The following is a 57671-nucleotide window of genomic DNA, read 5'->3' as shown; positions in this document are numbered from 1 at the left end:
TTGCCGCGATGAACGCGCTTCGGATCGGCCATGTTCGCCCAAGCGGCATAATCAGGCATCTGCTTCAGCATATTCACTGCTTGATGCATGCTTCCAATATTTTGCTCCGTCACATAATTAGAGTTGGTACGCGGATAAGTTATCACCTTGTGCTTCTCATACAGCGCTTGCGCGATGTCCAACGTCTTCTTGGCCGAAAAACCGAAGCGCGCATTCGCATCTCTCTGCAGCAGCGTCAGATCATAGAGCTTATAGGGATATTCCTTGCCTTCCTTAATCGTAAAGTCGGCAATACGCCCCTCTTTCCCATCCACCCGCTCGACGATTTCAGATGCGGTCTGCTCGTCTTGAATGCGGTCTCCTTGCCTCGTCCCTTTATACGTCACCTCTCCTTGCTGAAATTGGGCCGTAATATCGTAATACGATTCCGGCTTGAACGCCGCAATTTCTTGTTCACGGTCATATATCAGCGCCAAGACGGGCGTCTGTACCCGTCCGACAGACAAGAGAGCCTTATGCTTCGTCGTAAATGCGCGGGATGCATTCATCCCAATAATCCAATCCGCTTCACTGCGCGCCCTGGCCGCCGCCGTCAGCCGCTCATACTCTTCAGCGCCCTTCAGCTCTTGGAAGCCGCGGCGTATCGTCTCCGCGGTCAAGTCGGAAATCCAGAGCCGCTTCACCGGATGCTTCCATCTGAAATGCTGCTCGATGAGCGCAAAAATATACTGACCTTCCCGCCCGGCATCACAAGCGTTAATAATGGTATGACACTGCTTCGCAAGATCCCCGATCTGCTTCAATTGATCTTTCGTGCGCCGCTCCGCAACGATTTTGAATGCAGACGGCAATATCGGGAGATCGTGAAATGACCACCGCTTATATTTCGGGTCATACACTTGCGGCTCCGCAAGACCAAGCAAATGGCCGATGGCCCACGTAACAATATAATTGTCCCCTTCGATGTGCGTACGGTGCTTGCGTCCTCTCGGTTCAATGACGGAAGCGATGGTGCGCCCCATATCGGGCTTTTCCGCCACGACTAGCGTCTTCATCCCCTCACCTCTTCTTTCTGACAACAGAAGAAGCCGCGTATGACCAACGCAGCTTCTTGCGGCGATTCCTATCCTTTCATTATGAAATAGGAGACAAAGGAATGCAATAAAATAGTTCTTAATTATCCCGCGGCGATGCGATTAGGCCGCTTACCCTCCTTGATGGCTAATGATTTGGTTTCGTTTGTACTTTCGCTTAATTTTATGAAATCGGAACAAAAATAGATGTTTGTATGAGCGAAAATTGTCTGAAATGCATATTGTATAATAAATTTCAAAGAAAGAAGGCGATAAGCTAATGCCGACATTAATTAATTACAATAGATCCCTCTTAAGCAACTTGGCTGATTCCTCCGATGTTAGACTTACGGATACACCTACCTTATTGTTGGAGTTTGGGCTCTTCGTTGCCCCACCGACGAACTTTATCGAGCTTATATCCAGTGTGGGCTGGACGGCGGATAGCCGAAAAAACGAACAGCCTACCCTTCAGCTCAGAATTTTACAAAATGGCGTATTGGTTGCCAGCATAAGACAAGACGCAACCGACAGCGAAGAGAGAGCAAACTGTTCTTCCCATAACCTTTCCACCTTTCAAGCGGTACTGACAAATGTACCTGTAGGAGAACGCGTTTATCAATTATTCGCTTTGAATGAAAATCCGAAACACGGATCGATTACAGTAACTGGTCCGGTCAACATTACAGGCAAAGTCATCGCCTAATCTTCTCATCTATCATGTAAAGCGGTTTGTGGCGCAGATGTGTCACAAACCGCTGTTCGTTTATTTAAAAATACTCTTTGTATTCTTATCCCTGGTTTCTTGTCTATGGTACGCTGATCGTTGGAGCAGTACGGTCTTCGTACTTCCCCTGCTTCGCGCCATTTTATTACATAGGCTAGCAATAGAATGACACTTCGGCAGTACAAAAGCTTAATAACAACAAACAGATGCCGATTAATGCCTGAATGATAATGCCAGATACCGATATGCAGACTTTGTGTTCGGCGTGTGACCCTGAATAGCTGTTATGTAGGATATATGTATGACAGACGTTCGTCGGCAGTAACGGATAGAAATCTATTTTTTACCTATCGCTTATGAAATGTGCAGGAACACAGGCTCATTTATACTGATGCACATATAATACGCCGATGACGATGAAATCAGGGGGGCATGAGGAAGGCAATGAAAATATTGTTCGTTTTTTTTGTTCCTAGCGGTGGCATGGAAACGTTGAACCGACTGCGCTGTCAAGCGTTGAAAAAACGCGGCATCGAATGCCATTGCCTTTATTTCATGCATGGTGCGGGTATGCAAAATTATAATGACACCCCTACTTTTTTTACGAATGAAGATCAAAAAATACAGCATATTGTCGCCCAAGGAAGCTACGCGGCCATCATCGTCGTATCTGCCTATGAGTTTGTCCAAAAATTGCGAGAGTTCGGATATGAAGGACTTATTATTTTTGAAGTGCAAGGATACGGTGAAATGGGAGCTGCCCACAAAGAATTAACCAAGGCAGCGCCACATCTTCTTCCCCATGCCAATGCGCTCCTAAACCCGAAGACGCCTTATATTTCCGACATATTTTCAACTCTCTTTCCCCATATGCGTAAATATGAGTTCAACAATTGCCTGGATACGAAGGCATTCACATATCGGTCATTACCGAAAAAACCGTTCCCAATCATCGCATGGATCGGCAGACTCGAGGAACGCGACAATAAAAATTGGCGTGAATTTCTAATTATAGGACATCATTTGCTTCAACATAATCCGAAGATTCAATTATGGATGTTTGAAGATGCCAACTTGGCTTCACCCGAAGAAAGAGTGCAGTTCGAACAGATGGTCCATACTCTCCAACTGAATCAGCATTTGGTGCTTCAATCGAATGTGCCTAATCGACAAATGCCAGATTATTTCTCGATGATTGGCGACTCTGGAGGCATGTATTGCTGCACCTCCAAATCAGAGGGCGGACCTTTTGCGGTGCTTGAAGCGATGAGCTGCCGCTGTCCGGTGTTAACGACGGACTCGAGCGGCGTCCGCAGCTCTGTCCTTCCACATGTCACCGGAATATATTACACGCTCGGCAATATCCAAGAAGCTGTCTACTTTGCACTGCAGCTGATGCGCAATGATTCCTTGCGCCACACTATTGTTGACAATGCCCAGAAGCATGTCAAAGCCCATTTTTCCATTGAACAATATTGCAGTCAGTTTATCGCCATGCTGCAGGATTTAGGGGCAAAAAAATAAGAAGCCGCGCTTCATGGGCGCGCAGCTTCCGATCATCCCCGCATCGTCTCATCCCAATAATGATCTGGAATCAACAGCGACGGAAGCGGATACTTGGGTTTCTTAACAAGCTCCATCTAAGGCAGCAAGGTAGAGCCCATTAGATAATGATCAACCTCGCGCGCCGCTTCACGGCCTTCATTAATGGCCCAGACGACCAAGCTCTGTCCACGGCGCATATCGCCGGCGGCGAACACACGCTCCACGTTCGTCGCATACTTGCCATAAGCCGCCTTCACGTTCGAACGGCGGTCCGTCTCGAGACTGAGCTGTTCAACAAGCGTCTTCTCCGGCCCGTCAAAGCCGATTGCGATGAGCACAAGCTGAGCTGGGAATACACGTTCCGTTCCGGGTATCGGCTTATATATTTTGCGGCCGGTGTCATCCACTATACGTTCGATTTGTACCGTGTGAAGCTCTTTCACACGCCCTTCCTCATCCCCGACGAACTTCGTCGTCATGATAGAGAACTCACGCGGGTCCTGACCGTATAGCGCCTTCGCTTCCTCGTGCGCATAATCGAGCGTATACACATTCGGGAACTGCGGCCACGGATTCGCGATAGGGTCGCGTTCTTGTGGCGCTTTCGCATGGGTACCGAATTGCGTAATACTGCGGCAGCCATGGCGCAGCGCGGTCGCCACACAGTCTGTTCCCGTATCTCCGCCGCCGATGACAATGACATCCTTGCCCGCGGCCGTAATATATTGGTTATCTTCCAGTCCGGAATCCAAGTAGCTCTTAATCGTTCCGTTCAAATAATCCATCGCGTAATGAATGCCTTGCAAAGTACTGCCTTCTATAACGAATTCACGCGGCTTCGTAGCTCCTCCGCACAATACAACCGCATCATAATCAGTTGTCAGCTTCGCGCCAGGAATATCGGTACCAATTTCCGTATTCGTAATGAAGGTAACGCCCTCCGCTTCCAGAAGCTGTACCCTACGCTCAACGATGCCTTTATCCAGCTTCATCGTCGGGATACCGTATGTGAGCAGCCCGCCGATCCGATCGGCACGTTCGTAGACGGTGACGAGGTGACCGGCTTTATTAAGCTGTGCCGCACATGCCAAGCCAGCTGGCCCGGAACCGACTACGGCGACACGCTTACCGGTTCTCATTACAGGAGGCTCAGGCTTTACCCAGCCTTCTTCGAAGCCACGTTCGATAATCGCTTCTTCGATCGTCTTGATCGTAACAGGCTGGCCGATAAGTCCGACCGTGCAGGAGCCTTCGCATGGTGCTGGACAGACCCGTCCTGTAAATTCCGGAAAATTATTCGTCTTATGAAGACGTTCCAATGCTTCTTGCCACAATCCGCGAAACACGAGACTGTTCCATTCCGGAATTAAGTTGTTGACTGGACATCCCGAAGTGCCCCCTGGCATTTCAATGCCGGTATGGCAATACGGCGTGCCGCAGTCCATACAACGGGCGCCTTGCGTGCGCAGCTCCTCTTCATTCATATGTTTGTGGAATTCTTCCCAGTCCTGTAACCGTTCCATCGGATCGCGGTCAGCCGGAATTTGACGACGATATTCCATAAATCCAGTAGGTGTTGACATGCTTTCTCCTCCATCCGTCTGTCCGTAAAACGTTGCACGTTCATCCAACAATATATTAGGCTGCGTATTGCACTCTTCGACATGTTTTTTCACATTATCGTACCTAAATCGTTAGGATAATCCAATGGAGTGATGAGCAAATCATTTGCACTTCAGCACACAACACACTTCTTCAACGATTACGGACATACGTCAAAAAACGGTGGCGATACTTATTTTTATCATCTACAGTTCCCTGTTCCTCACCCACACACTTCCACTCCGTCTCATCATATTCAGGAAAGTAAGCGTCCCCGTCAAATGTCTCGTCGATACGTGTAATGAGCAGCTTATCCGCATAGGGCATGAACTGCTTGTATATTTGCGCCCCCCCAATAATCATGAGTTCATCCTGCTCAGCGAGCGGCAGCACATCATGAATATCGTGGACGGTTTCCGCGTCCTGGGGCTTCCATGCCTGATTGCGCGTGACGACAATATTCCGTCGATTCGGAAGCGCTCCGCTTAACGAATCAAATGTTTTTCTACCCATCACGACGGTCTTGCCCCGCGTCATCTTGCGAAAATAAGCCATATCGTTCGGAATATGCCACGGCATTTCGTTATCTTTCCCAATGAGCCGTTGTTCGTCCATTGCCCAGATCATCGTAATTGACATCGTAATTAACTCTTCCTCTCGCTTCATCGTTCAACCTGCAGTCCCGCTTATACCGCTACCGGCGCTTTGATTGTCGGATGATGCTCATAATCTGCAAATTCAAAGTCTTCGTATTTGTAATCGAAAATCGATTCCGGCTTACGCTTAATGATAAGCTTCGGCAGCGGGAACGGTTCGCGCTGCAGCTGCGTGTTCACCTGCTCCAGATGATTGGAGTAAATGTGCACATCTCCGCCGGACCATATGAATTCCCCTACCTCCAGGTCGCATTGCTGTGCCACCATATACGTCAACAGCGCATAGCTCGCAATATTGAACGGAAGTCCTAAGAAGCAATCGACCGAACGCATATTGAGCATGCAGCTTAATTTTCCATCAGCGACATAGAATTGGAACGCATAGTGACAAGGCGGCAGCTTCATATTGTCGATTTCCCCGACATTCCAGGCCGAGACAAGCAGGCGCCGGGAATCTGGATTGGTCTTGATTTGTGTGATCACATTCGCAATCTGGTCAATGACGCGGCCATCCGCCGTCTCCCACTTCCGCCATTGCGAACCGTACACTGGTCCCAAATCGCCATTCTCATCCGCCCATTCATCCCAGATGCGAACGCCGTTCTCTTTTAAATAGCTGATGTTCGTGTCACCGCTGATAAACCACAGCAGTTCATGAACAATTGATTTCAGATGCAGACGCTTCGTTGTCACCAGCGGGAAGCCTTCGTTCAGATTAAAACGGAGCTGACGGCCAAAAACCGAGACCGTTCCGGTTCCTGTGCGGTCTTCTTTTTTTACTCCGTGTTCCAGGACGTCTTGCAATAAATCCAAATATGCCTTCATTTCATCCACTCCGTTCTCTATCTTTCTGATTCATCTAAGTTTAACATTGCTGCAGTAAAAAATCACGATTTTGTCGCGGGGTCATACGAGAGAAATAAAGCTTCTGTCCTCATGTTCCTGAATAACGGGGAGAGTGGAGCAAAGCGATGCAATCCAAGCTCATTCACGCTTTCATTCACAAAAAAATCCCCTGCAGCACGATGCTGCAGGGGCAATATCAATATATCGAACCGTAACAGAATGTAACAGAACCCTCAGAGAGAGGAGGAATTACTTACCTACTGTGTGAATTGGATGGCCAAGAACAACCTCAGCAGCCTCCATCACGATTTCACCCAATGTTGGGTGAGCGTGAATGGTCAACGCCAAGTCTTCAACCGTTGCAGCCATTTCAACTGCCAAGCCCATTTCCGCAATCAAGTTAGATGCTTCAGGACCTACGATTTGCGAACCAAGCACGACGCCTGTATCCGCATCGGATACGATTTTCACGAAGCCGTCAACGCTGCCGCCAAGGGACAAGGCGCGTCCGTTACCAGCGTAAGGGAATTTACCAGCTTTAACTTTGTGGCCTTTTTCCTTCGCTTCGGATTCGGACAGACCGACGCTTGCGCATTCTGGATCCGTGAAGCAGACCGCAGGAATGCATTTGTAGTCAATGACGCTCGGCATGCCCGCAATCGCTTCAGCTGCCACTTTACCTTCGTAAGAAGCTTTGTGTGCAAGCGCAGGACCTGCAACGATATCGCCAATTGCGAAGATGTGCGGAATGCTAGTGCGTCCTTGATGGTCAACTTCGACAAGACCGCGATCCGTCATTTTCAGACCGATCATGTCAAGTCCAAGTTCACCGTCCGTATTTGGACGACGACCGACAGTTACGAGCAAGTATTCCGCTGTAACTTCTTTCGTTTCGCCTTTAACTGTGAATTTCACCGTAACGTCTTTATCCGTTTGCGTTGCACTTTCTGCTTTCGCGCCCGTGAAGATTTCAACGTTCGATTTTTTCATGCTCTTCGACACAAGCTGTGTCATATCTTTATCGAAGCCTGGCAATACCATGTCAGCACCCTCGATAACTGTAACTTTTGTACCGAACTTGGAGTACATTTGACCAAGCTCTGCACCGATATAACCGCCGCCGATAACGATCATCGATTTAGGCACTTCTTGCAGTTCCAACGCCTCTGTTGAAGACAGAATGCGGCTGCCGAATGGGAAAGCTTTCAGTTCGATCGGACGGGAACCTGTTGCAATGATGCAGTTCTTGAACATGTAGCGCGGTGCTTCTTGATCGTTGAACACGCGGGCTTCGTTCTCGTTGATGAACATGCATTCACCGTTGAATACTTGCACTTTGTTAGCTTTCAACAGTGCGCCAACGCCGCCGGTCAACTTTTTCACAACGCCGCCTTTGAACTGTTGAACTTTTGTGAAGTCCACCTTCACGTTCTCAGCTGTAATCCCGATTTCGGAAGCATGCTGCGTAACTTCGTATTGATGTGCAGCGCTAATGAGCGCTTTGGAAGGAATACAACCACGGTTCAAGCACACACCGCCGAGTTCGGATTTATCCACGATAAGCACGCTTTGGCCGAGCTGGGCAGCGCGAATCGCTGCCACGTAACCACCAGGGCCCGCTCCAATAACCAAAGTGTCAATATTCAAAGATGCGTCTCCTACTACCATTCTGGTTACACCTCCATCACAAGCAGCTCAGGGTTAGCGAGCAATTGCTTGATGTAGTTCATAAAGTTTTGTGCTGTTGCGCCATCGATGAGACGGTGGTCGAAGCTAAGGGACAATGCCATTACTGGCGCCACTACGATTTCGCCGTTCTTCACAACTGCTTTCTCGGAGATACGTCCTGTACCCAAAATTGCAACTTCAGGGTAGTTGATGATTGGTGTAAAGAACATACCGCCCGCGGAACCGATGTTCGTAATCGTGATGGTGCTGCCTTTCAATTCGTTCGGGCCGAGCTTGCCATCGCGACCACGAGTCGCCAAATCCTTAATGTCGTTTGCAATCATCCAGATGCTGCGACGATCGGCGTCTTTAATAACCGGTACGATAAGACCATTGTCTGTGTCTGTTGCGATACCGATGTTGTAGTATTTTTTGTACACGATCTCTTGAGCTGCTTCGTCAATCATCGCATTCATCGCTGGGAACTGACGGCATGCTGCCACGAGTGCTTTCACGATGAACGGCAAGTAGGTTACTTTAGTTCCTTTTTTCTCCATCATCGGTTTCAGACGCGTACGGAATGCAACGAGGTCTGCCACTTCAACTTCGTCCATAATCGTTACGTGTGGAGCTGTATATGCCGATTTAACCATGGCGTTGGAAATAGCTTTACGGATACCTTTGAATGGTACACGCTCTTCATCAGCGTCACGGCTTGCTGCTGCAGCCGCAGGAGCGGATTTCGCTTCAGCCGCTTTCGGTGCTGCTGCTTCTTCCTTAGCCACTGGAGCGCCGCCGTTGGCAAATGCTTCAACGTCTTCGCGTGTAATCTTGCCGTTCTTGCCAGTTGCAGAAACTTCACCGATATTTACGCCCAAGTCGCGAGCAAGCTTGCGCACGCTTGGTGTAGCCAATACATCATGATTCGGTGCTGCTGCCGTACCTTCTGCTTTAGGAGCTTCCGCTGCGCCGCCTTGTGCTGGAGCCGCTTCTTCCTTCGCTTCTTCTTCTGGCATTGCTTGCTCAGGGATATCGCCTTCTGCGTCGATAACTGCTACGACTTCACCCATATGGCACACTTGTCCATCTTTTGCAAGCACTTCCAATACCGTACCATTTACCGGACAAGGAACTTCAACGACAGCTTTGTCGTTCTGGACTTCCATGATGATATCATCATCAGTCACCTTATCCCCCGGTTTAATATGCATTTTAATAATTTCGCCTTCATGCAGCCCTTCCCCTAGTTCAGGGAAGCGATACTCAAATTTAGCCACAAAAATAACCTCCTTCTCTCTGTTCGGTTCCTTCTTAGAAGTTCAATACCTTGTTGACGCCCGCAATGATGCGTGCTGGATTCGGCAACCACTGATCTTCAATCTGTGCAAATGGATACACAGTGTCCGGACCAGCGATACGCAGTACAGGAGCTTCGAGGTGCAGAATTGCTTTCTCGTTGATTTGCGCAATCACTTCTGCAGCCACACCGGAAGTTTTTTGAGCTTCTTGCACGACAATGACGCGGTTTGTCTTTTTGACAGACTCTACGATCGTGTCGATATCGAGCGGCATCAATGTGCGAAGGTCGATGACTTCTGCTTGCACGCCTTCTTTTTCAAGTTCAGCAGCTGCTTTCATTGCTGTATGAACCATCAAGCCGTATGCCAAGATTGTAACGTCTTTCCCTTCACGGACGACATTAGCTTTGCCAAGCTCTACCGTATAATCATCTTCAGGCACTTCATCACGGAATGCATGATATAGGTTCAAGTGCTCCATGAAGAATACTGGATCGTTGTCCCGAATTGCAGAAATGAGCAAACCTTTTGCATCATAAGGATTCGAAGGAATTACTACTTTAATACCCGGAGTTTGAATCATCAAACCTTCCAGGGAATCTGTATGCAATTCTGCTGCTTTAACACCGCCACCAAATGGTGTACGGAATACGATTGGCGCATTGTAGCGTCCACCGGAACGGTAACGCAGGCGCGCTGCTTGCACGCACATTTGGTCAAGCGCTTCGTAGATAAAACCGACGAATTGGATTTCAGCTACAGGGCGGAAACCTGTAACGCCCAGACCAACTGCCATACCGCCGATTGCGGATTCTGCCAGTGGCGTATCAAATACGCGCTCGTCCCCGAATTCTTTTTGCAAGCCTTCTGTTGCACGGAATACACCGCCGACATGGCCAACGTCTTCCCCAAATACAACTACGTTAGGGTCTCGTTTCAATTCCACGCGCATTGCGTCGCGAATCGCTTCTTTCATATTCATTTGTGCCATTGCTTTGTTTCCTCCTTACCGTTATCGCAGAGCCAGAATGGAATCAGAACAACCTCGTCAGCTAACGATGGTTCGTTCTATATATAAGTTGCCGGGCCACATCATCTTAGGACCGGCTATATTAATCGTTCTTATTGGAAGTCAGCTTTTTGCTCTTCCAAATGCTGCGGTGTCGTTTCGTACATGCTATCGATAAGACCTGCAACTGTCATTTTTTCCGTTTGTTCGGCACGTTTGATTTCAGCGTTTACTTTTGCTTTCGCTTCGTCTTTCACACGTGCTGTATCTTCTTCGGTCCACAGACCTTTTTTCTCTAAGTATTTACCCAAGCGAACGATCGGGTCTTTAATCGCCCATTCCGCTTCTTCGTCTTTCGTACGGTACTTCGTAGTATCATCCGCCATGGAGTGTGGACGGAAACGGTAAGTTAAGGATTCGATCAATGTTGCGCCTTCGCCTTTACGTCCGCGTTCTGCCGCAATTTGAACTGCTTTAATGACCGCGAGCACGTCCATTCCGTCGACTTGCATGCCGTGGATACCAGCCGCAACGGATTTATGTGCGATCGATTTCGCTGCTGTTTGCTTCGTGAACGGAGTCGTAATGGCATATCCGTTGTTCTGAACGAAGAAGATGACAGGCAGGTTAAATGCGCCTGCGAAGTTCAAGCCTTCATAGAAGTCACCTTCTGAAGAACCGCCGTCACCCGTATAAGTGATTGCGACTTGCGCTTGTTTTTTCAATTTGAAGCCCATAGCAATACCCATCGCGTGCAGGATTTGCGCACCGATGATGATTTGCGGCATCAATACGTTGACGCCTTCTGGAATTTGACCGCCGTGTTGATGACCACGGGAATACAAGAATGCTTGATAAAGCGGAAGTCCGTGCCATACAATCTGCGGCATATCGCGATATGCCGGAACGACAAAGTCTTCTTTCTGCAGTGGATACACGCTGCCGACCATAGAAGCTTCTTGACCGGATACCGGTGCGTAGAAACCGAGACGGCCTTGGCGGCCCAAGTTGATCGCACGATCGTCCCAGGTGCGTGTAAATACCATGCGGTACATAATTTCTTTAAGTTGCTCGTCCGTCAACTCCGGCATCATATCCGGGTTAACAATTTCTCCTTCTGGAGACAAGACGGACAACGGTTGAATATCTTCCGTCTGAACTTCGAATGGGAACTTGCTCATGTTTTCTCACCTCAATAAAAGTTTGAAGATTTTGTTTCGCTGTTATAGAATCATTATACACCTGTTTTAATCGTTTGGTCAAAAGAAAACGCGGAAAAAGTGAACATTCTGTTTAATTGTTGTTATAACAGCACTCAAAACCCACTATAACAGGCTGTTACAAAATTGTGAACTTGTGCACATGCAGTGAACATTTTGATGCACATTATATATGGTAGAAAGCACTTTCCACATTTCTGCTTTCATCCGTGTTCACGACAATGAACCTAACAAAGATATTATTGTCCAACATGGACTAAATTTTGCATGAGGCGGTGTAACTAATGTCGGATTCTTCTATTTTAAAACGTACCATTGTCAAACACGACATTCCGAGCAACCATTTAGGCGGGAGTCGCCGTGTTCGCGTCTATTTACCACCCGGATATCAAGAGGTGCTCAGCTATCCTGTCGTGTACTGTCAAGATGGCGAAGATTTTTTTAACTTCGGCCGCATTGCAACCCATGCCAACAAGCTCATTATCGAAGATGACATGGAGCCGTTCATTATCGTCGGCGTCGAAGTCGACAAAAAACTGCGCACATCCGAGTATTCTCCAGACGGGGTGCGATTTGAATCCTATACGCGTGCTTTTGCTGAAGAAATTGTGCCAGCCATCGAGCAGCTCTATCCCGTCCGCACGGATTGGACTGAAGTCATCTTAGCCGGAGATTCGCTAGGAGGGACCGTTTCGTTGCATCTGGCGCTGATGTATCCCGAGCGGTTCCGTCAAGTCATTTCGTTATCTGGCGCCTACTATCCATCTTCACTTGAACTGATGTCGCTTGAGAAAGATTTGTCTTGGCTTCATCTGTTCATGATTGTTGGTTTACAAGAAACGGAGTTCACGACCGACACTGGCACCTACAACTTCGTTGAATTGAACCGCAATGCGAAACAAGTGCTGGAAGCACGCGGCGCCCACATTCAGTATGCAGAACATGAAGGCCAGCACTTATGGGGATTCTGGCAGAAGCATGTGCCTGATGCGCTCCGTTTTTTCCTAGACTAATAAGTTATATGTATCTGCCTTGCACTACTTATGGAAACATATAGCATTGTTCCATACCAATTGAAACAAATGCAGCAGCGGCATACAAGGACGTATGTCACTGCTGCACCATTACATTCCTCTACATTGTGGTCAGCAAATGTTGTTCTTGTACAATCCGCTCAAGCAGCTTGGAGCAGCCCGAAGACACCAAGCGATAAACCTCATCGAAATTTCCTGTATGGTACGGATCTGGAACATCTTCTACGCTCTCTTCCGGTAGCAATGACATGAATCTGATCACAGTCGATGTCTTGCTCGACGCCCCTTCCCAGTTCATAACATTGCTTTCGTTACTGCGATCCATGCACACAATATAGGTGAATTGTTGAAAATCATCCGGATGGAGTTGTCTTGCCTTCATTCCGCTATAGGAGATTCCTTGATTATCTAATATACCGCGGGTTCCTTCATGCGGCGGTTTCCCGATGTGCCAATCTCCGGTTCCAGCAGAGTCCACTACGAGCTGTTCAGACAACCCCTTGTCTTTAATCTTTTGTCGTAATACCGCTTCAGCCATAGGTGAACGGCATATGTTTCCTAGACAGACGAACAACACTTGTACCATCCTTCATCCTCCTTATATCAATATATCTTATAGAGGTTATTCTAAAATCCCTTTTTGAACACGCACCTATACTTTACGGCACGTCAGCTTCCTTTGGCAAATTTCTATTTAAATCGACATCATGTCATTGGTGGTGTTGCAAAAATCCGCTATACTTAATATTGTAATGTTTAGAAGCGATGTATTGATTATAGTGAATCATTATTTATGCTTTTTAGAAAAGGACGGTACGAAACATGTTGATACATACACCTGAGCCTCGGCCATCGCATGTCATCATTTATGCCGGGGGGCAATTAGGCGATTCCATGCTAACTCTGCTTAAGACGGCCGACTATGTAATCGGCGCCGATCGGGGCGCGCTGTTTCTCATTCAACATCACATTCAGCCTGACCTGGCGGTAGGCGATTTTGACTCCGTTCAGGAAAATGAGCGCATATGGATTCGAGAACAAAGTCGACAATATATCGATTTTGACGCCGTTGACAAGGATTACACGGACACGGAGCTCGCCTTTAACATCGCACTTGAGTGGCTTCCCGAGCAAATTACGCTGTGTGGCGTTACCGGAACTCGCCTGGATCATACATTGGCCAATATCCACCTGCTGCGCAAAGCTCTTGACGCCGGAGTAGCCTGCCGAATTGTAGATGACCACAATTTAATTATGATAACTAACTCAGCTCTTACATTGACGCGCCAGCCCTTTCCGTACATCTCTTTATTACCGCTCAGCAGCGTTGTCACCGGCATCACATTGGAAGGCTTCGCATACCCTCTTACGAATGCAACCTTGCAGATCGGCCAATCACTTGGAATAAGCAATGAATTTGTTAATGAAGAAGTTACAATTACCGTTACAGACGGGTATTTGCTCGTCATGTGCAGCCGCGATTAGCTTTCGCGGTTTTTTTAATGGTTACAAATTGTCATTTCTCATCTAACTTTAATGTAATCGATTACATGTTGATGGAGCCTGATTTTATTTTAGGGAGTTAAATTTTAGAGGGTGGGTTTGGTTATATATCCTCTGCTATACTCTGGATGTAATCAAAAACGTATACGGAGGGATTGACACTCATGACAAAATCCACTACTAAACGTTGGACGCGCCTTATTGCGATCATGTCTATCGCCACTCTGCTCAGTGGGGTGAGCGCTTACAATGCTCCCCGTATTGAAGCCGCACCTGCCGCAACGAACACGAACGCATCCTCCTACTGGGATGGATTTGAGCTTTATCCAAATGACGGATACGATAATGGTTCAAACAATACGACAACTACTAATACAGTTGCTGCGAAGATGATTAATCTCGGTGATAATTATTTGGGTGTAAAATATAAATTTGGCGCTTCTACTGAAACGACAAAAGTATTTGATTGCTCGTCCTTTATGCACTTTCTGTACATGAAGCAAGGAATTGACTTGCCGCGCGCCTCTTATGAACAGGCTACCGTAGGAAAAAAAGTGCAGCGCAGCGAACTGAAAAAAGGAGATTTGCTCTTTTTTGCTACCGGAAGACGCGGTAAAGGAAAAATTGCCCACGTCGCCATGTATGCCGGAAACGGGAAAATTTTGCATACATTCGGTAAACCCGGTGTCACTTACTCTGATTTGAAGGATTGGGATGATACGTACGTTACGGCACGAAGAATTGTGAACGACGATATTATTGCACGTGCGAAATCTTCCATGCAGCGTTCCGGCACACCTATTAAAGCAAGCTAGATTGTTGCTTCGGGGCTTTCCATGCGGTATCCATGCCCCCGCACCGTACGAATGAATTTCCAGCCGTGTCCGCGATCGATCTTGCGGCGCAAATAGTTAATATACACTTCAACGATATTGGTTTGCGCGTCAAAGGCCATATGCCACACTTCGCGCAGCAATTCCTCACGAGAACAAATGCGGTTCGTCCGCAATGCCATATATAAGAGCAATTCGTATTCCTTTGGAGTTAAAGGTACGGGTTGCTCTCCCCTGGTTACTCGTTTGCGCTCTATATCAATGGATAGATCACCGATTGCAATGACTTGATTGGTCTCTTGTTTCAGCTCTGTGCTAAAAGCCCGCCCTATGCGTGCATCCCACTCCTCAACCGGGCACGGAAAACGAATAATATCATTATATCCATGCTGTAAAGCAGCGTAGATTCCGGCGGGCACCGCATTGGGCACTATCAGAATAACGGCCCCTTTTACATAATGAACCTCCATCGTGAAGAGCGCTTGAAGCTGCGGAGGAATCTCAAGAAGTCCCTCATCATTATCTGTATACTTATCCAAGCTTAACGCAATCACGACATATTTAAGGTGAGAATGAGTTCGAAGTGTCTCCTGCAGCCTTTCCCGCAGCGCCTCTTGAATGACAGCCCACTGCCATTCGTCACATAGCAATTGTTCTATCGGTCCGTCCATCCATTGTTGAAACCACGTCTGAATATGGTTCGTATACGAGTTGCCGGGGTGAACATGAATGAGAATGTAGGATTTAGACATTTGCTGACCTCAGTAAAGGAATTATATAATTTCTCTATATCCTCATTCTGTCCCTAACTCCCCCAACTTAAAGCATCAATCCCCCTAAAATCGCACACATGAGCACGACGACCCAAGGCGGGAGCTTCCAAGTTATCAATAATAACGTGCCAATCAAAATGATGGTAAAGTGTACGGGGCCGTGCACAGATGTAATCCATACCGGATTGTACAGCGCGGCCAGCAGCAATCCGACGACGGCGGCATTCACGCCTTTAAGCGCTGCACGAACACCGCGCCACTGCCGCAGGCGATCCAAGTACGGCAGCGTTGCGCCTATTAATAAATACGACGGGAGAAATATAAATAAAGTTGCAATGCACGCATATCCAATTCCTAGCCAGCCCGGCGCTAATGATGCGCCGATAAAAGCGGCGAAAGTAAATAATGGCCCGGGAACGGCTTGAGCCGCTCCATAGCCCGCCAGAAGGATGGACTCATTAAGCCATCCCGCATGCGCCAGTTCTTCTTTGAGCAGCGGCAGCACAACATGACCGCCGCCGAATACTAAGGAGCCTGTGCGGTACATCATGTCGGTCAGTTGAGTAATGACTTGGAATGAAGCTGTTTTTAGCCATGGCAATACGAGAAATAGCCCAGAGAATGCGGCAAGCAAAAACAGTGCAGCCGTCCGGTGTAAATGATTGTCAGGCTCAGTCGCTTGCGATGGAGTTGCTGCGATCTCTTGCTGTCCGTTGTCATCATGCTTTCTGAACAGAAGCACTCCAACGATGAGAGATATCAAGATAATCGCCAGTTGTCCGTACATTCCCGGAACAAACAACGCCCCCGCTGCTGCGGCAATGGCAATCGTGACTCGTGCCGGATCTGGTGTCAGCTGCTTCGACATCCCCCATAGCGCTTGAAAAATAATCGGCACCGCGACCAGCTTCAAGCCTTGAAGCCAGCCCGGCATATCGTCAGGAAGCCAGCCTAGGCCGAGAGCGAATGCAATCAGCAAGCATGCGGAAGGCATAGTAAAGCCGAGCCAAGCCGCAATGCCGCCTAACCAGCCGGCCCGGATCATACCGATGCCAATGCCAAGCTGACTGCTGGAAGGACCCGGCAGCATCTGACACAGCGCATTCAATTCGGCGAATTGATTGTCATTGATCCAACGTAATTGTTCTACATACTTTTTGCGAAAATACCCAATATGCGCGATCGGACCTCCGAAGGACGTCAGTCCTAAATGTAATGCCGCCACAAACGTATCCCATACGCGTCTCGATGCACTCGGCATGACAAGCCTCCCATGATGTACAAATTAGTTGCATCGATCCAGCTCTAGACGGAACTTCACTGCCGTTTGCCTTATGTCAGCCCTTTCCACAACCGCATGGATAACCGCGATACCGTCTGCCCCAACCTCTAACACCAGCTCCATAACATCGTTCACGATAAATGAAACCTACGCTTGACGACTAGCCGCCGCAAGACGATGTGCAAGCCGAAGACGTTCCGCCGCCATCAAGCTGGAGTCAGATGCTTACTCTCTAAATTCATAGCATGTTATTCCAGATGAAAGCAATATCTTTACACAATCTTCAAGCTTGCCATCATGCACATTTTCTGTGAAGCAATCGCGACGCCCGCAGCGCTCATCGAATCATACCTTCCAACGGGCTGCTCGCTGTAGCACAGCGTTTCATCGGAATTCGACCCGCTTCATACCCCATTCGGCCCGCTTCAATCGCCAGTTTCATCGCCGCGGCCATCTTTACCGGATCGCCTGCTCCTGCTACAGCTGTGTTGAGCAGAACTCCGTCTGCCCCCAGTTCCATTGCTTTCGCCGCATCCCCGGGTGTACCGATTCCTGCATCCACGATAACCGGAATTTCAGATTGTTCAATGATGAAAGATAAATGAAGCGAGTTTACCAAGCCAAGACCCGAGCCAATCGGAGAGGCCCCTGGCATAACTGCATGGACGCCTAATTTTTCGAGCCTCTTAGCAAGAATGACATCATCCGAAATATACGGAAGCACAATAAAGTCTTCTTGCAGCAATAGTTCGCAAGCTTTGTAGGTTTCGATTGGATCGGGAAGCAGCGTCTTCCAATCCCCGATTACTTCGACCTTAATCATGTCGCATAAGCCAGATGCTTTGGCCAAGCGAGCAATGCGGACCGCTTCTTCTGCGTTCTCGGCCCCTGCTGTATTCGGCAGCAGCGTATATCGGTTCAAATCCAACAGTTCGAGAAAGTTCGGTTGTGCCGGATCGTACACGTTCATTCTTCGCACAGCAAATGTTAAAATATTTGCCTCCGACACTTCAACCGCCTTGCGCTGGATGTCAAAATTAGGGTACTTCCCCGTGCCAAGCAGCAAACGGGACTGAAAACGATAGGGACCGATACATAACGATTTCGACTCATCAGAATTCATCATTATCCCCCTCCTACAAAATGTACAATTTCCACGCGGTCTCCGTTCGCCAAGCCCGTCTTGGCATGGTCCGACTTATGCACGATGCTCTGATTCAACTCCACCACGACGATCCGGTTCTCCATCTGAAGATGAGCGAGCAGATGCTGTACCGTCATTGTCATCTCAGGCAATTCCATTACTTCACCATTCACAGTAATCTGCATATGCGTAACGCCTCCTTAGCTAAATTCCAAGGCCCGAACCTGGGCGCGTTGCGGAGCAAAATGTGTCATCACCGGCCAAGGCATCTGCTGAACTCCGTCCGTTATCCATTGCGCTAACCCGATCCCAGTCGCGGCGCTGAGCAATATTCCATTGCGGTAATGTCCTGCAGCAAGCCACAGGCCATCGTATCCTTTCACAGGTCCGATGAAAGGCAGTCCGTCTGTTGTAGCCGGACGCAGACCAGCCCAAGCTTGTATCCATTCCGCTTCTGCCAATGCAGGAACAAGACAAGTGGCTTGACTTATAAGCCGCTGTATCGCTCCCACCTTCACGGTCCGGTCATACCGCATCGCGTGAGATGTAGCACCGATATAGATGTTCCCTTCGCTTTTAGGTACGATATAAGTTCCGTTTCCATAAACAACAGACTCCATCTGTAAAGCATGAGAGCGTACGACAGCAAGCTCCCCTTGCACCGGATAAAAAGTAAGATCAACGCCCAAATCTCTCGTCAACATACCGCTTTCCAAGCCGGAACAAATAATGACGGCGCCCGCATGCCAACTCTGGCCTAACGTTTCCACCCCAATGACTCGGCCGCTCTTGTGTAGAATATGGGTAACTGTCTGGCTTTCCACTATTCTGGCTCCGTAACGCTCCGCACTTCTTGCGAGTGCAAATGTCAATTTCGTTGGTGAGACGTGCCCCTCATCTGTAAGGAAGAAAGCTCCCTGCAGTTCAGAGCTCAACCTCGGTTCCATCTTCATCATTTGTGACGAAGGATGCCATCGGATGCCACCTGAATCGATACCACCTTCATTCGAATATGTATTGGTCTGCTGCAACTCATTCTGAATGTCTTGCACGTCTTCAGCAGAACCGACAGGAATGAACAGTCCTCTCTTGCGAAGCTCAATATCAACGTGCGACTGCTCCCACAGCTCTTCTGCCCATATAGAGAAATAATCTAGGCTTAGACGAGCAAATGATCCGAGGCCCTTATGTTTGAACCGTTCTGCGACAGGTGCCAGCATGCCCGCTGCTGTACATGTCGTGCCAAGCCCAAGACGGCCGCGCTCCAGCAGAGTGACTTGCATACCTCGCTTGGACAGTTCATATGCGATAGCACAACCAATGACGCCGCCGCCGACAATAAGCATATCCGTTGTCTGCGACTGGTGAGTGGTATAAGACATTTTTTTCTCCTCCCGCACAATGTAATGGTGGACAAATGTGTATCTCTCTATGACCGAAGCATTGAAGTGCCTTGAACGGCAGCCATTAATGATTCTCTATACCGTCGAGCAGATAGTGCAGGATGCTCGTCATGCCAGATGCCGGACATGACCGCCACACCAGAAGCACCAGCCGAGATCACCTTTCCGATGTTGTCATAAGTAATTCCACCGATGGCTACGATGGGAATCGTAATCGCTTGTCTGCAGCGCCTCAGTGCTTCCTCCCCTTTTGGCTCCCGTCCTGGCTTGCATGCTGTTGGGAAGACATGACCATAGATGATATAATCGGCGCCTTGCTGTTCTGCTTGCCTTGCTTCTCGTTCGTCATGCACGGAGACACCCATCAGAAGCTGAGCGAACGCGGCGCGCACCGCATGCGGGGGCAGGCTATGGTATGCCAGCTGTACGCCACGCAAATTCGCAGCGGCAGCCACATCCACGCGGTCGTTGACAATGAGTTTATGCTGAGGAATCCCCGCTTCCCGATACTGCTCTACTGCGTCCCACATCATGCGCGCGGTCCACTGCTTCTGCCTAACATGGATGGCATCGACATAAGGATGTATGTCTACCGCGATCTGGACACATTCCAGAATGGACTCGCATTCGGGTGTAACCGCATGCAACCACGGGATTATCATAGGAAATTATCCTTTCTTGATCGGATATTGACTGAGTATCGCTAACGTGCTGCAAGCATCCATCCGTCACGAGGACAAAATAAAAAGCCACTCTCCCGCAGAGAGTGGCTTTGATTGAAAGTAGGACCGAGCTAGATGTACCGGTGAAAGGAGAAAGGCGTGCGTGTTCATGTGCCATGCCAAGCATTCAAAAACAATATATCCTCCAGAGAATGCCGCGAACAAAAAATCGCGCATTGTGCTGCAATAGCACCTCTAGCATATATCTACTGCTGAGCAAGCCAAGACTTACACGATTCTCAAGCCTTATGTAACCAGTCATGAGCAAGGATGACCCAATCAATCCACACTTCCCTACGCTGGTATAACCCAGATCAGGTGTTTAGGGTCCGAAGCCTGCGCTTCATCTCAGCCGAATCACGGCACCCCTAGTGATGGATGCAATATTCATGATGTGCAATGCAACGTTAGTGTAACATGAAACAAAACAATTGGAAAGAACTTCTTCCTTTATGTCCTTAATGTGTTCCCGTTACTCCGAAATCATCTGTAGAAGCTCGGTCCGCATGATAGAATAACACGTCTCCGTCAAGAAGGCGGAATGTGATTCCATAAGGATCTGTAAATTCATAGTTAAAACCTTCACGCTTCCATTGATTCGTTAATGGAGCATCAATATATTGCAGGTGCGGAAGATTCAACTCTCCATTCCGGATGGTCTCGATGTTAAAGTTGACTATCAGATAACCGTTCCGTAAGAAGAACGGAGCTTTGTCATCAAAATGAAACTGACGGCTCAGATCATAACCTTCCGGCACGATATATAATTTGGATGGCAAGTTATACTCACCGTACCATTGCTGAATCGAAGCGAAGGCTCGTGACGGATTGACTCCTTGCGGAATGGCGAGCGGTCCCAGAAAAGTGCGCAGCTCTTTCGGCAAACCAATCAAGTGGTATCCACCAATATTAGTTTCCTTTTTGGCCCGCTGCACCCATTCCCTAATGTAGACCTGTTGGCTCTTTGTCATCTGACTTCCGTGCAGGTTGTAATAGGCTGCGGCTGTGTCGACAATGGATTGTGCATCCATGGTGCGCAATCGGGCGTCCAGTACAACATTGCGCTTAACGGTATCGTGTTGCGACCCAATTTTCACAAATTTCCGCTGTTCCGTATGATAGTAGACGTTCACTTTTTGCCGTTTCTTGCCGTCCTTGTCCACGAAGTAGAAGCTCGGTTGGATTCGAATGCTGTCCTGTGGCCCGAACATATTCCCTTTTGTCTTTAAGTCAAACTTGAAATGATATCCCGTCTTTATTGCGATATTTTTATAGCCTGAATTCGAATGGCTTCCTTGGCGCACCGGCAGCACGTGCGGAACCCCACTCCCTCTTGGATCCCCATCGATATTGCGATCACCTACCCAGTAGTACGCACCCGTATGTTCCTTATTCCCTTTTTGCTTACGAAATACCGCCTGTAGTGATAGGTAAGCGTTTGATGCAATCTCCGGCTTTTCCCCCACTCTACACCGTACGTGAGTCTTTCAACTCATACGGCGCCCCATCTACTCGCAGCAGAACACGATCGGCCATTCAAGAGTAGACTTAGGGCTGTTCCTCCATACCCATTACAGATATTTCATCAGTCGTTCCCCTACCCTCACAAGGATAAATTCATTTCAGCTTACGCCTTATAGCAACCGCCTAGGGTGACAGCCCTTGTTGCGACGTTCCTTGCTTTCCAAGTACCTTGTAACTTAGCTATCCATGCTGACCTTAGGTGCTGCCTATGAGCCTGTGGGTTGGATACCGCCCTTGTTCGGTATAGCGAATTTCCTAACTGGGATTTGTACTTTTCGCCACCCACGCTAACGTATAGTTAGCCTATATGTTTCCATATCGTTCTCATTTAGACCCGTACATTCAGCAGTTCGTCAGTTCGGTCTGAACATCCTCACCATAGTCAGTTTTTCAGCCGCCCGGCATATCCGTTGGCATACCTTCTCTAACCAAGTGGCTCTAGCCTTCGTTCTGCCGACTCTACCTGTGCTTCACACCCTGTAACCTGTCTATTACAGCGCGCGCAGGAGTATTCGCGGGATGGTGTTGGTGTACATGGTTCCCTCATTCCCATCCTCAGTTACAAAGTTAGGTTTGATTGCTAAACCCCTGCCTTTCGCTTAAATGCTACGCTTATAGCAGAACTTGTCGCACCCCAATTGAAGTCGCTGATGTCGGTAATTTTAAAATCATATAGACGACCGATCACTTCGATCGGAATCATGTCCGCAGCTCGATGGTGCGCTAGATCTAGATTCGCATTTCGTTGAGCCGCTACGTCAGATGGCGCGTTCTCTGCTGTTGATCGGAACTCAATAGTATAGTCTCCCTCGTCCACCCATACCGGCAGGGAAAAATCCGCTCGTTCTTGTGAAACTGGAATACTTATCCATGTTCTTTTCGGAAAGAACTGCGATCGATCCGCACTGTATGCGTCAAATGGGAATTTGACTTCTTTTGATCGAAAATACTTCTGGAAATCCCGCTCCCCATATCCCGGTATGTCTAGATGTTTTCCAGTTGTCGGCATGTATACTGTGAACGGCCGATCCAAAATGAAAGACGAGCGATTCAGATTCGGTTTTGTTTTTTGATTATGCTCTCTATCATCGGATGCCATCGCATATAATAAGACAGGGGTATGTATCGTAATCGTGTTCATACCGTTTATCGGGAACTGCCGATCGGAACCGCCATTGATATTGTTCGGTAAGAGATCGTAATAGATCGTGCCCGTGCTCGACACATCCTTCGCGTTAGCCTTATGACTCTCAATCAGTTGGCGATCCTTATACAACACGTTCTCATTGATTAGAAACGGCAGCGGTATCGAGCCTGGCGTGGGGCCACGCTCATCCGTCACATCTCCATTCATTACCGTGTTCCCCTTGAAAATGAGCGAATCGTTGCGTACCTTTACCTTCCCAATTGCTTGCTCCGCTGCCGACTTGAACGCTCCAGAGTAAGTCGGCAAATTTTTCCCTACCGTTTGCGGCGGTAGAGTGATAGAGCGAGGGTGCGGTTCGCCTGCAACCCCTCCATTTCGAGCTACCTCGAAGTCAGGTGGAGTATATCCCGTTGGTTCCAATGTAACGCTGCTATTAGGCAATGCTACATTTCGCAGCTCGGCTTGACGGATTTTATACACTTCCAAGTTGTCAATGACCCAGTATGAATATGGGCGCTTCACCGTGATAGTTTCACTTACCGTTTCTTCCTCTTCCATTTCTTCCGAATTTGTTTTTCCATCAGGCCCTTTAGTGGATTCGGTCCATGTTTTCGTGAACGTCTTCGTAACAGGAACTTCATAGGTGCAAATCCCACTCATTGGAACAAACTTGTTCTGGAACAAATAATTAAGAGCAACTGCATTTGCGTAAAGCGCCTCTGATGTTGGAATGCCCCTAGATACGTCGAAGCGTTCATTTCCTCGGTTGTCCGCCAAAATCTTTGCCGATACCTTTGGAACCATCGTTTTCGCCTCTATCGGTGTACCTCGTGTAGGAGTTGTACAACGTCCATTAGGATCGGGCTTCGGATCGGGATCTGGATTTGGGTTTGGTGGAGGACCTCCAAACTCTTTATAAACGGCAACCACATTCGTCCCTCCGAGGCTAACCGTGTAATTCCTTTGTGTCAGTTTCGGATTCGTATCCGGATCGCCGTCCTGCTGGAACCTTTGTTCGTTCGGCTTACGAGCACCTTGTATGTATGATTTATATATTTTGTACTTCTTCCCGTTATGGTCTATTTCTTTCTCAAATGTATGTGAGATAGTCGAGCCGACTGGCCAGTTTAAATGAATTGGCAGACTCTGATTTTCAATCTTTTTACGATTGATTTCCGAGCCATTAGATAATTTAATTATGGAGTATGACGGAAAAAAAGAAGAGTATTTTACTTGAATATCATAAAATTGGCCAAATTCTCTATCGTTCGCCCACGTTTCCGCCTTTTTAATACCCTGTAAGTCATAATATCTTACCCCTGTCGGTATTCCCCAATGTAACACGTCAAAAATAGAGGAAATGTATATCGTGTCACCTTCACGAATTTCTTCTAGACCTGCTTCACCTAATGCTTTAGAGGCAACCTCCTCCGGAACTTTAAATTTTGTTCTTAACACCCCGTTGCCAAGATCTTTCTCATCGACTTGTTCAAGCCGGTCGATAATGCCCACTGGGCCTTTAGAACGTGGGTCACATTGTGCTTTGCCAGGTTCACATCGAGGTTCCCGATGTATCATAAATCCGGTAGTGCGATACTTGATATTCGTTGCTGCTTTTTGGCTTTCTGTTATAAAATTTATTACTCCATCAACTATTTTTATTCTATCTGCTGCATGAATTATAGAGAGAAAGGAAGGAAATAGTATTGTAACAATAAGTAACGTACACCAAAATTTCTTCATCTATTACAACCTCTCTATTTTCCACGCTTAATAATAGCATTATCTAAAAATAAGCTAGCCCCACCATCTACCATTAATGACTTTGTATATTTAGCCCCATCAATATTAGAAGAGAGTGGAACATCCACATATCCTCCATACCACACATTTTTTTCATACTGTAGCAGTTTTCCATTATCGTTCTTAATCAAATGGAAGCTCGTATCGTATAGTAAATCTTTGTATTTATTAAAGTTAGTGAATCTAAACTTGATTTTTGCTCTCATTCTGTAATCCATACCATCGTTATAGAGAATACTTGGTTCCGATATTAGATGTCCCTCAACCTTAATTTTATTTTTTATTGCCCAATCAACATATGTTCTCATTTCTTGGTCCCCGCCTAACTGGTTTACGTAGCTCCGAACCTGCTTTGCCCAATTGTAATCAATGTTTTTATAATCCACATTCAAAACTAAGCCATAATACTCTTCTATTTTCTCCTTCCAAGCATCTACATTTACTCGATTTATATGTGGCTCACTTAATAATTTCAATGGATTCATAAATTTATCTTCTTCGCCCTTTTCAATATGCAGAGGAACTTCGTACATCTCGTTCGGAATATCCTTCAAAATATACGGGAAATCCTTATGATTCTTCGGTAAATTCGTCGTTCGGATTTCGCGGCCGTACTCGTCCAGCTTCACATCCGCTTTCTCAAATCCCGGCGTTTTAACATAAACATAGTAAGCCCCCTTATCGAACTCGACCTCGGTTCCAAACGCTTCGCTGACGAATCGAAGAGGAACGAAGGTGCTGGACCCGATCATCACCATTTGACTGTCAAACGTTGTGGCTTCTCCGTTGATGTACGCGGTCGAATCATTCACCTTCATTTCGATCCGGGCATCTCCTTTTTGAATCATCGCTTTCTTGCTTTTCCCATCCCATTTCACTTTGGCGCCAAGATTTTCAGACACGACACGCAACGGGACCAACGTACGGTTGTTAGCGTCCATCATCGGCCGAACTTCTTGGAATGGAATCTTGTTCCCATCTAGTACAATTTCAAGAGCACGTTGGGTAGCATCGTATTTGAGCGCTGATGCAGTCGAAATTAGGCCCGGAAATGAGCCAATAGCCATTGTCCCTGCAATCACGAATGAAACTATCTTTTTCATGTTCGATTCCCTCTCAGTTCTCTCATTTTTTTGTCCATCTCAGATCGAATTACCCTTCATACATACACGCTCATCTTCAAGCTATCACCAAGCTGTGAGATGACGTTATATATTGAAGCTTTTGGATTTTCTTATTTTTGTACGCATCTCCCCCTTCCGGCACTTGAATAGTTTAATATCGATATATCACTCTCCAGAATTTACCTTATTTTTTAATTAGAAACAATGTATCTAATTGCATACTTTCAAAAAATATCCATTACGGGCTGCTTCCTTCTCATTAGAGAATGTCTCTTCTATATAATCTGGAGCACAACGACTCGGAAATGCATATTTAATGTCATTTATCACCGTGCCATAATACACATCTCGCTTTAAGAGACGCGAGCCCCCAAGCGCGTAATTATTATATGTGCCATGCCCTATAGGAAGTCCCTGCACAAATGCGAGGACACCCACATCATCAATCGTATTATTCCATTCTTCGTTGGAAATGGTGGGCAACGTAAACGTGTAGGACACCCCATTGCGGGCAGCCCATTCATTATGCTTATTTATGGCATATTCCAGTTCATGTTGGATCGCATTCACAATCGTTGTCCGGCGAACAGCATCAAATCGAGCATCATTCTGCAGCAATGAAATGGTAGAAATCGTTTTTAATTCATGTTGAAATCCTTCTATCCATCGATTTGCATCTGGCTGATAGATAACAACAAAATCGTCCAATGTAAATGAGAATACATTGCCTTCTTCATCGGTATACGCATAAGGAACTGTCGGTTTCCATACATGTTGGAGTCTCACCTCCCCCTTCGGGTCCACGAACTCTTCTTGTGCATATATATCAAATCCGTCATACCCGATGACCGCAATAACCGGAATGTATTGCTTTAATTGATTTTGTCCCATCGGATCAGCGAACAGCTCGAAGTTAACATAAAGTCTATTAAAGAAGGCTTGAATCGCATCCGCTTTGCGCAGCTCCAATCGCTTATGTGACTCGTACCCTTCCTCCGTCTCCTTCCAGATCGCGGAAGTGTTCAAGGTGAGCGCCGCATCATTCACAGCATTGTCTAGCACTTGATTGTACTGGGATTCGGTATGAAGCTTGAACATTTGTTCTTGCGCATGCAAGCGATTAATCCAAAAGAAGGGTAACATAATCAACACGAACAGGATGGGAAATTTAATAATCTTCATTTCGAACCATCCCCCCTACAGGAACGACAATCTTCTCCGTCGGCGCAAAGGATTGACTTAACCAGTCCAGCAGAACGGTCGCTTGCGTCCGATTCGTATTTTTTACCGTGACACTAAAGTAGTCTCCAATCTTTAGCTTATACCGTCGATTTGGCGCATCGATCGGTTGAGCAAGATAGGGAAATAGAGTCTTCATAATCAACGCTTTGTTGTTGAGCCGGTAATGTACCAAAAAGTCGGACTTGAACGTATTCTGCTGTACAGGGTCCTCGTAAACAGGGTCATATTTCTTTTCATAATGAATCATGTCTACGTCGAACATATTCCCCGTTAGTTCAATTTCCATCACGAACCGGTTCCACATCTCTGGCGTAACGACGCCCTTGTCCCTTACCGCATCGACAAACTGATGGGTGCTCTTCATGACATACATCGTTGATATATCATCTTGTCTCTGAAAAGACTCCAATAGAGGAAAGATAAACAGCAACAGTATGCCTAACAGGGTGGCTAGAAGCTTCAGCAGTGCATTAACCACACACTCTCCCCCCTATTGATATATTACTCGCACGATTTCTCCCGTTTCATTTCGGATCACCTGTGCGTGATAGGTCTTTTGCTGTGGAATACTTCGTAGAGACAATGCTTCTACATCCATTTCCGGTGTGTAGACCATGCCTTCGACGAGCAACTCTACCTGCGTTTGCGGCAGCAATCGTATCGTATGGATGACTTTAGCACCCGTTCGCTGCACTACATCCGCAATTCGAAGCGTTTGATCCAAATTTCGATCTTTATGCTGGTTTTCAACATCGGCTTGTCCAATCGCAGCTGAGGTATCATGAGCAAGCTGAAGCGAGAACGATAAGGCTGAAATGAAAAAAAGGATAGCCACAGAAAAACCGATTAAAATTCGTGCATTGTCCATATTTGCCTCCAAGTAAAAAGGGCGACTTCATGTCAAAGGCACCCATTATCCGATTACTGCTTATTGCTGCACAAACACAATCCCTCGCGTTACATTGCTCGAGTCGATAATGACCTTTGCTTTGAATTTCCCGCTCGGGTTCACATAACTGTCCTGTGACTCCATCTGGGCTATCTCGATGTTTTCGTTCCGTTCGGAGCTGGCAATAGTCCCGTTCCCAAGAACTTCGTCCCCATAGTACACACCACCCGCTTTGCTCGCTTTGTTTTTCCCGGTAACAACACGGATGCCGAACTGATCCTGCATGTAAAACTTGCGGATTGCATTAATCACCTGCGAACCGCTGACCATCGTATTGTCGTATACCGTGAACGAAGCTTTGCTTAACTCTGTTTGAATGGATGAGAATTCATTTTGAGCTGTCTTCGTCGCTTCCTGAGCAGACACGAACAGCAGGACCACAATAGTAATCAAAGCAATTGTTAAAAATATTCCTGCCGCCACTTTTAAAGCGGATTGAGCATTGTTCATGATTCAATTCTCCCTTTCTCATTCATAATTGACGAATTTGTTCAAAGGACGAGCGCATCTGCTCCGAGCTCATCCATACAAGCGGGATAACTAAATATAAAAATATGAGCGCATACATCGGCGCAAAGCCGAACCACTGTCCCCAGCTTGCTTTCATTTCAATGCTGTTCTCATAATGCTGCTTCATCATTTCTTGTTCGTACATCCATTCCTGCTCCACATCATCGAATGCTTGCTGAAGCGGAATATGGTCATGTGCCAATTCTAGCTTCTCTACAAACCGGACAAAATCGGGATAGGGCACGTCAGATTTCAATTGCTGCAATGCCATTTCTGGACCACTCTCCCAGTTCATCACACAAGTTCTCAACGCTTGGCGAAAAAACATAGAACTGCGGCTCATCCATTCCACGACATGCTCTGCAGTCATCCGCTCAAATGCACGCAACAGCAGAGTCAGTGATTGAAATTGGCTTAACTCCGTCCGCATGTCTATATACTGAATGCGAATACGAATGTGAAGCATCAGCATGGAATAATGATAAGCTGCCATTCCAGCTAGGAAAGTTAGAGCGAATTCCCACCATTTCACCTGGGCATTGCGTATTTGTTCCGCATATCGAGTAAACGCAGTGCTTACTTCATTCCGTCTGCGCTCATCCCAATCAGATCGACCGGAAAGGGAGGATGAACTCCATGTATCTATCACTAAAAGATTTGGATCATCAGTTGAATTGTTATTCATCCACCGCCTGGCATCTTCGGCAGACAGACCGAACGGCACAACCCGATCCAGCAGATGATGCCATGACCATTGCGTCGATAGAGATTGAAGCATGAATAACAGTACTAATCCTGTGATAACCGTGACACAAGCGTTCAACAAACGCCGACCGTAAAAATGCTCTAAGGGCATTACCTCGTTAGCTTCATCCAGCAGCCGCTGAACCTTGCGTACTTGTATTGGATTACACCGGGATAGCCAGCGTCGCAACAACCACCTTACACCCTTGATTTCCCACAGTTGCAAAGTCCACCTCCGCTGTTCTCTCGGGTTGAACAACTTGTGCCGCCATTGCAACTGCTGCAGTAAGCGATGACAGACTATTACTGTCAAGAACACCGTAAGCTGCAACAGCCAACCAAGCTTGCTCTTATAGAACCATTCCATTGCAGGAAAATAGGACTTGGCCCATTGCTCCAACGGATCCGTAAACAAAATCGGAATTACCGCTATCGCCTTCAAACCACCAAGCAAATACTCCAGTCTGGAACGCATCACCAACTCCAGTTGCATTTCACGAACGATCATCGATATCCCTAGCAAGTAGGAAGAGCCTTCCTTTTGCGGCGGATCCCCATATTCTGCAACTAAGCGCGACAGTCCGGCAAATAGCTTAAAAAACCGGTTAGGAGCCGCTTCCTCATAAGAAGCGAGCGCTGCTTCAGGCTCGGGATCGTGAACCATAATAATAAGGCGTTGCAGATGAGGTTCTATCATCGGGTCTGCGCGTTCGAGTGCTTCTTCCAAAGCAGCATCTACCATGCGATGGCGATGGTATGAATGCCTAACATCCGTAAACGCGACCGCGGCCAGCTTTAACAGCTTGAATGCAGCTCGTTGAATGACGTAATCGCGATATAGCCCCTCCGCCACGCTCAGCATAAGAATCAGCATGAACCACGACAACACATCCTGGTCAAAAGAAAGAAAGATCGCGGCGGCCAGCGCAGCAGTCATTCCGCTCCCTAGCATTACTGCAGCCGTCTTCTCCCGCAAGAGCCATTCGTCGTAGGAGTAGAATGGGGCTAATTGCAGGCGAAGCGATGCTGCTTTACGCTTTAAAAATGGCGTTCGACCGGCAACATAATAGAATTGCCGCAGCAGCTTCTTCTTATAGTAGTTCACTGTATCTGTCCAGCCACGTTGTACGGATACAGATGGACTCAACGCTTGTGATCGAGCTATACGCTGTCCAATCCCCCACAGTAAGACCCACATCATGATCGAAGTCGCCGCAACCCATATCATCCAGTTACTAGCCTGCAATCGGAAGCCCACCTTCCCGAGCAATCCACTCACGGAAACGACGCTTATCTTCTGCTGTCATTTCTTTCTCCATCGCTTCTTGCTGGTGCTTGGAGATCGGATGCACAAAGAAATAACGTCCATGTTGGTACTCCACAATGTTTCGATACTTGAATTGTTGCGTGCGAGCTGATTGGCGATGCAGTCGTTCTGAAGACATGATAAAATGTTCCCACGTTACAGGCTGCATTTGTTCGGCTGTATCCACGTCACTGCTTCCATCATCAGTGATGCGTACAGGGATACATTCCGTAATTCGTTCAATGTAACGTTTGCCGTCCGCATTGCGGCTTAAATGAACATCGAAATGGATAACGCCAGTCACCTGCTGCTCTGCAATAGATTCATTATGAAACATGCCCGTCTTCAAGAGTGAGTTGCGCAAAGAAAACACTAAGTCCGGAAATGTCTTGGCATGATGCGTGAAAATAGTAAATAAGCTGGCTACTTGTGCCATCTGTATCATCCAAGCCGCCACCGGATCCGTAGCCACTTCACCTAAAATATGAACGACCCCATCCGTCTTCTTCTGCACATCGAGCCCGGCTTGACCGGTAATTCGTTCGGTTTCCCGTAAAGTAAGCACGTTGCGCTCCGGATACAGACGTCTTAAATGAAGCTCAAACGCCTGTTCTTGCACGCGAAGCGGATAGAACGGATAAATAGCGCGTACTAACGCCATTAACAACGTCGTCTTGCCGGAACCTTGTGCACCGGTAATCGAAGTAACACGTGCCCCCTTCATTAAATATTGGAGCAGTGTGACTGGTATGTCCGCGTTTCTGTCCGTAATCAATTGCTCTAACGAGATGAACTCCGTGTCGAACTTACGTACGAAAAAAGCCCATGATTCGGCGAACGGCGGCCGCAAAACGACAACCCTTGAGCCATCCTTCATATGATTGACACGAAATCCGTCCGCTTCCGTCAACGGTCCAGGCGATTGATATTTGTAAATATTTTGGCATACCCGCTTCAGTTCGGCCTCATTGCCGAATGAGAGGAACGCAAGCCGAATGGATTTCCCTTTGTAAAAAACCCAGACGCTATCACATGAGCGGATCGGAACCTCTGCTGTTTCTTCAGATCGACGTTGAGTTGCCTTCGCCATGCGGCTTGAATGAACAAATCGTCCGGTCTGGTTCATAGCATCCTCAGGCACTCCGTTAACTCCCCCTGACACGCCGTCTATGCGCATATCGCGTATTTCATCAATAACGGAAAAGCCTTTATAACGCTGATACAACCGCTGCGCAACGATACGTAATCGGTCTGCCATCTGAAACTGCATTCGTTCCTGCCTAAACGCGTCGTTCAGTTCCTCTACTGTTACGACATAGCTTGATTCCTTGTCCGATTCAATCGTCACTGTTTTAAGATCGTCCCATTTGTACCGCTGAATCAGTTCATGCAGGGCATCATATTGATATCGCTGTTTGAAGGAATACAGCAGTAAATCGAATTTATCATGAGATGTCAAGCGGATCGGGTCGTCAAAAGGAATGAGCCGCTCAACATCCTCTTGGGATAGCTTGATGTGATTGCTTACAATATCGACAATCCATTCCTTAATATATTCCTTGTCCGCAGGATCCCCACTGCAGCAGCTGCGAAGCGATTTCTTCAGAGCAAGACGCCGTTGCATTTCTCGCTTGTGCTCCTCCTCGTCGGTATAGAAGTCCATGACGAGGTCATTCGTCCATACAAGAAATGTTTGTTTAATGACATTATCGAGCCGCTCCCATGACCATTCATGCAGCTGCTTTGCGAAGGGTGCAGCATTGGATTTGCGAAGAAACCGCCAGCCTAACCACATTGCACATCCGATGAGCAGAAATACGATAAGCAGCGTATTCCATCCCGTGCCACTCATCCCGACAATTCACATCCTTTCGCGCCAGATTGGCGGTGGAATCCCGATTCATCCATAATGAATTGGGACAGGCGCTGTTGCTCCGCGATAAATGAAGAGCGCTTCCCACGCCCATGCTGCATCGATTGATGCATGAACCATGCGAGCAGCCTTCCCTCATCGGCTGCGTTGCGGTATCCAGTGGAATAAGGCAATGTGAACAACGGTGTACTTAGCTTATATTTTCGTTGCACATTAGCTGAATTCAAGCGCACATCCGCATCGTACATGCCTAACACATAGGCTGAAGCATTCATTTTCTGCATCCGGAATACGCCCTCTATCAATCGCCGAACCTGTGGCAGGACGATGAGCGTTCCAGCGAAACCTAAACCTGCGTTTACATTGTCTATTTCCGTAACAGCCACATCCTGCTCATCGATATCCCACAACACGATGTCATAATGCTTACCGGCCATCTCCATTACTCTGGACATCAGGTCGATCCTGAGCTTACTTTCATCCCCTTCGAAGCCAGGTATAATATCCAGACGATGCATAACCTGAACGGTGCAGTTGACGAACAAATCGGCATCGAGCTGCCGGTGCTCGTATAAGCGAAGCAGAGAGCTCCATCCGTTTGGAGTCTGTAATGAGGCGCCGGCAACCGGCATCGATATTACACTGGACGGGAACAACGCTTCTACGCTCTGCCCCCTCTGCTTCATGTGGACGAGCAATACGTTCACGTTATGCTGCCATGCGAGGGTCATCCCTACACATGCCGTCACCGTTGTGGCTCCGCACAAGCCTCTTCCGCTGGAACGGACTAACCAGTGTTTACATAGCGGCATAGCGATTACGCCCTTTCTTCTCAGTCCTTAAGCATCTCTTCCATACCTTGTCCGGCAATTCCCCAGTGAAACACTCTGTTAAAGCGCGCCACGCCCTCTTCGTCGAGCGCATATACGATGCCGCTTCAAATCGTCCTTCATGCTCGTGTTCCATTTGGGCGATCCAATCCTGTTCCCCCTCTGCTATGGCAATCGGCTCTCTTACCCACCGGTGTGAAAAGCCAGAATGATATAGCTCGGCAATAAATGCGGCTTCCGCATCAGGATCGACGGAACGAAGCTGAAGGGATATGAATTCTAGCGGTTCCCCATTATCATGCAGCTGAACTGTCTGCAGCCATTCGATATTTCTATATAAGGCATAACGCTCCAGCGTATGTGTCATGAACCTTATATCCGCTGCTTGCCACTGCTTCGCATTGCCAAACGTGGAACGATCCGTATCGATAATGACATCGTCATAGAAGCTCATGTCTCCTCCCTGGCGTTTGATCTCTTGTTCCATATCACCCCAATTCACTGTATCCCCCATAACGTCAATTCCGTTCCAGTTCAAAATGGATATGTGCCGTGTTTGCTGTAATCCGGTATAGTAAGCCAATCGCTGCGTTATCGTTGCATCAACTAACAGCACTTTGCGACCTAAACGGGTCAAAAAAGTTGCTAAAGCAATCAGATGAATACTTTTGTCGCATGCGCCGATAAAAATTCCCTTTGCCAATCTTCTCCCTCCGTTATTACCTTCATATAGTTGTTGTACCCGTGCAATTATTAAGGATCATTCTCGTTCAAAAGACTTGGATTCGGAGTTACGTTAACCTCCTCATCTTCTCTCTCTGCCACTGCATCAGGTGCTGCGCCCGTTTTGCTGGAAGTGTTCCCCCTATCACTCTCCAGCCTTGCTTCACTCTTCCCCTGCTGAGCTTCAGGCAAGGTTCTTCCCAACTGCTCGTTAGAGGCTGGGGCAAGTCCAACGAACGGAGAACTTCGCTTCGATTCCGCAGCATTACCGGTGAATGGGGCGTAACCCGAGACGCTGGCCGGATTGGCATCAACCGATCCTTCCTCCGCTAGCGATGAATCGGGAGCGCGGGACATGCTTCTGATTTCGCTTCCTCCTCGATTCAACTCTAAACCGTTGGCAGCCTTCTGTTTCTCCCAACTTTTCTCCATTTGCTGCCGAACGACTCGTGCCAAGGTGGTGTCCGCCTTCTTCACGATATTCGGATTGGATGAAATCAGCTTCAGCACATCAGCATTCGCGGGATAGTTCGGCCCCGCTTTCTTCTGCAGATGCGGTTCTACATAGCGGAGGGCGTAGATCTGACCACCGTTTCGATAAGCGTCCACGCAAGCGCTAGAGAACATCAACCGCTCCTGCTCATCTAACTGCATCCATATCGTAGGGAGTTGAACCCTCATTATCGCTTTTTGCGTAATGACGACATAATCTTGTCCATTCGGAAAGCGAATTCGAATGTCCACGACATCGTGTTCTGTTAACAAAAGCGGTAATTGAATAACCGCCGTCTCCATCCACCGCATGTCATCTGCCAGCACCGCTTCCTCATACAGCATCGAGAACAAAATCGGCGTCTGCGCGCTAACATCGATTTTCAATACTTTTCCGACAATATCGTCCGGGTGATTCATCCTGTCTTGCGGGACGACGTCTGCAGACGCTTGAATCATCGCGATGTCTTGCGAACGAATTCGCTTGCCTGCTAACAACGGCTGCTTAAACACCCAGATAGAATCACGTTCCTTCTGCTGTTCATCTGTAAGCTCCTTCAATCGGCTTATTTTTTGTTCGTAATCCGACCTTACCGTCTCATTCCAGGCATCGTTCTTCGTCATGGCCCAGTAGTGATAAGAAGCAAAGAGAAGACTAGCTGCTACCGCCCCGCCTATACCGGAAATCAACATTTGCTTCGTTCTTCGTGTCCATCGTTTCAACTCCGCAGCACTCCTTTCTTAGATTTGCTTCCCCTTATCCATCTACTAAGCCGACGAAGCAGGTTCTGCTCTACACCCTCAAGATCTAGAATGCAATCCAACCATCGACTAGACGCTTCATCCCAAGCGAATGGATTTGCACGAACAGGAACAGACACTTCCCCGCGACAATATTGCCGCATTCTGCGCCTAGCGGACATCTCGTCACATTGATAGAGATTGGCCATGTACCAATGGCGGAACTGCCTCGATTCGAAGAAGCTGACAATCGTCTCTGATTCCATTCTTCGCCATGGCGCTTGACTTCCTATGAGAACAGGGATTTGGGCTCGCATGAATTCGTCGATTCGTTCCCCCGAACCGTAACAACCTAAATCAAGCACAATGTAATCGAATTGTCCCATTAATGCAGGCAGCAGCTCCTCGCCATCATTCCAGTAAAAACAATGGAATCCATACAGCTTCGTCTTCTCTGCGATGGGGGTCAATTCATGTTCGCCTTCATAATCCGCAGCTAACGCTTTAATCGTCGATCCAGTCGTCGGATTTGCGTCCACATAAGCGATCTTGCCCAGCCTTCGCTTCCCGAGCTGATACGCGCACATTAATGAGGCATGGGTTGTTCCGAGTCCTGGCGCCGCCCCCAAAAAAGCGATAACGACGCTTGATTTACCCCGGCGGAGCGCGTGGTTGACCGATGCTGAATTCCGATACTCCTCCTTCTGGACTGGAATGTATTGCTGCAACTCACCTAACAGCTCAGTTGCCTCTTGGTAACGATCCTGCGGCTGCTTCGCCAACAGCTTCATCATGACGGAATAGAATGATGGCGGGACATCATCTTGGAGCATATGCTCCTTCAAGCTTCGATCGCTGCGCCAGATGCCTGTCGTAAGCATGTGTCCCAGCAGCGCTCCAACTCCGTACAGATCCGTTCGGGCGTCGCTTTGCTTGCCTTCATATTGCTCCGGAGCCGCGAAGCCTATCGTTCCGAGCTTCGCCGTATCCTGATCACTGGCAGCACTCACATTTCTTGCAATGCCGAAATCAATTAGCTTCACTTGGCCTTGCTTCGTAATCATAATGTTGGATGGCTTCACGTCTCGAAATACAATCGGCGGTTCTTGTTCGTGCAAGTACGATAACGCTTCGCATACCGGGATGACGAGCGCTACTGTCTCCTGAAAAGAGATGGGCTTCCTTCTCAACCGCTCCGTCAAGGTCTCTCCTTCGATGTACTCCATGACGAGATAAGCTCTTCCTCCCTCATCCGGCGGGAAGAAGTCAACAATGAGCGGGAGATGCGGATGCCGAAGCGCGGTCAGCAGCTTCGCTTCATGTATGAGCTGACGCACATCTTGCGACACTGGCTTCGATTCCTTCACCGCCCATTGCTTCCCGGCCAACCGTTCATCGTAGGCCAAATAGACGACGCTCATTCCGCCTGCACCGAGAATTCGCCCGATGCGATAGCGCTCATGCAGAAGCTCCCCGGGCTGCAGATGCGCATGTAATGACTGCAAACTATCCCCCTCCAGACAACAAAAAAAGCACCCTGAAAACGAACCGCAACGGTCGTAATCAGGGTGCTTCCCTGTGTATGCATATGTTTTGATGCTATTGTAGTGGAAACGTTCACACTTGTCCAGTGTTTTTTTAAAACTTTTAGAATTCGCTTCCGATTCTACAATAATTTAATGATATAAATAATATACCATTAATACAAGCTCTATCAATATTTCAGCATATAAAGTGTAATCTCGTCACGATTGTGGAACAGCTGCTTCGCGCGCAAGATCTGCATATGTTCACTGAACATCTCCGTCACATCACGTATTGTCTGCAGCGGCTTCTTGTGCATCAGCTTCACCGTTACGATTACCGTTCCTCCAGAGATAACGGAGTCAAGCAGTTGGATGACGAGCTTAGCCGTCACTTTGGGACTCCAGCTCATATCACAGACGAGCAGATCGAATTCATACGGCTCAAATGCGACCTCGCCCGCATTCTTGCCGAAGTAGCTCAGACGAGGATGGTTCATTAAGCTCGGATGCATCTTAGCTGGATCGACAGCAGTCACATGCACTCCACGCTCTAGCAGCAGACTCGTCCAGCCTCCCGGTGCCGCACCGACATCGAGCGCATTCCGATACGCGGAGAACTCAAGCCCGAATGTGCGCTCTGCTTCCAACAGCTTGAATTTTGCGCGCGATACTTGACCTTCTTCACGCTGGAACCGGATGGCGCCGCCCGGCCAGTCAGAACCTGCTTGCGCAGGCGTCACAAGGCCGGCATACACCATACCCTCATGTATGAATAGAGAGATGATGAAAGCTGGGTTTTGAACGGCACTAAGTGCGCCGCCCGCCTCAGCTGCAGCCCTTAATGCATCTCGCAGCGCTTTGTCCTCCGGTGCATTCGATACGCTAGAGCGTACGTGTACGGCAACATGTATATTTTCCATCGCTGCCTCTGATTGTTCAAATAGCTTGTCAACTAATAAACCTGCAGAAGCAGGCAGGTCAGCTTTCATTGAAGACTCTTCTACAACGGCATGCACAGGTTGAATATGTCTGATAAAGATAGCCGGCTGTTCCTCCAGCAGACGCAGCACCTCATGCGCATCCGCAGGCAGTTCCATCAGTGCCGTCTCACCTGACACGAGCATACGGCTTTTTAGCTGCCCGAAGCTTCTTCTCAATTCTTCCTGCGCATAAGAAATGAACCCGTGATTTGAAGTAATCACCCAATGCGAGGCTGGTTGAAAGTGTTGTTCCAAATGTATTTGATGTAATGGCTCCAAGTAGGTTAAACCTCCAACGTTAGTTCGAATTCTTGTATAATTTCATGCTCTATGCGTGCTCATGATGAACTCGAATCCACGGACGATCGTCCACCCAATCGACTTGCACCGGCAAATCGAAGGTTGCCGCGAGCAATTCCGGTGTCAGCACGTCATGCTTGCGTCCCGAAGCGACCATCCGCCCCTCATGCAGCAGAGCGACGTGCGTAAATAACGGCACGATTTCCTCTAAATGATGCGTGACGTAAATGACGCTCAGATCGCGTCCAGTCAACACCCGCAAATCCTGCAGCAGCTTTTCCCTTTCATACAGATCGAGCCCTGAGCAAGGTTCATCCATAATGAGCAATTCAGGCTCTCCCATTAGAGCCCGTGCCAGCAAAATCTTCTTCCGCTCTCCTTGCGAGCATATGCCAAGCGGTTGATCGGCTAGATGGCCGATGTGAAGCTCCTCCAGCAGCGCATGAGCTTTCGCCTTCACTTCCTCAGGTATTTCCTGATAGAACCGGAGCCATGCATATGCGCCTGTAGCGACAACTTCCCACGCCGGGTCGCTCAGCGTTAATTTCTCAACAAGGGATTGGCTAATATACCCGATCTTCTTGCGCACTTCCCGCACGTCACAGTGTCCATATGTATGTCCAAGCACCTCAACCACCCCTTTGGAAGGAAACTGGTAAGCGGTAATCAATTCAAGCAGCGTCGTTTTGCCCGAACCGTTGCGTCCGAGCAGCACCCAGTGTTCGCCTTGTTCAATGTTCCAATTCACATCATTCAGAATAACACGTTCCTCGCGTTGAAACCAAATATTACGGAGATTAACCATCTGCTTCCCCACCTCTCAACTGTTCATAAAGATAGGATACCGAATGAAAAGCATAGATTTTTCTAGGCTCTTTACTGGCATCCGCGTTCTCCCGCTCCCAAATCAATAAGCATGGCACGCTTTCAATTTGAAATGTGTGAACAAGATCTGGGACAAATTGAATGTGCACGGAGGCAATCGTCAATTGCGGACAGGTCTGTTCAACGATAGTCAGCATACGCTCTGCAAGTTGGCACGTTCCGCAAAATGGACTGTGCACATATAAAGCATCCCACAGCTCATTAGGATGCTTGCCCCTATCATCCCATAGCAGTTGTCGACACTCCGCCGCAGATAACGTAATCATTGCTTGTCTCGTTTCACACGTGCAAGAACATCAGGGGTCATCGGCCCATTGGCAAGCGCAACTTGTTCCGGTTTATTCTCATACAGCATTTGGTACATTCGCTGTCTTCCGATCGCGCTCGACGTGTGCAAATAGATTTCTTGCTTCGGATATAATCCACGCCGTACTATCTCACGGACAAGCTCCGTCCCGGTCGGCTCGCCCATACCCAAATCATGATCCAATGATAAAATGCCGACTTCCTCATGCTCTAATAGAAGAAGACATTCCTCCATATTACGGGCAAGCACAAATCCGTCCGGACAGCGCCGCCAATCGTCCAAATAAACATGTATCATCGTTTACCTTTTCTCCCTCCGTCCCAATCCATGACGCAGCGCTTCCCACTCCAAGTCGTGTCGGCCGTTCCCGTCGCCGGGCGTCTCTAAAATAAACATTTTTCCTTGCATCTCATCTGTAGACAACAGCTGATCGAACGCTTCCATACCAATGCAGCCTTGACCCACATTGGCATGCCTATCTTTACGCGAAGCGTAGCCATCTCTTGCATCATTCAAATGAACAGCGTGAACGTGTGGCCAGTAGTCGAGAGCATTCCCTTGAGAGAGCAGCGCTTTCGTCTCTGACGGATTCCATAAGCCGCTTGCATACGCATGGCAAGTGTCAAAGCAGAAGCCGACAGTTGATGGGCGGCTGCTGAGCTTGCGAATTTGCACAAGCTCTTCCAATGTAGCTCCCATGCCTCCATGATTGCCCGCCTGGTTCTCGATGAGGAGCAGCGCTTGACCGGACCAGACGTTCAACACGGTATTCAGCGTGCGGATAATATTTTCGTAACCCCGCAGCACAGCCTTGTCCGCAGCAACACGGCTGCCTTTGTAAGCTCCGAAGTGGACCACGGCCCCTACAGATCCGCAAGCTTCCGCAATCATGAGATCATTTAACAGCGATTGTACCGTGGCCTGAAACAGCTCGGGCGACTCATCGGCATCAACGGCCAGATTGGTCGGATACGGCGTGTGTGCTACAGAGCGGATATTGTACATTTCTCCATAGTCTCGGGCGGACAATGCATCGGATTCAAATCCAGCTTTCACGGATAAGCTGCGTGGATTTTTGCTGAAATATTGATAACAGCCCAGCCCTGCTTGTTCCTGTAATTGAATCGCCTGCTTAGACGCCTGTGCATATCCTCCCCGCAATGACAGGTGACAACCATAGCACAGATCGACGGTATCGCTGCTGATTCTGTTATTGCTCATTCGGAGGAATTTCCGGTTGGCACTGCGGACAATAATAGGCAGGCCGACGCTGAATCAGCATTTCCTGTATCAATGTGCCGCAGCACGGACAAGGTTCCCCCGCCTTGCCGTGAATCGATTTATCCAGTTCTTCCCCAGCGTTTTGAGTGTCGGCAGTTAGGCACTGTACGTTCGCCGTTCCATTTTCACCCTGTTCAATCGCTCCTTGCAGCACATTTACCATAGCGTGGTACAAGCGATCCCAATCATCATCCTGAAGTAGATCCATACGGATGGATGGACGCAACCGTGCCGCAAAAGCAATATCATCGGCAAAACGGCTGTCGATGCCGACGATAATATTCGGGTTCATTAAAGCCGTTTTCAATGCGGAACGGCGCTTCGCAAAGAGCTTCTTGAATCGCTCTGGCGTCAAATGACGTGATAGCGGGTCAGGGCCTTGTTCTTTTTGCTGTTCGTCCAGCTCTTTAGCAGTAAGCCACAGAAATTGCCCTGTACGCGCACTATGAATCGTCACGATGGCATTATCGGTCGTAAGCGACAACTGCTCCTTATGGATGCCATCTGCTGTCGTTCGCACGTCTGGCTGCGCTTCATCGAAACGTTGCTCCATGTGCAAATGACTTCCTTGAGCTGTGCGAAGCAGCAAACGCCGACCATCATCCAAATGAAAAATCAAATCCGTTCCTCTACGTTCAACGTACAGGATTTGACGGCCGATCACACCGTCCTTCATAGCTTCAAGCGCTGTATTTAACCAAGAATCCCGCTGTACGTGCAGATCGCGTATACGCTGTCCAACCACATGCTGCTCCAGTTGCTTGCGGTACCCTTCGATTTCCGGAATTTCCGGCATCGAGCATCTTCCTTCCTGTTCACATGATGATATATGTCGTGAATTATTGTTGGTTCACTGCGTCTATAAACCATTGACGCATTTCCTCCATGTCGTGACAGACAACATCCGGAATTACACCGGATCGTTCTTTATATTCGTCCAGATTGGATGGCGTCGTTAATCCAGTAAAGACAAGCGCTGTGCGGCAGCCAGCATTCACTCCTGCCAACATATCCGTCATCATATTATCACCAACGACAATGGCATCGGCCGCCTCACATTGCATTCGCTCCAACGCCACTTTCATAATTAACTCGCTCGGCTTGCCGATAATAATCGGTTCAACGCCTGAAGCTGCCTGCACGGCAGCACCGATCGTGCCGGCTCCGGGGGAGAATCCCCTGTCGGATGGCAGCATTACGTCAGGATTGGTTAAAATCGAAACTGCACCCTTGCGGATAGCGCAAGATGCGGCTTCGAGCTTAGCGTATGAGAACTGGTGGTCTATTCCTTGCACGACGACACCGATACATTGCTCCCACACTTCATTTACATCATCGGTCCATCGAATTCCCGCTTCGGTTAATGCTTGCTGCAAGCCTTGCTCTCCTACCATAAATACAAGTTTATCCGAATGTTTCATCTGAATATACGATGCAGCAGCTTGAGCAGACGTGAGTACATCTTGAGGATTTGCAGGTATTCCAAACCCTTGCAGCAGCTTAGCCACATCTTCCGGCGTGCGAGAAGAGTTATTCGTCACGAACAGATAAGGAACTTGCAGTTCCTGCAGCGTGGCAATCAATCGATCCGCGCCCTCCACCTTCGTGGAACCGTGATACATTGTCCCGTCCAAATCGATAAATGCACAAATACGGTGATGATTACGACTGTTCATAAATGACTTCACTTTCCTTTCTTGCCCATGGTTGACTTACTTAGCTGGAGAAGACTCGATAACATAATCAACCCAACGCTCAACTGCATATCCATCCGCAAGCGTCGGTGCTAGATCCGACCACCGTTCATCACCGGATAGGCGCAAAATAAAGTGATGCAGCGCACCGAAATGACAATCTTGAAAAATACCCATCGTCGCCTTCTCGTCTGGCAGCAAATATAGGCTGTCCGGTTCCGGCGTCGCTTGCATGCTGCCGTTTAATAGATGGAGTGTCGGCTTTTTATCGCGTTCCAAGTCACAGGTGATGCTGCCTTTCGTACCAACGATATCGATTCGGAACGCATCGGCACCATAAGCGATTCGTGACACTTCCACAAGACCGCGCACGCCCTCTTCCATCCGGAAGTTCATTACCGCCCAATCATCGACGTGAACGTCCACCCGTTCTTCCGAACCTGCAGTTTTCAGACGGCTCGGAATGAACGTCTCTGTGCGGCCATCAATATGAGCGAACTCGCCGAACCAAAGACGAACTAAATCGAGTGCATGCACGCCGATATCGGTAATGGCCCCTCCTCCAGACAATGTATCGCTTAACCGCCAGCTGTATGGTCTATTTTCATTTAAATATCCCGAACGCATATACGCCATCTTACACTGCAGCACATCCCCGATAATGCCTTCTTGCAGCCAGGCGCGAATGCGCAGCACTGCCGGATGATAGCGGTATACAAACGCAAGCTGCTGCGGATATTGCGGCGGCACTTCTTCCAATAACGCTCCCGTAGCCTGTGCGCTCTCCGTTACTGGCTTCTCGCAATAGATCGCCTTGTTATGCTTCATCGCCATCCGGACCTGTTCGGCATGCAGCGCGTTCGGCGTGCAGATGCTCACCACATCCGTGCCCGCTTGCTGCAACGCTTCTTCCAAGGAAGAAGTCACATGTGTAAATCCGATCTGCGCGGCTTGCGCTCCGACTTGCTCCGGTCTTCGAGTGACAAGAGATGCCAGCACTGGCGTTACAGGCAACGATTTGATAATCGGCATCGTCCGCAATGCAACCATATGCGTCTTCGCTATCGTACCGAATCCGACAACGGAAAATCCAAGTGTATTCATAAAAGGCTCCACCTTTCTTTTTCCCTTCACATTTATGTAGACGCATTTTTGGGAAATGCTTAACTTTGATCCATTGTAAAGAACCGTTTCCGTGCTTGCAACACTTGTTATCATAAGTCGATTTCTTGTTTCGACGCCGTGCGACGACAGTTGTCGTCGAAATGAAGGTTCTGCGCACCATTCCACGTCGGACAACGTATGTTTTGTCAAGTCCTGCGCTTTCCCGGGAAACTATTTTGGGGAAACAAAAAGAAACGGATTGCTCCGTTTCCGCTGTATTCCCTACACGTAAGGCGGCTCCCATCCTTTCTTACTCCATCCCAACTTCGTCTTCACGACATTCAACTGCTCATCGAGTTCGACTTCCACACCAAACGGCAATCCACGCCGATGCCAGAAGCGAACATCATTCCACACGACCTTATATCCGTCCTTCCACTGCTGAGCATGCACCACGACGCGTTCGGCAAATCCGTGAAAAGCTCTCACTCCGTCCGTTGCCAGAGTGCGCTCAATGATTGGATTCAGAGAGAACGATTTCTCGTATCGGGCATGAAAATCAAAACGAAGCGGTGTGCACATGGATAAAGGAGAAGCTTGGATTACCCATCCGGTCGAATAACAATCTTCCGTCTCCACTACATATTGCCATCGGCATAGGCTAAGATCGGGAATCAGTTGATGATGCAGCGCACCTGGGAATTGCATTCGGAGCTGCTGCAGCACCCTAGAACACGTCCCCCAACGCCATAATATATAAAGGAAGGTTAAAGCGTAAGCAGCTGCAAACAGCGATGAAGCTCCTTGCCTATCAAGCCACAACCAACTGCTCAACACAGCCATATGAATACCAAACAGAACGGGATCGAACAGACAGAGCACATCTTTATGCAGCCACTTGGACGTGAAGGGAAGAGCGGCTTGAACGCCATACGCGTTTAACCAGTCTAAACCAACGTGGAACATCACCGCGATGAATGTCCACAGAGCGACTATCGGCCAAGATTCCCATACGTGAAATAGGGATGACAACGGAAGCGCAATGACAAGCGGCCATATGAACCAAGCGGGAACAGCATGCGTCAAGCCTCGATGATGCCGTAAATATGCTGCATAGCTCCGCAGCCTTGTAACGGTGTCAAAGTCCGGCGCATGTGAACCGATAAGTGTCGCAGCCAGAACTGCACCGAACAGCTGCGGATGCTCCGCTATTTGAGGATGCAAGCATGCGGCGCCAGCCAACGTGACTCCGAACAATAAGTGACTTGCGGTATCCATTTCTTCTCCTCCTCGTCTCCTCTGGTCTTCCAGAATCGGTGACTTATTTGGACTAAGAAGAGGGTACCTCACAATCGTTATCAGAAAGTCGGATATATATTAAGTTGTTGTAATGACCGTATGTTCATCAGCTAACACCGTATTTGGAAACACTTCCTTCGCTTCGGCAAGCAATTGCTCCATCACTTCGTCTTCTTTGTAACGCGAACTGAAGTGAGTCAGTGCAAGCTTCTTCGCATGAGCGTTCTTGGCGGCGGTTGCCGCCTGCTTTGCTGTACTGTGGCCGAAATCATGGGCATTATCCTTCTTATCCTCCAGAAATGTAGCCTCATGAACGAACAAATCCACATTGCGTGCCAGCCGGACGGCATTGTCGCATGGACGGGTATCACCCAATATCGCGACAGAGCGTCCAGGAATCGGCGCACCTACTACCGAAGCCGCGAAGACAAGCTCTCCGTTCGGCAGCTCGATATCCTCTCCTCGCTTCAGCTTGCCGTACATCGGCCCCGGTGGAATTCCTTTCTGCTGCAGCAGTTCGAACTTAAGCTTTCCTGGTCGATCTTTCTCTTGCACACGATAACCAAAGGACAGGACCCGGTGCTCAAGCGGAAGTGCGGTGACCGTGAATTGATCATCCGACCAAATTACACCCGGTTCAATTTCTTGAATGCGCAATTCATAAGGCAACTGTGTTGCGCTTACGGCGAATGTGGTATGTATGAACTTCTTTAACCCTTTCGGACCGAATACAGTCAGAGGAGTGACTCCGCCCTGATAAGCCCGGCTTGACAACAATCCAGGCAGGCCGAATAGATGGTCGCCATGCAAATGGGTAATGAAAATGAATTCACATTTGCCCAGCTTAAGAGGACTGCGGAGAACTTGATGCTGCGTTCCTTCTCCACAATCGAACATCCAGAACGAACCTCGCTCTTCATAGAGGCGCAACGCCATACTACTGACATTCCGGCGCGTCGTCGGCATGCCGGCCCCTGTTCCCAAGAAATAGATATCCATGTCTCATTACACTTCCTAATCTATAATCTCCATTAATATTAAACTACATTAATACTGTAGCTTTGTCATTATTTCTTTAACCTCGAAATATCATTGATGAAAAAAGCCTCCGCACCACCATTTCTGTTGGTGATGCGGAGCTTTCAACGAATCTATATATATTATGCTTTATCCACGTTAAAATATTGCCCCTGAGGATGGGCGAACACCATTGCGGTTACCGATGCTTCCGGTTCCATCATACAGCCTTCCGTCAACTGCACACCGATGTCCTCTGGCTGCATCAAGCGGAAAAGCGGTTCTTGATCCTCCAGATTCGGACAGGCCGGATAACCGAAGGAAACACGTACCCCTTGGTATCTTGCTCCGAATCGTTCCTTCATCGTCATCTCTTCTGGGTCTGGAATGCCCCACACTTCGCGCATCATGTGGTGAATGCGTTCCGCGAGCCCTTCAGCAAGTTCCAAGGCAACAGCTTGCAGCGCGTGCAGGCGCAAATACTGACCTTGCTCCTTCCATTCCTCCGCACGCTCACGCACGTTTTTGCCCGCGGTGACAACGAGGAATCCGACATAGTCCATCATACCGCTATCTTTGGTTCGCAGGAAGTCGGCTAAGCACAAATACGGTTCCACCTGTTGTCTCGGGAATGTAAAGGTATGCAGAACCTCATTATTATTTTCCGGATTGTAAACATGGATCGAGTCCCCTTCGGATTGTGCCGGGAAAAAGCGATACATCGCATTCGCTTGCAGTACACCATCCTGAGCCCCTTCAACCAATATTTGATCGACTGTTTCCTTTAGCTCCACAGTCTTCGGATCTTGTTCCCGCAGCCGCTGCTCCACCGATCCTTTCAGACCAAGGTGATGCCCGAGCAGCATCTGCATGTTCACATATGGAACGACTTGCGGAATCGGAATATTCCGCAGTACGTGCCGTTCCAGATCCGGCGGGAGATATACGGGCGCTTCCTTGATTGCGGATCGAACCGCACGCGTCAGCTTAGGCAGCTTCGTGTGCTCCTCCTCTTCACGCGCAAGCCGTTCCTTGTGCGCACGCAATTCGCTGACGAGCCGCTGTCGTTCACTAACGTCCATTAGCTTGTTCGCCAAGTCAAGACCTTCCATCGCATCCTTCGCATACAGCACAAGGCCGTCATATTCCGGACTGATGCGATTTTTGGTAAACTTGCGCGTAAGCGCAGCTCCTCCGACCATAATCGGGACGTCGATACCGGCATTGCGCAAATCCTGGGCCGTGATGACCATCTGTTGAGCTGATTTTACGAGCAGACCTGACAGTCCAATCGCGTCCGGCTTCTCCTTGCGGTATGCTTCAATCAATTGTTCCGGCGGTACTTTGATGCCCAAATTGACGATATGATAACCATTGTTCGCAAGAATAATTTCCACAAGGTTTTTCCCGATATCATGCACATCGCCCTTGACTGTCGCCAGCAATATCTTTCCTTTGACAGCGGACTCGTTCTTCTCCATGTACGGCTCAAGGAAGGAGACCGACGCTTTCATCACTTCCGCACTTTGCAGCACCTCGGCAACGATAAGTTCATTATTGTTGAACAACCGGCCGACTTCTTCCATTCCCTTCATCAGCGGACCGTTAATGATTTGGAGTGAACTATATTTAGTTAACGCCTCGGTTAAGTCGGGAATAAGTCCTTCCTTCGTCCCTTCTACCACGTATGAAGCGAGACGCTCTTCAAGCGGCAAATTGTTGGTCTTCTCTTTCTTCTCCACCTTGCGGTTCCGGAATGCCGCTACAAAGGCAGCTAACGTGTCATCATTCGTCTCATATAAGAGTGCTTCTGCAAGCTTACGTTCATGGTCCGGTATAGAGGCGTATCGTTCAACCTTCTCTGTGTTCACGATAGCATAATCTAGTCCCGCTCTCGTACATTCGTACAAGAAGACGGAGTTCAGCACTTCACGGCCAGCTTCCGGCAGTCCGAACGATACATTGCTGACACCTAGTACCGTTTGACAGCGCGGCAGCGCTTGTTTTATGATCCGAATTCCCTCAATCGTTTCTTTCGCAGAACCGATATATTGCTCGTCACCGGTACCTACAGGGAATACCAACGGGTCGAAAATAATATCTTCAGGCTGTATCCCGAAGTCATCTACCAATATATGATAAGATCGCTTTGCTACTTCTAACTTGTCCTCACGTGTAATCGCTTGGCCTCGTTCATCGATCGTTCCAACGACAAGAGCAGCGCCATATAGATGTACGAGCGGGACTACCTGCTCGAATTTATCTAACCCATCCTCTAAGTTAACGGAGTTAATAATCGCTTTGCCTTGCGTATGCTTCAACGCGAGCTCAAGCACTTTCGAGTCGGTCGTATCAATGACGAGCGGTACTTTCACCTTCTTCACAACTTCTTGCAAGAAGATCTCCATATCGACAGCTTCATCCCGATCAGGGTCTTGCACACAGACGTCAATGACGTGCGCGCCGCTCTTCACTTGGGCTCGGGCGATTTCCGCCGCCTCTTCAATCTTACCTTCAGCGATCAATCGTTTGAACTTGCGTGAACCGAGAACGTTCGTCCGTTCACCGACCATATATGGACGGCCTTCATTTTCAATATAGACGGTATCGATACCGGATACGGCCGGGGGATGCTCACCATAGTTCGTACGAGGCTGATATTGGCTTAACGCCTCAGACAGCGCTCGAATATGTTCTGGTGTCGTACCGCAGCATCCGCCCGCAATGTTCAGCCAGCCCTGCTCGGCAAACGAGGCAATCTTCCGTGCCAGCGAATCCGGCGACTCATGGTAGAGTCCATTCTCGTCCGGCAGACCCGCGTTCGGGTAACAGCTCACGGCAGACTTGGCAATTGATGCTAACGTACGTAAATGGTCGCGCATGAACTCCGGACCTGTCGCACAGTTCAGACCGATCGAAATTGGCTTCAGATGCTCCAATGAAATATAAAATGATTCAATGTTCTGACCTGCGAGCGTCGTCCCCATCGGTTCAATCGTGCCGGAAATCATTAGCGGCAAAGTCTTGCCCGTCGCTTCAAAGGCCCGTTGAATCGCAATAGAACCTGCTTTCACATTGAGCGTATCTTGAGAAGTTTCTAATAGTAACGCATCCACACCCGTTTCAATGAGTGCCACAGCCTCTTCATAATAGCTGTCAATCAACATATCGAACGTGATTCCGCCTGTCACCGACAATGTCTTGGTCGTAGGTCCCATCGCGCCCGCTACATAGCGTGGCCATTCCGGCGTGCTGTATCTGGCCGCAGCTTCCACCGCGAGCTTCGCTGCTGCCACGTTCAACTCACGAGCTCGGTCTTGAAGATCATATTCGGCTAATACGACACTAGTCGCTCCGAACGTGTTGGTCTCCAAAATATCAGCGCCTGCTTCGAGGTATTGTTCGTGTATTCGTGAAATAACATCAGGACGAGTCAACACGAGCATTTCATTGCAACCATCCAAATGCTCGCCCCCGAAATCATCCGGAGTTAAGTCAGCCTGCTGGATCATCGTCCCCATGGCACCATCTAAAATGAGAATTCGTTCTTGAAGTCGTTCTTGTAAAGTTGGTTTCCTCATCCCTCTGCCCACCCTCTATCTAAATGTTAGAACCTAGTTTAACAGATGTGGACCAATTAGGAAAGGATCGCATGTCCTCCATTGTAAATTGTTTCTTGCCCATTCATTTCCTCTGTAATATAATACGAAATAATAAATATCGGCAGGGAAACGAGGGATTGGCATGGCACAGATTCGAATCCGAAACACGAATGAATTGATCACTGGTGAAGAGAACGTTCGCTCTTTTTTGACCGTTCAAGGCGTATTATACGAGCATTGGGATCATAACAAATTAGACGAAGCACTTCGCGAGAAATTTGTGTTGACCGATGAAGAGAAGCAAGTCATTTTGCGTACGTATGAAGAAGAAATCCGCGACTTGGCCGCGCGCAGAGGTTATCAGACCTGGGATTTGATTTCTCTATCTGATGCTACGCCCAACATTGAGGAGCTGTTGAAGAAGTTTGAACAGCTTCATACGCATACTGAGGACGAAGTACGTGCCATCACAGCCGGCAACGGCATATTCATCATTAAAGGCAGCGATGATATAGGCTACATGGACGTAATACTTGAGGCAGGCGATGTCATTTCTGTTCCCGAAAGTAAGCCGCATTACTTTACGCTCATGGAGAACCGGCAAATCGTCGCAGTACGTTTATTTATTGAGACCGAAGGCTGGATTGCCCATCCGTTCGAGGATAACGCATTTCAGAAAGCGTAATGAACTTATCCAGCTTGTTATTCTAGGCAAAAAAAGCGGTCCTCCTTGATTAGGTGGACCGCTTTTTGTATAACAGACAACAATTCAGCCTGCCTTCATAAGACAGTCAGCGTTACATATATGTAAATATAATTGTCCGCGTGAATCATTGCAGCAGCAGCTATTTCACCTCGAATGTCTTCTTCGGCATCGAGTGCATATCACGCGCCGTCACATGTGAGATGACATTATAGGTACCTGGCTTCTCGAACGTATGCTCCATTTGATAAGTGCCATCTTCCTTTAACGTCCCTTCAGCTCTTTCATGCTCTTCGCCTTCCATCCAGTATTCAAACTCGACCTTATCCGCATCATCCACCGCCTTATCGCTCTGCGTCACACGTGCAGAAATGATAATCGATTCCTTAGCCTTAACCTCATCAGGAACTTTCAACTCCACTTTAATCAGATCAGGAATCGTGCCGTCGGCGTTGCTGCCGCCATGATCACCGTGCATCGCATCACCCGGTTGATCAGTATGCTGATCATGACCCCCGCCATTGCCGCACCCTGCCATAAGCAAAGCAGCGAAACTCAATGCGAGAACTGCTTTTTTCCACATTAATACATTCACTCCTTCAGTCCATTTCCAACTTGTCTTGTATCATTATAGACAACATTACCCATATCGTGATGACTCGATAGGGCTAATTCAGGTCAGTTTGTGTGGCGATTCAGTGACATTTGTCACATTTTACAAGAGAATACGTTAAATTAAATAAAAAAGCCTGCGATCTTCGCAGACTTCATGTGCGTAAAATGAGTATTAGTGCTTCTTCGAATCGATCTCATCGATAACGGCAAACAACTCCGACAAATGAGAAATTTCATATTCAGGATGGATGTCGCCGGTGAGCTTCACCCCTTTGCGGTTGAGCCAGGCATGGTGCATGCCGACATTGTATGCTCCTTTTATATCGGTCGTCAGCTTATCTCCGACCATGAGCCCTGCGCTTGGCGCAATATCCAACAGAGACATCGCATGTTGAAACAAGCTAATTGCCGGCTTCCCTTCTGGATAGTTACCAGAAATGACAAGGTGATCGAAGAACGGAATAATGTCTGGTACACCATCCAACTTTTCTTGCTGCAGATCGGGGGACCCGTTCGTAAGCAAAAGCAGCGGATAGCGCGTCTTCAATTTGCGAAGCACCTCATATGTCTCTTCATAGACATAAGATCTGGCTCTACGCTCTTTCATGAATTGCTTAGCCAATTCGGCACCTAGCGCCTCGTCTTCAACACCGACTGCTTTTAAGCCTTGGGTCCATGCCGACTGGCGATACATCGGCGCCAATTGTTGCAGCATGCGAAATTCCTGATGTTCACCACCCGTAAAATGTCCCCACAACGCTTCAAATGGATTGATACCGATATTTTGTGTAAAGGAATACGTTTCATAAGACGCGTACAGATCTCGGGCCGCTTGACGAACTTCTGCTTCCAATTGATCTGGAATCGCTCCCGACTTGGACTGGGCGTACTGACATGTCGCCGCAAACGCCTCCTCCACGCTCCGCTCGTCCCATAATAACGTATCATCTAAATCAAACAGTACAGCTTGAATGGACATGTCGGATCCCTCTCTTACATTGACGTAATGCATATCAACTCTTTATCTCATCGTTACTTAACTGAACCGGTTGATTTCGATTCTTCCACGAACTCGATGCGATGCTGCTGTGCAAAGCTTTGCAGCCGTTTGCCCATCGTATCCGTATCATACCGATTCATCGTGCGTGAAAAGACCCAGCTGGAGCCCTTTCTGCTATGTTCTATAACAACATAACCAGGTTGTGCCACAATCTTCGTAATCTCTTGAGCCGGCAACGTCCGAATCCGGTTCCATTTAATCGTCGACAGCTCACCCTTGCCGATTCGGAGGAAAGGTCTTCTTAGGAAGAGAATAATCCCCAACCCCAGATAACAGAAGACCGTTACCCAATATAACGTCGGCGACTGGACATCCGTCATTGCTCCGCCAAGAAAGGCGTAGATGATAGTGAATCCTATGAGCACCATTGGCAGGATATAGCTGCGGCCTTTAAATTCTTCAAAGGCGACAGTGCTAGTCGACATCATCGATTTCCCTTGCTTCTTACGCTGCTTGTTCAGTTGTGTGCTGTTACGACGCACCTTGCGTTCCCAACTGCGAGACATGAATGTTAGCCCCCTTATTATTGCGACAATAAGACGTTGATGTACCTAATAAGCTCTTGCCTAATTGAATTTCAATATAATAATCGATGCAATTCCGGACAAAATCCGGTAATTACACCGACTTGGTCTATCGCTTACATTAATGAACAAGCCCGCCGGACCCGCCCTTTTCGCCCATTTGTTCTTCATCTTCAACAAAGCGAATCGTATCCAACTGGTTACGGACTTGCTTCCGGAATAAAGACAAATATTGCTCTCGCAGGCGCGCACGTTCCGCTAACTCCGTCTCGTTTAATCCTTCAGTTTTCTGCTTGCGGGCAAGCTCGTTTATTCGTGCGATCAATTGATCGATATTCATTGTCGTACCTCCATGTTTCTAAGCATATCTTCTACTTTGACATGGCAGGTCAAGCTTGTCAAGCAAGCGTATCGACTACAATCGCCATGGAGAAAGAATACAAAAATACATAGAAAGAGACCCATATTGAGTCTCCCGTTAAGCTTTAATATAAATGGTGAGTTATTGAATCATATTATAATTACTCTGTACAGTATGGCTAATGAACATCCCCGTATTACGAGCAGATATGTAGTGACCACTTAATATGTGATTTGATTACATCAATGAAAGAAAGACAATTCCCTATTCTAACCCCAAAGGCACAAGTATGACATCTCCCGCCAACAGCGTATGTCCTTCTATATCATTCAATACGATGATTTCATAAATGTATTGACGAATATCCATATGCTCTGGTTTGTAAGCAGCAGCAATAACCCATAAGGAATCTCCTGGCTGGACAAGCACCCGTTCCACTGCGCTCTCCATTCCTACCTGCTCCTGCACATCATCGTTCCCCCACGCTTGTACAATGCTGCCGCATGTGACGAAAAAGAGAGCGATCGTAAAGACGATAAGACGAAGTCGACGTATATGTATTGAACGACGTTGCTTTCCTCTACCATTGCTGGCAGCAGTCGATACATTATAAATTGAACGATAAGTTGTATACATCATCTATCCCATCTCCCCAAACACTTGTTCTATTACTTTCGCAAATAATTTAACACGAACACTTGTTTGAGTCAATATATTTTTAGAACATTAGTTCTCATATCATTCGTCTTTTTCTCCTTCCTATTCACGCCCGAATAAAAGAGAACGCTTAAAAAGCGCGAGTTTATGCATTTTCCTTAGAACTTATGTTTGTACGAACGGAGGTTCTATGGTATAATTTTGACAAAAGAGTATTCATTGGAGTTGATACCCTTGTCTAAAATATCCAGTCGTCAACAAGCGATTCTTGATTTTATACGCAATGAGGTTCGTGGTAAAGGTTATCCACCATCGGTTCGCGAGATTGGCGAAGCGGTTGGCTTAGCCTCCAGTTCTACAGTGCACGGTCATCTGGATCGCCTTGAGAAGAAAGGCTTCATTCGTCGCGATCCGACGAAGCCCCGTGCAATTGAACTGCTTAGCCATGAACAATCCGAGCGTACGAATGAATTCACCCAGTCTGTAGCAAGAATTCCGGTAGTGGGTAAAGTAACGGCGGGTGAACCTATTACGGCAACCGAGAATATTGAAGACTATTTCCCGTTACCTACACATATGGTTGGGGACGACGAGAACGTGTTTATGTTATCTGTCATTGGTGACAGTATGATCGAAGCCGGAATACATAACGGCGATTATGTCATTGTTCGCCAGCAGCAGACTGCTAATAACGGAGATATCGTCGTAGCGATGACGGAAAACGATGAAGCAACGGTCAAGACTTTTTATCGCGAGAAAGACCATGTCCGTCTTCAACCCGAGAACCCGACATACGAACCTATTCGTCTGAAGCATGTGACGATTTTGGGTAAGGTCATTGGTTTGTTCCGAGATTTCCATTAACAAAACACAGCCTTTGGTTCTCCTCATAGGTGAATTATCGGCTGTGTTTTTATTTTCAAAAGCTAAATTTGTTATTTCCATTTATACGCTGCTTTTCTCGCACGCCTGTTGATCTTCTTAAAACATATTCCAGTTTCAGCGTCGTATTTTTACGCTGTTCTTCCCTCTCCTATCGGCTGCCATGACAATATACGCTCCATCTTGAACGGACGCCATCCACTCGAACGCAAACAAGTCGCATGAACAGTGCCATCACTGATTTTGTGAATGATAATACGGCGCTTCGTGATGTCGCCATGTCTGTCTTCATAAATGATCTCAATTGCTCGACCAATATAATGTTCAAGAAGCATGTCACTTCACCTCCATTCAGAACGTTTGTTCTTATTATATGCGAAATTCTATTCTGTCTCCAATAGAAAAAACAACCAGCTCCCCGGGTTCGTTCAGCATCTCCTCTTGTAGCAAAGGTCCCTGTTTTAAGGCTCAGACTATTTTCATTCACTTTATAGACCAGCCACCCTGTTTCTTTCTTCAAACGTTCTGCTGCAGCGTTTTGATCGGCTGCACTAGCAAAAGCACCTGGCTTGCAACATTGCAAGAAAACTGTTATATGTATTGATGGTTACAATATGAACGGTCGTGTAAGATTTCTTTATTGCAGCAATATTTGCAGGAGGCAGTAAAAGTGAAAAGAACTTTACGTTTATTAGTGGTATTAGTCTTTTTCATTATGCTCCTTAGCGCGTGCATGGTGACTGAAGAAATAATATCTACATCTAAAAAGGCAGATACGGACCTATACTACGTTCAAATTAAAGGCACTGGCAAATTAATTGACAATTATCGCGAATACACATTAAAAGGTTGCGATATACATGGTACTGAAAAGAATATCACCTTTATAAGTTCTAAACCGAATGGAGGACCACTTAAAGAAAACGCGTTCTTGTGTCTATATATAAAGAAAAGCAAGGATGATAGTTCTCCAGAAGTAGTTTCTTATGAAGAAGTTAAAGAAGAGCAATTACCTCAAATAGTAAAAGATAAACTTGGTATCAGATAATTGAAAAAAGTGTGAATAAAGAACCGTAGGATGCCTGCGGCTCTTTTCTCCTCACATTGTTTAGTTGCGGAAGTGACTTCGCGCACTACACCATGTTCACAAGTAAAGACATATGATAAACCATTCTATTTCACTTTTTCAAAGCATGAGCCAATAATCGTTCGTTTATAAAAAAAAGATGACTCCTGATGAATACCAGAAGTCACCTTCTGCAGTCTAGGCCATCGTGTTTTTCAAACCGTCACAATAAGGGTTATAATACATTTTTTCCGCTTGTCGTACTTAACTTAAAAAGTAAGATATAAAAATCTGCTAGGATTTATTAGACCAATGCACAGGATCTTTAGAGATCGGCATGAGGTGATACACCCCGTACGTTGCACCCACTTTTACAAGATCATCGTAATTCGAAATACTAATAGATGTTCCATCCGCTTTTTTTATAGTAGTCTTCTTGGTAACCGGGGAGTTCATATCAATTGCGTTTCCGCGAATATGATCCGAATCAAGTGCAGGGGCGGCCACAATGCTGTATGCGGCAACCATTTCAGCAGCAGCGTTTTTGGATTTAGTATATTTGCTATCATCATTTGGATGTACCCATTGAATATTGACGCCGCTCATTGAAGGAACATCTTTAGGACTGATTTGCCCTTTGCTAATTTTGTATGAATAATGCATAAGATATGCTCGTTCTTTTGGTCTTAACGTAGAAGTCACTGTAACCGTAATATTGGCATCCTTCATCGCTTTAATGAACTTCTCAACTTTAGGTTTGAATTCACTGCTCAAATCACTGACGCTTGCAGAATTAGGAAATTCTTGAACCCATCTCTTCCCGCTTACACCACTGTAAGTAGATGACGCTCCAAATGCTGTTGCAGGCACAACAAGTGATAAAGTAAGAATCAGCATAACAGCAATTTTAAATAGCTTCATATTAATACCTCCTAAAATATTGTTATTTTTTGCCTAATCCAAACATACCAAATAATCTCTATTTTTGATATAGTTTTCAAAAAATTAATATATTTGAAAATGAAATAGAGCCGTGACTCCCTACGGCTCTTCTCTTCTAGCAATGATTATTTGCGTGTATGGCTTCGTACACTATACATTTTCACAACCTGAAATCTATACGATAAGCTAAGCTCCTAGTTTATTCTAACTGCCCTGTAATCACCTCAAGCACTGTTTTCAACCTTTTCAGAAAACAGGAATCTATTTGCGCGATTTTCAATACACTTTATATTATAATTACCTTATTCAAGGAGGTTTTTTATGAAAATAAGAAAACTATTGCTTATCTCTTTACTTGCTTTCAGCATGTTCCCACTCGCGGCTGGTGCAAATCCGGTACAAGATTCCGACACCAAATTAACGCATTGACCCTCCTCCCTGGTCACTGTTTAGAGCTCGGAGGAGATTTCCATGCGTTTATCTCATTGCTAGCAAAACAAAAAAAGCACCCGCAGGTGCCTATAAAACCATCGCTAATTATCATAAACTCATTTTTCTAACGAAGGATCTACAAGATAAATACTATATACATCAGATGGATCAGAGAAAACTTTCGCTTCGATTACAAAAAAGAGTGTAGCACCCGCAGGGATATATAAATTTGGAATATAACGGACTTTGCCGTCTTCAGCTGCATATAGTTTGGTGGTTTCTTTCCCGTCTTGGTAACGAATCATAATACCCAAATCGTAATTTCCTTCTCCGGTTTTATAAAGTAATAGATTAATCCAAGCCTGTTGATTAACCATCAAATGGTAGAAAAAGAGCCGTCAACCCGGTAAAATGTTTGTACCCCTACAAACGACCGGAAGGTGACGACTCCATGAAAAAGTCTAACACGATTCTCCCAATTCTTCAAACTGTTCTAACGTCCCAGGAAGTCGAATCTATCGTCGAGGCGGTTGGCTATGTCGATAAGGCGCGAAAATTCACAGTCTATCATTTGCTTCAATATTGGGTTGCCGCAGCCAGTGAAGAATGGTCGGGGTATCGTTTCGGCGCGGATCATGCTGCCTGTAGTGGCTTGTCTCCTGTTCATTATTCCTGTTTTTCCGGCAAAGCAGCCGATGTGCCGTTTGTATTTAAAGAGCTGTTTCAACTCCTTGTCCGAAAATGTAATCGGGAAACGAGACGGAAGTTGGCTTTTCCCAAGGAACTGCTGCTGATTGACTCGACGACCATGACGGTTGGGAAAAGCCGTTTGCCATGGGCTCCCTACCACGGAGAACGGGCTGCGGTTAAACTGCATGTTGCTTTGCGGGCGCAAAACGGACAGCCACTTGGCGTCACGGAAACGATTGGCGCAAGACACGATGGGCCCGTATGCGAAACGTTGGAGAACCCAGACTTTATTATGGTCATGGACCGTGCTTACGGCAAACTGGAACGATTGGATCGTTACAAGCAAGACGGGCAATCCTTTGTCGTTCGGCTTCGCGACAATGTTCATTTCGAAAAAC

57 protein-coding genes and 1 riboswitch (1 of these 58 running past the window's edge) are annotated in these 57671 nt (G+C 47.6%); of the genes, 9 read left to right on the top strand and 48 right to left on the bottom strand.

Annotated elements, in window-relative coordinates; all coding sequences use genetic code 11:
- Window positions 1-1055, bottom strand: partial view of a type IA DNA topoisomerase gene (locus tag LQV63_RS22570; RefSeq protein ID WP_233698399.1) — the 5' portion only. The gene continues 1285 nt to the left of window position 1, outside the view; the window shows 1055 of its 2340 coding nt (coding positions 1-1055); its start codon is at window positions 1053-1055; its stop codon lies beyond the left edge, outside the window.
- A gap of 298 nt (window positions 1056-1353) precedes the next feature.
- On the opposite strand from LQV63_RS22570, the gene LQV63_RS22565 reads away from it, so the two are divergent.
- Both LQV63_RS22565 and LQV63_RS22560 read left to right on the top strand, forming a co-directional pair.
- A complete protein-coding gene (locus LQV63_RS22565) occupies window positions 1354-1779 on the top strand; it encodes a hypothetical protein (protein ID WP_233698398.1) in 426 nt (141 codons plus the stop codon).
- A gap of 453 nt (window positions 1780-2232) precedes the next feature.
- Window positions 2233-3324, top strand: coding sequence for a glycosyltransferase family 4 protein (locus LQV63_RS22560; RefSeq protein WP_233698397.1), 1092 nt, complete (start codon window positions 2233-2235; stop codon window positions 3322-3324).
- A 116-nt stretch (window positions 3325-3440) separates the two neighbouring features.
- On the opposite strand, the gene LQV63_RS22555 is transcribed toward LQV63_RS22560, so the two are convergent.
- From LQV63_RS22555 to pdhA, 7 genes are all read right to left on the bottom strand, one after another.
- The gene (locus LQV63_RS22555; RefSeq protein ID WP_233698396.1) at window positions 3441-4928 is read right to left on the bottom strand and encodes a glutamate synthase subunit beta; all 1488 of its coding nucleotides are present in this window, start codon (window positions 4926-4928) and stop codon (window positions 3441-3443) included.
- A 172-nt stretch (window positions 4929-5100) separates the two neighbouring features.
- On the bottom strand, window positions 5101-5586 hold the full coding sequence (locus LQV63_RS22550; protein ID WP_251575937.1) for a dihydrofolate reductase: 486 nt from the start codon (window positions 5584-5586) through the stop codon (window positions 5101-5103).
- Window positions 5587-5633: 47 nt separating this feature from the next.
- Window positions 5634-6428 (bottom strand): thymidylate synthase, encoded by a 795-nt coding sequence (gene thyA, locus LQV63_RS22545; protein ID WP_019423898.1) that lies wholly within the window; start codon window positions 6426-6428, stop codon window positions 5634-5636.
- A 270-nt stretch (window positions 6429-6698) separates the two neighbouring features.
- Entirely contained in the window at window positions 6699-8117 is a 1419-nt protein-coding gene (gene lpdA / locus LQV63_RS22540; protein ID WP_019423897.1) for a dihydrolipoyl dehydrogenase, read from the bottom strand.
- 5 nt (window positions 8118-8122) lie between these two features.
- Window positions 8123-9394, bottom strand: coding sequence for a dihydrolipoamide acetyltransferase family protein (locus LQV63_RS22535; protein WP_019423896.1), 1272 nt, complete (start codon window positions 9392-9394; stop codon window positions 8123-8125).
- 34 nt (window positions 9395-9428) lie between these two features.
- Window positions 9429-10406 carry an alpha-ketoacid dehydrogenase subunit beta gene (locus LQV63_RS22530; protein ID WP_019423895.1) on the bottom strand — a complete coding sequence of 326 codons (978 nt, stop codon included), beginning with the start codon at window positions 10404-10406 and terminating at the stop codon, window positions 9429-9431.
- 131 nt (window positions 10407-10537) lie between these two features.
- Window positions 10538-11605 (bottom strand): pyruvate dehydrogenase (acetyl-transferring) E1 component subunit alpha, encoded by a 1068-nt coding sequence (pdhA, locus tag LQV63_RS22525; protein WP_019423894.1) that lies wholly within the window; start codon window positions 11603-11605, stop codon window positions 10538-10540.
- Window positions 11606-11928: 323 nt separating this feature from the next.
- On the opposite strand from pdhA, the gene LQV63_RS22520 reads away from it, so the two are divergent.
- On the top strand, window positions 11929-12657 hold the full coding sequence (locus LQV63_RS22520; RefSeq protein WP_233698394.1) for an alpha/beta hydrolase: 729 nt from the start codon (window positions 11929-11931) through the stop codon (window positions 12655-12657).
- A gap of 121 nt (window positions 12658-12778) precedes the next feature.
- On the opposite strand, the gene LQV63_RS22515 is transcribed toward LQV63_RS22520, so the two are convergent.
- Window positions 12779-13264: a low molecular weight protein-tyrosine-phosphatase gene (locus LQV63_RS22515; protein ID WP_233698393.1), complete on the bottom strand. Its 486-nt coding sequence runs from the start codon at window positions 13262-13264 to the stop codon at window positions 12779-12781.
- Between the two features lie 236 nt (window positions 13265-13500).
- On the opposite strand from LQV63_RS22515, the gene LQV63_RS22510 reads away from it, so the two are divergent.
- Both LQV63_RS22510 and LQV63_RS22505 read left to right on the top strand, forming a co-directional pair.
- Window positions 13501-14163, top strand: coding sequence for a thiamine diphosphokinase (locus LQV63_RS22510; RefSeq protein WP_233698392.1), 663 nt, complete (start codon window positions 13501-13503; stop codon window positions 14161-14163).
- A 182-nt stretch (window positions 14164-14345) separates the two neighbouring features.
- A complete protein-coding gene (locus tag LQV63_RS22505) occupies window positions 14346-14996 on the top strand; it encodes a C40 family peptidase (protein ID WP_233698391.1) in 651 nt (216 codons plus the stop codon).
- Here the strand turns inward: LQV63_RS22505 and LQV63_RS22500 are convergent.
- The 31 genes from LQV63_RS22500 to metH form a co-directional block, all read right to left on the bottom strand.
- On the bottom strand, window positions 14993-15766 hold the full coding sequence (locus LQV63_RS22500; RefSeq protein WP_233698390.1) for a winged helix-turn-helix domain-containing protein: 774 nt from the start codon (window positions 15764-15766) through the stop codon (window positions 14993-14995). The two genes, LQV63_RS22505 and LQV63_RS22500, sit on opposite strands and share 4 nt — an antisense overlap.
- A gap of 67 nt (window positions 15767-15833) precedes the next feature.
- Window positions 15834-17048: a chromate efflux transporter gene (gene chrA, locus LQV63_RS22495; protein ID WP_233698389.1), complete on the bottom strand. Its 1215-nt coding sequence runs from the start codon at window positions 17046-17048 to the stop codon at window positions 15834-15836.
- A gap of 24 nt (window positions 17049-17072) precedes the next feature.
- Window positions 17073-17204, bottom strand: coding sequence for a hypothetical protein (locus LQV63_RS31550; RefSeq protein ID WP_267934155.1), 132 nt, complete (start codon window positions 17202-17204; stop codon window positions 17073-17075).
- Between the two features lie 202 nt (window positions 17205-17406).
- Window positions 17407-18195 (bottom strand): thiazole synthase, encoded by a 789-nt coding sequence (locus LQV63_RS22490; RefSeq protein WP_233698388.1) that lies wholly within the window; start codon window positions 18193-18195, stop codon window positions 17407-17409.
- Window positions 18195-18398: a sulfur carrier protein ThiS gene (gene thiS, locus LQV63_RS22485; protein ID WP_019423886.1), complete on the bottom strand. Its 204-nt coding sequence runs from the start codon at window positions 18396-18398 to the stop codon at window positions 18195-18197. The genes LQV63_RS22490 and thiS overlap by 1 nt, the downstream gene beginning before the upstream one ends.
- Before the next feature lie 15 nt (window positions 18399-18413).
- A complete protein-coding gene (thiO, locus tag LQV63_RS22480) occupies window positions 18414-19613 on the bottom strand; it encodes a glycine oxidase ThiO (RefSeq protein WP_325175911.1) in 1200 nt (399 codons plus the stop codon).
- Window positions 19614-19642: 29 nt separating this feature from the next.
- Window positions 19643-20278: a thiamine phosphate synthase gene (locus LQV63_RS22475; protein WP_233698386.1), complete on the bottom strand. Its 636-nt coding sequence runs from the start codon at window positions 20276-20278 to the stop codon at window positions 19643-19645.
- A 334-nt stretch (window positions 20279-20612) separates the two neighbouring features.
- Window positions 20613-20718: riboswitch (TPP riboswitch) on the bottom strand.
- A gap of 78 nt (window positions 20719-20796) precedes the next feature.
- Window positions 20797-21804: a hypothetical protein gene (locus LQV63_RS22470; RefSeq protein ID WP_233698385.1), complete on the bottom strand. Its 1008-nt coding sequence runs from the start codon at window positions 21802-21804 to the stop codon at window positions 20797-20799.
- Between the two features lie 638 nt (window positions 21805-22442).
- Window positions 22443-24752 carry a DUF5704 domain-containing protein gene (locus tag LQV63_RS22465; RefSeq protein ID WP_233698384.1) on the bottom strand — a complete coding sequence of 770 codons (2310 nt, stop codon included), beginning with the start codon at window positions 24750-24752 and terminating at the stop codon, window positions 22443-22445.
- 14 nt (window positions 24753-24766) lie between these two features.
- On the bottom strand, window positions 24767-25915 hold the full coding sequence (locus tag LQV63_RS22460) for a copper amine oxidase N-terminal domain-containing protein (RefSeq protein WP_233698383.1): 1149 nt from the start codon (window positions 25913-25915) through the stop codon (window positions 24767-24769).
- Between the two features lie 231 nt (window positions 25916-26146).
- Window positions 26147-27118, bottom strand: coding sequence for a hypothetical protein (locus LQV63_RS22455; protein WP_233698382.1), 972 nt, complete (start codon window positions 27116-27118; stop codon window positions 26147-26149).
- A complete protein-coding gene (locus LQV63_RS22450) occupies window positions 27105-27656 on the bottom strand; it encodes a hypothetical protein (protein WP_233698381.1) in 552 nt (183 codons plus the stop codon). The genes LQV63_RS22455 and LQV63_RS22450 overlap by 14 nt, the downstream gene beginning before the upstream one ends.
- Before the next feature lie 12 nt (window positions 27657-27668).
- On the bottom strand, window positions 27669-28046 hold the full coding sequence (locus LQV63_RS22445; RefSeq protein ID WP_233698380.1) for a hypothetical protein: 378 nt from the start codon (window positions 28044-28046) through the stop codon (window positions 27669-27671).
- A 60-nt stretch (window positions 28047-28106) separates the two neighbouring features.
- Window positions 28107-28577 carry an ABC transporter permease gene (locus LQV63_RS22440; RefSeq protein WP_233698379.1) on the bottom strand — a complete coding sequence of 157 codons (471 nt, stop codon included), beginning with the start codon at window positions 28575-28577 and terminating at the stop codon, window positions 28107-28109.
- A gap of 22 nt (window positions 28578-28599) precedes the next feature.
- Window positions 28600-30627 (bottom strand): GTPase SAR1, encoded by a 2028-nt coding sequence (locus LQV63_RS22435; protein ID WP_233698378.1) that lies wholly within the window; start codon window positions 30625-30627, stop codon window positions 28600-28602.
- Entirely contained in the window at window positions 30617-32539 is a 1923-nt protein-coding gene (locus LQV63_RS22430; protein WP_019423877.1) for an ATPase, T2SS/T4P/T4SS family, read from the bottom strand. Before LQV63_RS22430 ends, LQV63_RS22435 begins: the two co-directional genes overlap by 11 nt.
- On the bottom strand, window positions 32536-33309 hold the full coding sequence (locus tag LQV63_RS22425) for a hypothetical protein (protein WP_019423876.1): 774 nt from the start codon (window positions 33307-33309) through the stop codon (window positions 32536-32538). Before LQV63_RS22425 ends, LQV63_RS22430 begins: the two co-directional genes overlap by 4 nt.
- A 49-nt stretch (window positions 33310-33358) precedes the next feature.
- A complete protein-coding gene (locus LQV63_RS22420; RefSeq protein WP_233698377.1) occupies window positions 33359-34093 on the bottom strand; it encodes a ParA family protein in 735 nt (244 codons plus the stop codon).
- Window positions 34094-34143: 50 nt separating this feature from the next.
- Window positions 34144-35328, bottom strand: a complete 1185-nt coding sequence (locus LQV63_RS22415; RefSeq protein WP_233698376.1) for an SAF domain-containing protein — start codon at window positions 35326-35328, stop codon at window positions 34144-34146.
- Window positions 35325-36851, bottom strand: coding sequence for a serine/threonine-protein kinase (locus LQV63_RS22410; protein WP_233698375.1), 1527 nt, complete (start codon window positions 36849-36851; stop codon window positions 35325-35327). Before LQV63_RS22410 ends, LQV63_RS22415 begins: the two co-directional genes overlap by 4 nt.
- Window positions 36852-37060: 209 nt before the next feature.
- On the bottom strand, window positions 37061-38131 hold the full coding sequence (locus LQV63_RS22405; protein WP_233698374.1) for an SAM-dependent methyltransferase: 1071 nt from the start codon (window positions 38129-38131) through the stop codon (window positions 37061-37063).
- Between the two features lie 49 nt (window positions 38132-38180).
- Window positions 38181-38957 (bottom strand): ABC transporter ATP-binding protein, encoded by a 777-nt coding sequence (locus tag LQV63_RS22400; RefSeq protein WP_233698373.1) that lies wholly within the window; start codon window positions 38955-38957, stop codon window positions 38181-38183.
- On the bottom strand, window positions 38950-39303 hold the full coding sequence (locus LQV63_RS22395) for a thioredoxin family protein (protein WP_233698372.1): 354 nt from the start codon (window positions 39301-39303) through the stop codon (window positions 38950-38952). Before LQV63_RS22395 ends, LQV63_RS22400 begins: the two co-directional genes overlap by 8 nt.
- Complete coding sequence (locus LQV63_RS22390; protein ID WP_233698371.1) at window positions 39300-39641, bottom strand: cyclic-phosphate processing receiver domain-containing protein; 342 nt, start codon at window positions 39639-39641, stop codon at window positions 39300-39302. Before LQV63_RS22390 ends, LQV63_RS22395 begins: the two co-directional genes overlap by 4 nt.
- Before the next feature lie 3 nt (window positions 39642-39644).
- Entirely contained in the window at window positions 39645-40565 is a 921-nt protein-coding gene (locus LQV63_RS22385) for a deoxyribonuclease IV (protein WP_233698370.1), read from the bottom strand.
- A complete protein-coding gene (locus LQV63_RS22380) occupies window positions 40555-41421 on the bottom strand; it encodes an Fpg/Nei family DNA glycosylase (RefSeq protein WP_233698369.1) in 867 nt (288 codons plus the stop codon). The genes LQV63_RS22385 and LQV63_RS22380 overlap by 11 nt, the downstream gene beginning before the upstream one ends.
- A gap of 43 nt (window positions 41422-41464) precedes the next feature.
- The gene (locus tag LQV63_RS22375) at window positions 41465-42301 is read right to left on the bottom strand and encodes an HAD-IIA family hydrolase (RefSeq protein ID WP_019423866.1); all 837 of its coding nucleotides are present in this window, start codon (window positions 42299-42301) and stop codon (window positions 41465-41467) included.
- Window positions 42302-42337: 36 nt separating this feature from the next.
- Window positions 42338-43423 carry a Gfo/Idh/MocA family protein gene (locus LQV63_RS22370; protein WP_019423865.1) on the bottom strand — a complete coding sequence of 362 codons (1086 nt, stop codon included), beginning with the start codon at window positions 43421-43423 and terminating at the stop codon, window positions 42338-42340.
- 282 nt (window positions 43424-43705) lie between these two features.
- Window positions 43706-44701 carry a metal-dependent hydrolase gene (locus LQV63_RS22365; protein WP_233698368.1) on the bottom strand — a complete coding sequence of 332 codons (996 nt, stop codon included), beginning with the start codon at window positions 44699-44701 and terminating at the stop codon, window positions 43706-43708.
- 99 nt (window positions 44702-44800) lie between these two features.
- Window positions 44801-45721 (bottom strand): ribonuclease Z, encoded by a 921-nt coding sequence (gene rnz / locus LQV63_RS22360; RefSeq protein WP_019423863.1) that lies wholly within the window; start codon window positions 45719-45721, stop codon window positions 44801-44803.
- A gap of 161 nt (window positions 45722-45882) precedes the next feature.
- Window positions 45883-49320, bottom strand: a complete 3438-nt coding sequence (metH, locus tag LQV63_RS22355; protein ID WP_019423862.1) for a methionine synthase — start codon at window positions 49318-49320, stop codon at window positions 45883-45885.
- A gap of 163 nt (window positions 49321-49483) precedes the next feature.
- On the opposite strand from metH, the gene LQV63_RS22350 reads away from it, so the two are divergent.
- The gene (locus tag LQV63_RS22350) at window positions 49484-50026 is read left to right on the top strand and encodes a cupin domain-containing protein (protein ID WP_019423861.1); all 543 of its coding nucleotides are present in this window, start codon (window positions 49484-49486) and stop codon (window positions 50024-50026) included.
- Between the two features lie 160 nt (window positions 50027-50186).
- On the opposite strand, the gene LQV63_RS22345 is transcribed toward LQV63_RS22350, so the two are convergent.
- The 5 genes from LQV63_RS22345 to LQV63_RS22325 form a co-directional block, all read right to left on the bottom strand.
- Entirely contained in the window at window positions 50187-50627 is a 441-nt protein-coding gene (locus tag LQV63_RS22345) for a FixH family protein (RefSeq protein WP_019423860.1), read from the bottom strand.
- Window positions 50628-50831: 204 nt separating this feature from the next.
- Complete coding sequence (locus LQV63_RS22340) at window positions 50832-51638, bottom strand: HAD family hydrolase (protein ID WP_019423859.1); 807 nt, start codon at window positions 51636-51638, stop codon at window positions 50832-50834.
- A gap of 53 nt (window positions 51639-51691) precedes the next feature.
- Window positions 51692-52225 carry a hypothetical protein gene (locus LQV63_RS22335; RefSeq protein WP_019423858.1) on the bottom strand — a complete coding sequence of 178 codons (534 nt, stop codon included), beginning with the start codon at window positions 52223-52225 and terminating at the stop codon, window positions 51692-51694.
- Between the two features lie 139 nt (window positions 52226-52364).
- Window positions 52365-52583 (bottom strand): DUF896 domain-containing protein, encoded by a 219-nt coding sequence (locus tag LQV63_RS22330; RefSeq protein WP_019423857.1) that lies wholly within the window; start codon window positions 52581-52583, stop codon window positions 52365-52367.
- 285 nt (window positions 52584-52868) lie between these two features.
- The gene (locus tag LQV63_RS22325; RefSeq protein WP_233698367.1) at window positions 52869-53243 is read right to left on the bottom strand and encodes a LysM peptidoglycan-binding domain-containing protein; all 375 of its coding nucleotides are present in this window, start codon (window positions 53241-53243) and stop codon (window positions 52869-52871) included.
- Between the two features lie 252 nt (window positions 53244-53495).
- Between LQV63_RS22325 and lexA the strand changes: the two genes are divergently transcribed.
- A complete protein-coding gene (lexA, locus tag LQV63_RS22320; RefSeq protein WP_019423855.1) occupies window positions 53496-54125 on the top strand; it encodes a transcriptional repressor LexA in 630 nt (209 codons plus the stop codon).
- Between the two features lie 149 nt (window positions 54126-54274).
- On the opposite strand, the gene LQV63_RS22315 is transcribed toward lexA, so the two are convergent.
- Complete coding sequence (locus tag LQV63_RS22315) at window positions 54275-54478, bottom strand: hypothetical protein (protein ID WP_019423854.1); 204 nt, start codon at window positions 54476-54478, stop codon at window positions 54275-54277.
- 335 nt (window positions 54479-54813) lie between these two features.
- On the opposite strand from LQV63_RS22315, the gene LQV63_RS22310 reads away from it, so the two are divergent.
- Window positions 54814-55191, top strand: a complete 378-nt coding sequence (locus LQV63_RS22310; protein WP_233698366.1) for a YxeA family protein — start codon at window positions 54814-54816, stop codon at window positions 55189-55191.
- A gap of 312 nt (window positions 55192-55503) precedes the next feature.
- Here LQV63_RS22310 and LQV63_RS22305 read toward each other — a convergent pair whose 3' ends face one another.
- Together LQV63_RS22305 and LQV63_RS22300 are read right to left on the bottom strand one after the other, a co-directional pair.
- Window positions 55504-56130: a D-alanyl-D-alanine carboxypeptidase family protein gene (locus LQV63_RS22305; protein ID WP_019420419.1), complete on the bottom strand. Its 627-nt coding sequence runs from the start codon at window positions 56128-56130 to the stop codon at window positions 55504-55506.
- Window positions 56131-56699: 569 nt separating this feature from the next.
- Window positions 56700-56897, bottom strand: coding sequence for a hypothetical protein (locus LQV63_RS22300; protein WP_233698365.1), 198 nt, complete (start codon window positions 56895-56897; stop codon window positions 56700-56702).
- Between the two features lie 137 nt (window positions 56898-57034).
- On the opposite strand from LQV63_RS22300, the gene LQV63_RS22295 reads away from it, so the two are divergent.
- On the top strand, window positions 57035-57671 hold a 637-nt coding region (locus tag LQV63_RS22295), incomplete at its 3' end, for a transposase (RefSeq protein WP_233698364.1).

This window comes from Paenibacillus profundus, assembly GCF_021369635.1.
Classification (GTDB): Bacteria; Bacillota; Bacilli; order Paenibacillales; family Paenibacillaceae; genus Paenibacillus_B; species Paenibacillus_B profundus.
The sequence above is the reverse complement of the archived record's forward strand: the minus strand, read 5'-3'. Positions and strand labels throughout refer to the sequence as shown.

Coding starts and splice junctions, on each gene's coding strand:
- LQV63_RS22565 (WP_233698398.1), top strand. CDS start 1,354: ATGCCGACATTAATTAATTACAATAGATCCCTCTTAAGCAACTTGGCT.
- rnz (WP_019423863.1), bottom strand. CDS start 45,721: ATGGATATCTATTTCTTGGGAACAGGGGCCGGCATGCCGACGACGCGC.
- LQV63_RS22325 (WP_233698367.1), bottom strand. CDS start 53,243: ATGATGTATACAACTTATCGTTCAATTTATAATGTATCGACTGCTGCC.
- lpdA (WP_019423897.1), bottom strand. CDS start 8,117: ATGGTAGTAGGAGACGCATCTTTGAATATTGACACTTTGGTTATTGGA.
- LQV63_RS22340 (WP_019423859.1), bottom strand. CDS start 51,638: ATGTCCATTCAAGCTGTACTGTTTGATTTAGATGATACGTTATTATGG.
- LQV63_RS22520 (WP_233698394.1), top strand. CDS start 11,929: ATGTCGGATTCTTCTATTTTAAAACGTACCATTGTCAAACACGACATT.
- thyA (WP_019423898.1), bottom strand. CDS start 6,428: ATGAAGGCATATTTGGATTTATTGCAAGACGTCCTGGAACACGGAGTA.
- LQV63_RS22380 (WP_233698369.1), bottom strand. CDS start 41,421: ATGCCGGAAATTCCGGAAATCGAAGGGTACCGCAAGCAACTGGAGCAG.
- LQV63_RS22430 (WP_019423877.1), bottom strand. CDS start 32,539: ATGAGTGGCACGGGATGGAATACGCTGCTTATCGTATTTCTGCTCATC.
- LQV63_RS22330 (WP_019423857.1), bottom strand. CDS start 52,583: ATGAATATCGATCAATTGATCGCACGAATAAACGAGCTTGCCCGCAAG.
- LQV63_RS22390 (WP_233698371.1), bottom strand. CDS start 39,641: ATGATACATGTTTATTTGGACGATTGGCGGCGCTGTCCGGACGGATTT.
- LQV63_RS22350 (WP_019423861.1), top strand. CDS start 49,484: ATGGCACAGATTCGAATCCGAAACACGAATGAATTGATCACTGGTGAA.
- thiS (WP_019423886.1), bottom strand. CDS start 18,398: ATGCAGATTACTGTGAATGGTGAAGTAATGGAATTGCCTGAGATGACA.
- LQV63_RS22370 (WP_019423865.1), bottom strand. CDS start 43,423: ATGAATACACTTGGATTTTCCGTTGTCGGATTCGGTACGATAGCGAAG.
- LQV63_RS22530 (WP_019423895.1), bottom strand. CDS start 10,406: ATGGCACAAATGAATATGAAAGAAGCGATTCGCGACGCAATGCGCGTG.
- metH (WP_019423862.1), bottom strand. CDS start 49,320: ATGAGGAAACCAACTTTACAAGAACGACTTCAAGAACGAATTCTCATT.
- LQV63_RS22445 (WP_233698380.1), bottom strand. CDS start 28,046: ATGGACAATGCACGAATTTTAATCGGTTTTTCTGTGGCTATCCTTTTT.
- LQV63_RS22490 (WP_233698388.1), bottom strand. CDS start 18,195: ATGATGAATTCTGATGAGTCGAAATCGTTATGTATCGGTCCCTATCGT.
- LQV63_RS22440 (WP_233698379.1), bottom strand. CDS start 28,577: ATGAACAATGCTCAATCCGCTTTAAAAGTGGCGGCAGGAATATTTTTA.
- LQV63_RS22305 (WP_019420419.1), bottom strand. CDS start 56,130: ATGAAGCTATTTAAAATTGCTGTTATGCTGATTCTTACTTTATCACTT.
- LQV63_RS22550 (WP_251575937.1), bottom strand. CDS start 5,586: ATGTCAATTACGATGATCTGGGCAATGGACGAACAACGGCTCATTGGG.
- LQV63_RS22475 (WP_233698386.1), bottom strand. CDS start 20,278: ATGATAATCCCGTGGTTGCATGCGGTTACACCCGAATGCGAGTCCATT.
- LQV63_RS22560 (WP_233698397.1), top strand. CDS start 2,233: ATGAGGAAGGCAATGAAAATATTGTTCGTTTTTTTTGTTCCTAGCGGT.
- LQV63_RS22365 (WP_233698368.1), bottom strand. CDS start 44,701: ATGGATACCGCAAGTCACTTATTGTTCGGAGTCACGTTGGCTGGCGCC.
- LQV63_RS22375 (WP_019423866.1), bottom strand. CDS start 42,301: ATGAACAGTCGTAATCATCACCGTATTTGTGCATTTATCGATTTGGAC.
- LQV63_RS22315 (WP_019423854.1), bottom strand. CDS start 54,478: ATGCTTCTTGAACATTATATTGGTCGAGCAATTGAGATCATTTATGAA.
- LQV63_RS22385 (WP_233698370.1), bottom strand. CDS start 40,565: ATGAGCAATAACAGAATCAGCAGCGATACCGTCGATCTGTGCTATGGT.
- LQV63_RS22400 (WP_233698373.1), bottom strand. CDS start 38,957: ATGGTTAATCTCCGTAATATTTGGTTTCAACGCGAGGAACGTGTTATT.
- LQV63_RS22510 (WP_233698392.1), top strand. CDS start 13,501: ATGTTGATACATACACCTGAGCCTCGGCCATCGCATGTCATCATTTAT.
- LQV63_RS22395 (WP_233698372.1), bottom strand. CDS start 39,303: ATGATTACGTTATCTGCGGCGGAGTGTCGACAACTGCTATGGGATGAT.
- LQV63_RS22465 (WP_233698384.1), bottom strand. CDS start 24,752: ATGAAGAAATTTTGGTGTACGTTACTTATTGTTACAATACTATTTCCT.
- LQV63_RS22460 (WP_233698383.1), bottom strand. CDS start 25,915: ATGAAAAAGATAGTTTCATTCGTGATTGCAGGGACAATGGCTATTGGC.
- LQV63_RS22515 (WP_233698393.1), bottom strand. CDS start 13,264: ATGGTACAAGTGTTGTTCGTCTGTCTAGGAAACATATGCCGTTCACCT.
- LQV63_RS22345 (WP_019423860.1), bottom strand. CDS start 50,627: ATGTGGAAAAAAGCAGTTCTCGCATTGAGTTTCGCTGCTTTGCTTATG.
- LQV63_RS22500 (WP_233698390.1), bottom strand. CDS start 15,766: ATGTCTAAATCCTACATTCTCATTCATGTTCACCCCGGCAACTCGTAT.
- LQV63_RS22555 (WP_233698396.1), bottom strand. CDS start 4,928: ATGTCAACACCTACTGGATTTATGGAATATCGTCGTCAAATTCCGGCT.
- chrA (WP_233698389.1), bottom strand. CDS start 17,048: ATGCCGAGTGCATCGAGACGCGTATGGGATACGTTTGTGGCGGCATTA.
- LQV63_RS22505 (WP_233698391.1), top strand. CDS start 14,346: ATGACAAAATCCACTACTAAACGTTGGACGCGCCTTATTGCGATCATG.
- LQV63_RS22455 (WP_233698382.1), bottom strand. CDS start 27,118: ATGAAGATTATTAAATTTCCCATCCTGTTCGTGTTGATTATGTTACCC.
- pdhA (WP_019423894.1), bottom strand. CDS start 11,605: ATGAGCAAGTTCCCATTCGAAGTTCAGACGGAAGATATTCAACCGTTG.
- LQV63_RS22335 (WP_019423858.1), bottom strand. CDS start 52,225: ATGTCTCGCAGTTGGGAACGCAAGGTGCGTCGTAACAGCACACAACTG.